Annotated in this window: 44 protein-coding genes and 2 tRNA genes (1 of these 46 cut by a window edge); 31 read left to right on the plus strand and 15 right to left on the minus strand. The window is 54.4% G+C overall.

From position 1 onward, the window contains the following. The 4 genes from KKW20_RS05595 to KKW20_RS05610 all read left to right on the plus strand — a co-directional run. A protein-coding gene (locus tag KKW20_RS05595; protein ID WP_214566863.1) for a DUF3726 domain-containing protein crosses the window boundary here: on the plus strand, nucleotides 1-475 show its 3' portion. It extends 176 nt beyond the left edge of the window; only the last 475 of its 651 coding nucleotides appear in the window; its start codon lies off the left edge, out of view; the stop codon is at nucleotides 473-475. 57 nt (nucleotides 476-532) lie between these two features. Further along, on the plus strand, nucleotides 533-1,540 hold the full coding sequence (locus tag KKW20_RS05600; protein WP_214566864.1) for an Ldh family oxidoreductase: 1,008 nt from the start codon (nucleotides 533-535) through the stop codon (nucleotides 1,538-1,540). Nucleotides 1,541-1,870: 330 nt separating this feature from the next. Continuing rightward, nucleotides 1,871-3,241, plus strand: a complete 1,371-nt coding sequence (locus KKW20_RS05605) for an efflux RND transporter periplasmic adaptor subunit (RefSeq protein ID WP_214566865.1) — start codon at nucleotides 1,871-1,873, stop codon at nucleotides 3,239-3,241. A 1-nt stretch (nucleotide 3,242) separates the two neighbouring features. Next, nucleotides 3,243-6,359 carry an efflux RND transporter permease subunit gene (locus KKW20_RS05610; protein WP_214566866.1) on the plus strand — a complete coding sequence of 1,039 codons (3,117 nt, stop codon included), beginning with the start codon at nucleotides 3,243-3,245 and terminating at the stop codon, nucleotides 6,357-6,359. 58 nt (nucleotides 6,360-6,417) lie between these two features. On the opposite strand, the gene KKW20_RS05615 is transcribed toward KKW20_RS05610, so the two are convergent. The 5 genes from KKW20_RS05615 to KKW20_RS05635 form a co-directional block, all read right to left on the minus strand. Then, a complete protein-coding gene (locus tag KKW20_RS05615) occupies nucleotides 6,418-6,663 on the minus strand; it encodes a FeoC-like transcriptional regulator (RefSeq protein WP_214566867.1) in 246 nt (81 codons plus the stop codon). A 9-nt stretch (nucleotides 6,664-6,672) separates the two neighbouring features. Then, on the minus strand, nucleotides 6,673-8,988 hold the full coding sequence (feoB, locus tag KKW20_RS05620) for a Fe(2+) transporter permease subunit FeoB (protein ID WP_214566868.1): 2,316 nt from the start codon (nucleotides 8,986-8,988) through the stop codon (nucleotides 6,673-6,675). Beyond that, nucleotides 8,985-9,224, minus strand: a complete 240-nt coding sequence (locus tag KKW20_RS05625; protein WP_246534457.1) for a FeoA family protein — start codon at nucleotides 9,222-9,224, stop codon at nucleotides 8,985-8,987. Before KKW20_RS05625 ends, feoB begins: the two co-directional genes overlap by 4 nt. A 104-nt stretch (nucleotides 9,225-9,328) precedes the next feature. After that, the gene (locus KKW20_RS05630) at nucleotides 9,329-9,898 is read right to left on the minus strand and encodes a UbiX family flavin prenyltransferase (RefSeq protein WP_214566869.1); all 570 of its coding nucleotides are present in this window, start codon (nucleotides 9,896-9,898) and stop codon (nucleotides 9,329-9,331) included. Further along, entirely contained in the window at nucleotides 9,895-11,403 is a 1,509-nt protein-coding gene (locus tag KKW20_RS05635) for a UbiD family decarboxylase (protein WP_214566870.1), read from the minus strand. Before KKW20_RS05635 ends, KKW20_RS05630 begins: the two co-directional genes overlap by 4 nt. 156 nt (nucleotides 11,404-11,559) lie before the next feature. Here KKW20_RS05635 and ubiT point away from each other — a divergent pair, with 156 nt between their 5' ends. The 11 genes from ubiT (at nucleotide 11,560) to KKW20_RS05690 (ending at nucleotide 22,275) form a co-directional block, all read left to right on the plus strand. After that, the gene (gene ubiT / locus KKW20_RS05640; RefSeq protein WP_246534458.1) at nucleotides 11,560-12,102 is read left to right on the plus strand and encodes a ubiquinone anaerobic biosynthesis accessory factor UbiT; all 543 of its coding nucleotides are present in this window, start codon (nucleotides 11,560-11,562) and stop codon (nucleotides 12,100-12,102) included. Beyond that, nucleotides 12,102-13,079: a ubiquinone anaerobic biosynthesis protein UbiU gene (gene ubiU, locus KKW20_RS05645; RefSeq protein ID WP_214566939.1), complete on the plus strand. Its 978-nt coding sequence runs from the start codon at nucleotides 12,102-12,104 to the stop codon at nucleotides 13,077-13,079. Before ubiT ends, ubiU begins: the two co-directional genes overlap by 1 nt. Before the next feature lie 4 nt (nucleotides 13,080-13,083). Further along, nucleotides 13,084-13,989 carry a ubiquinone anaerobic biosynthesis protein UbiV gene (ubiV, locus tag KKW20_RS05650; RefSeq protein ID WP_214566871.1) on the plus strand — a complete coding sequence of 302 codons (906 nt, stop codon included), beginning with the start codon at nucleotides 13,084-13,086 and terminating at the stop codon, nucleotides 13,987-13,989. A gap of 15 nt (nucleotides 13,990-14,004) precedes the next feature. Next, the gene (locus KKW20_RS05655; RefSeq protein WP_246534459.1) at nucleotides 14,005-14,517 is read left to right on the plus strand and encodes a DUF2478 domain-containing protein; all 513 of its coding nucleotides are present in this window, start codon (nucleotides 14,005-14,007) and stop codon (nucleotides 14,515-14,517) included. Between the two features lie 18 nt (nucleotides 14,518-14,535). Next, entirely contained in the window at nucleotides 14,536-15,774 is a 1,239-nt protein-coding gene (locus KKW20_RS05660) for an NnrS family protein (RefSeq protein WP_214566873.1), read from the plus strand. A gap of 298 nt (nucleotides 15,775-16,072) precedes the next feature. Continuing rightward, complete coding sequence (locus KKW20_RS05665; protein ID WP_214566874.1) at nucleotides 16,073-16,318, plus strand: hypothetical protein; 246 nt, start codon at nucleotides 16,073-16,075, stop codon at nucleotides 16,316-16,318. Between the two features lie 727 nt (nucleotides 16,319-17,045). After that, nucleotides 17,046-18,038, plus strand: a complete 993-nt coding sequence (locus tag KKW20_RS05670; RefSeq protein ID WP_214566941.1) for a UDP-glucuronic acid decarboxylase family protein — start codon at nucleotides 17,046-17,048, stop codon at nucleotides 18,036-18,038. Continuing rightward, nucleotides 18,035-19,057: a UDP-glucose 4-epimerase GalE gene (galE, locus tag KKW20_RS05675; RefSeq protein ID WP_214566875.1), complete on the plus strand. Its 1,023-nt coding sequence runs from the start codon at nucleotides 18,035-18,037 to the stop codon at nucleotides 19,055-19,057. The genes KKW20_RS05670 and galE overlap by 4 nt, the downstream gene beginning before the upstream one ends. Then, complete coding sequence (locus KKW20_RS05680; protein WP_214566876.1) at nucleotides 19,035-20,867, plus strand: glycosyltransferase family 2 protein; 1,833 nt, start codon at nucleotides 19,035-19,037, stop codon at nucleotides 20,865-20,867. The genes galE and KKW20_RS05680 overlap by 23 nt, the downstream gene beginning before the upstream one ends. Nucleotides 20,868-20,871: 4 nt before the next feature. Further along, the gene (locus KKW20_RS05685) at nucleotides 20,872-21,768 is read left to right on the plus strand and encodes a glycoside hydrolase family 26 protein (protein WP_214566877.1); all 897 of its coding nucleotides are present in this window, start codon (nucleotides 20,872-20,874) and stop codon (nucleotides 21,766-21,768) included. Nucleotides 21,769-22,095: 327 nt separating this feature from the next. Next, complete coding sequence (locus tag KKW20_RS05690) at nucleotides 22,096-22,275, plus strand: hypothetical protein (protein WP_214566878.1); 180 nt, start codon at nucleotides 22,096-22,098, stop codon at nucleotides 22,273-22,275. 180 nt (nucleotides 22,276-22,455) lie between these two features. On the opposite strand, the gene KKW20_RS05695 is transcribed toward KKW20_RS05690, so the two are convergent. Further along, complete coding sequence (locus tag KKW20_RS05695; RefSeq protein ID WP_214566942.1) at nucleotides 22,456-23,568, minus strand: THUMP domain-containing class I SAM-dependent RNA methyltransferase; 1,113 nt, start codon at nucleotides 23,566-23,568, stop codon at nucleotides 22,456-22,458. A gap of 370 nt (nucleotides 23,569-23,938) precedes the next feature. On the opposite strand from KKW20_RS05695, the gene KKW20_RS05700 reads away from it, so the two are divergent. The 3 genes from KKW20_RS05700 to KKW20_RS05710 all read left to right on the plus strand — a co-directional run bounded on the left by KKW20_RS05700 (nucleotide 23,939) and on the right by KKW20_RS05710 (nucleotide 28,993). Beyond that, on the plus strand, nucleotides 23,939-25,738 hold the full coding sequence (locus KKW20_RS05700; RefSeq protein WP_214566879.1) for an ABC transporter transmembrane domain-containing protein: 1,800 nt from the start codon (nucleotides 23,939-23,941) through the stop codon (nucleotides 25,736-25,738). 173 nt (nucleotides 25,739-25,911) lie between these two features. Then, complete coding sequence (locus KKW20_RS05705; RefSeq protein ID WP_214566880.1) at nucleotides 25,912-27,804, plus strand: acyl-CoA synthetase; 1,893 nt, start codon at nucleotides 25,912-25,914, stop codon at nucleotides 27,802-27,804. Between the two features lie 208 nt (nucleotides 27,805-28,012). Further along, complete coding sequence (locus KKW20_RS05710; RefSeq protein WP_214566881.1) at nucleotides 28,013-28,993, plus strand: Hint domain-containing protein; 981 nt, start codon at nucleotides 28,013-28,015, stop codon at nucleotides 28,991-28,993. 70 nt (nucleotides 28,994-29,063) lie between these two features. On the opposite strand, the gene KKW20_RS05715 is transcribed toward KKW20_RS05710, so the two are convergent. The 3 genes from KKW20_RS05715 to KKW20_RS05725 all read right to left on the minus strand — a co-directional run bounded on the left by KKW20_RS05715 (nucleotide 29,064) and on the right by KKW20_RS05725 (nucleotide 30,567). Beyond that, nucleotides 29,064-29,651 (minus strand): acyl-homoserine-lactone synthase, encoded by a 588-nt coding sequence (locus KKW20_RS05715; protein ID WP_214566882.1) that lies wholly within the window; start codon nucleotides 29,649-29,651, stop codon nucleotides 29,064-29,066. A gap of 74 nt (nucleotides 29,652-29,725) precedes the next feature. Then, complete coding sequence (locus KKW20_RS05720) at nucleotides 29,726-30,337, minus strand: autoinducer binding domain-containing protein (protein WP_214566883.1); 612 nt, start codon at nucleotides 30,335-30,337, stop codon at nucleotides 29,726-29,728. A 155-nt stretch (nucleotides 30,338-30,492) separates the two neighbouring features. Next, a tRNA-Thr gene (locus KKW20_RS05725) sits at nucleotides 30,493-30,567 on the minus strand. A 91-nt stretch (nucleotides 30,568-30,658) separates the two neighbouring features. Between KKW20_RS05725 and KKW20_RS05730 the strand changes: the two genes are divergently transcribed. From KKW20_RS05730 to drt3b, 13 genes are all read left to right on the plus strand, one after another. After that, nucleotides 30,659-30,820: a hypothetical protein gene (locus tag KKW20_RS05730; protein WP_214566884.1), complete on the plus strand. Its 162-nt coding sequence runs from the start codon at nucleotides 30,659-30,661 to the stop codon at nucleotides 30,818-30,820. Nucleotides 30,821-30,832: 12 nt separating this feature from the next. After that, on the plus strand, nucleotides 30,833-32,098 hold the full coding sequence (murA, locus tag KKW20_RS05735) for a UDP-N-acetylglucosamine 1-carboxyvinyltransferase (protein ID WP_214566885.1): 1,266 nt from the start codon (nucleotides 30,833-30,835) through the stop codon (nucleotides 32,096-32,098). Beyond that, entirely contained in the window at nucleotides 32,095-32,571 is a 477-nt protein-coding gene (locus tag KKW20_RS05740; protein WP_214566886.1) for a DUF2948 family protein, read from the plus strand. Before murA ends, KKW20_RS05740 begins: the two co-directional genes overlap by 4 nt. Before the next feature lie 3 nt (nucleotides 32,572-32,574). Then, a complete protein-coding gene (gene hisD, locus KKW20_RS05745; RefSeq protein WP_214566887.1) occupies nucleotides 32,575-33,876 on the plus strand; it encodes a histidinol dehydrogenase in 1,302 nt (433 codons plus the stop codon). 10 nt (nucleotides 33,877-33,886) lie between these two features. Beyond that, nucleotides 33,887-34,369: a UPF0262 family protein gene (locus tag KKW20_RS05750; RefSeq protein WP_214566888.1), complete on the plus strand. Its 483-nt coding sequence runs from the start codon at nucleotides 33,887-33,889 to the stop codon at nucleotides 34,367-34,369. 3 nt (nucleotides 34,370-34,372) lie between these two features. Continuing rightward, nucleotides 34,373-34,837, plus strand: coding sequence for an arsenate-mycothiol transferase ArsC (locus KKW20_RS05755; protein ID WP_214566889.1), 465 nt, complete (start codon nucleotides 34,373-34,375; stop codon nucleotides 34,835-34,837). Nucleotides 34,838-34,995: 158 nt separating this feature from the next. Next, nucleotides 34,996-35,214 carry a translation initiation factor IF-1 gene (gene infA / locus KKW20_RS05760; RefSeq protein ID WP_007205486.1) on the plus strand — a complete coding sequence of 73 codons (219 nt, stop codon included), beginning with the start codon at nucleotides 34,996-34,998 and terminating at the stop codon, nucleotides 35,212-35,214. An 18-nt stretch (nucleotides 35,215-35,232) separates the two neighbouring features. Then, entirely contained in the window at nucleotides 35,233-35,820 is a 588-nt protein-coding gene (locus KKW20_RS05765) for a Maf family protein (RefSeq protein ID WP_214566890.1), read from the plus strand. Beyond that, entirely contained in the window at nucleotides 35,817-36,854 is a 1,038-nt protein-coding gene (locus tag KKW20_RS05770; protein WP_214566891.1) for a ribonuclease E/G, read from the plus strand. The genes KKW20_RS05765 and KKW20_RS05770 overlap by 4 nt, the downstream gene beginning before the upstream one ends. After that, nucleotides 36,851-37,045 carry a DNA gyrase inhibitor YacG gene (locus KKW20_RS05775; RefSeq protein ID WP_214566892.1) on the plus strand — a complete coding sequence of 65 codons (195 nt, stop codon included), beginning with the start codon at nucleotides 36,851-36,853 and terminating at the stop codon, nucleotides 37,043-37,045. The genes KKW20_RS05770 and KKW20_RS05775 overlap by 4 nt, the downstream gene beginning before the upstream one ends. A gap of 79 nt (nucleotides 37,046-37,124) precedes the next feature. Continuing rightward, nucleotides 37,125-37,199, plus strand: a tRNA-Phe gene (locus tag KKW20_RS05780). A gap of 335 nt (nucleotides 37,200-37,534) precedes the next feature. Then, nucleotides 37,535-38,896 carry an antiviral reverse transcriptase Drt3a gene (gene drt3a, locus KKW20_RS05785; protein ID WP_214566893.1) on the plus strand — a complete coding sequence of 454 codons (1,362 nt, stop codon included), beginning with the start codon at nucleotides 37,535-37,537 and terminating at the stop codon, nucleotides 38,894-38,896. 37 nt (nucleotides 38,897-38,933) lie between these two features. Beyond that, nucleotides 38,934-41,018, plus strand: a complete 2,085-nt coding sequence (drt3b, locus tag KKW20_RS05790; RefSeq protein WP_214566894.1) for an antiviral reverse transcriptase Drt3b — start codon at nucleotides 38,934-38,936, stop codon at nucleotides 41,016-41,018. Nucleotides 41,019-41,188: 170 nt separating this feature from the next. On the opposite strand, the gene KKW20_RS05795 is transcribed toward drt3b, so the two are convergent. From KKW20_RS05795 to KKW20_RS05820, 6 genes are all read right to left on the minus strand, one after another. After that, complete coding sequence (locus KKW20_RS05795; RefSeq protein ID WP_214566895.1) at nucleotides 41,189-41,392, minus strand: hypothetical protein; 204 nt, start codon at nucleotides 41,390-41,392, stop codon at nucleotides 41,189-41,191. Nucleotides 41,393-42,770: 1,378 nt separating this feature from the next. Beyond that, entirely contained in the window at nucleotides 42,771-43,754 is a 984-nt protein-coding gene (locus tag KKW20_RS05800) for an AAA family ATPase (protein WP_214566896.1), read from the minus strand. After that, complete coding sequence (locus KKW20_RS05805) at nucleotides 43,751-44,713, minus strand: DNA-primase RepB domain-containing protein (RefSeq protein WP_214566897.1); 963 nt, start codon at nucleotides 44,711-44,713, stop codon at nucleotides 43,751-43,753. The genes KKW20_RS05800 and KKW20_RS05805 overlap by 4 nt, the downstream gene beginning before the upstream one ends. Before the next feature lie 50 nt (nucleotides 44,714-44,763). Beyond that, nucleotides 44,764-44,988, minus strand: coding sequence for a helix-turn-helix transcriptional regulator (locus KKW20_RS05810; RefSeq protein ID WP_214566898.1), 225 nt, complete (start codon nucleotides 44,986-44,988; stop codon nucleotides 44,764-44,766). A 102-nt stretch (nucleotides 44,989-45,090) separates the two neighbouring features. After that, nucleotides 45,091-45,753, minus strand: a complete 663-nt coding sequence (locus KKW20_RS05815) for a hypothetical protein (RefSeq protein ID WP_214566899.1) — start codon at nucleotides 45,751-45,753, stop codon at nucleotides 45,091-45,093. Beyond that, entirely contained in the window at nucleotides 45,690-46,877 is a 1,188-nt protein-coding gene (locus KKW20_RS05820) for a tyrosine-type recombinase/integrase (protein WP_246534460.1), read from the minus strand. The genes KKW20_RS05815 and KKW20_RS05820 overlap by 64 nt, the downstream gene beginning before the upstream one ends. Nucleotides 46,878-47,285: the final 408 nt, after the last annotated feature.

The raw sequence follows: 47,285 nt of genomic DNA on the forward strand, positions 1-47,285 counted from the left end.
GGTTGATTTCTCGCCTGTATCGTTGCGCGCCGACGTCTGGCATGCGCCCGCGCGGCGGATGAGCCCGCTGTTGGCCGGTGCCGCCTTAAGTGATTGCGCTGTGCGTTTGCTCGAGCGTGGAACCATTACGATGGAAAACGTCAGCCTGCCGATGCTCGCGGTGCCCTTTATGGGGGGGGCTGCATTGCGCCTTGGGGTGCCAGTGGCCGTTGAATGGGAGGGTGTCCGTTTGGCCACCGATGGCAAACAACTCAGCGTTCAAGGCGATGCAACGGCGCTTCGATCTGCGCAAGCGGATCGCGTGGTGTTCATCGCGCCCGCTGAAATGGCCGGGCGACGTGAACCGGTGATGCGCGCAGATGTGTCTGACGAAAGCTGGGAGCGCCTTGGCGTTTTTGCCCATCGCACCTATGCGCCAGCAACCGAAGAGAGCCGCCTGCGTGGGGCCGGGGCAGGGTTAAGCGACAATGATTGATCCGCTCTCACTGACCTAGGTGACTGATCCGCAAGAATAACAACAAGAAAGACCGACATGACCGCAACTGAAACACTGACCCTATCTGAAATCGAAGACCTTGCCTTTCGCGCCCTTGTGAACGCAGGCACATCCGAACAAAACGCCCGCCCATTGGCCGTGGCGACCGCGATGACTGAAGCGGATGGGGTGGCCTCGCATGGGCTCGCCTATATCCCGATTTACGCACAGCATGTGGAATGCGGTAAGGTCGATGGGCAGGCTGTCCCAGTTTTGGCGCAACCGCGACCAGCCGTGGTTACCGTCGATGCGGCGACAGGGTTTGCGCATGCTGCCATTGATTTGGGGTTTGAAAAACTGATCCCATTGGCGAAAGAGATGGGGGTCGCTGTTCTTGCGGTGAATAATTCCTATAACTGTGGTGTTCTTGGTGTGCATACCCAACGGTTGGCACAGGCCGGATTGTTGGGGCTTGGATTTACCAATGCGCCCGCGTCGATCGCACCATCCGGGGGGGCCAAGCCCGTGGTGGGCACGAACCCGTTTTCCATCTCGGCACCGGATGAGGCTGGCAACGCCGCTTTGCTGATCGATCAATCGGCCAGCACCATTGCCAAAAGCGAAGTGATGAAACACGCGCGCGAAGGTAAAGAGGTGCCCTTGGGCTGGGTGTTGGATGCCGATGGCGCGCCGACCACTGACCCAGATGCGGGCCTGAAAGGGTCGATGGTTCCATCCGGTGACTACAAAGGGGTCGGAATTGCGCTGACGGTGGAGCTGATGGCCGCTGCGATGACCGGGGCCACCTTGGGGTCCGTCGCCAGCCCGTTTTCCGGCACAGCGGGGGGGCCGCCGAAAACAGGTCAGTTCTTTATTGCGATTGACCCTGTTGCCACGTCGGGCGGCATGTTCCAAGAAAAGCTGACGGCATTGCTTGCTTCGTTTCGGGAGCAGGATGGCGCGCGTTTGCCGGGCGATGGCCGCCGGGCCTGTCGCCATCGCGCAGCAAAAGAAGGTGTCGCGGTGAACGCAGCGCTCTTGGAAAAAGTGCGCGCTTTGATTTGATGTGACGTCGAACAAACCGATAGGGCTGGGCCGGTTCGCGATCTGCGGGCCGGCTTTTGTCGTTTAAGGCTGAATAACGTTTGAGCGACCCTTGGCTAATGTGTTTTCAGGGTGGGTCGCTGTGCCCAAATGCCGCTTATTGGGGCTTGTGCCTTGGCAGAAGTTTAAGTCATATGCGAAAGACGGAATGTGATATGAAAATCACACAGAGCGCGACGGAAAACAAAAAGCGCCACGTTAAACAGATGTCGTGTGTTTTGCACTCCGCGCAGGATACGTGACAAACCGTGATATCCACCGCCAAAGCCAAAACCTGAAAGAGAGATCCTGATGAACCTGAAACCACTCTTATTACTTCCGCCACTGGTTGTTGGTGCGGTGGGGTTTGTCTGGATGACATCGCGGCCTGCGCCCGACATGCCGACCTTGCCAGAAACGGCGCTGGCCGTGCGTATGCAAACCATCTCCTCGCATCCCATCGCGTCCGAAGCGGTGGGATATGGTCGTGTCGCCGCCGAACACAGCTGGTCTGCCATCGCGGAAGTGCAGGGGCGTATGGTTGAAATGCCTGTCGGTTTGGATGTGGGCAACATTGTCGAAAAGGACCAAGTGCTGTTCGGGATGGACCGCACAGACCACGAACTTGCCCACAGCAAGGCATTGGCCAATGTGGCGTCTGTAAAAGCGCAGATCGCGGAAATGACCCGGCAGGAAGAAAATACAACCAAATTGCGCGATGTAGAACGGCGCATCCTGGAGGTCGCGCAAGCGGAATATGAGCGGGTAAAATCCCTGTTGGATCGTGGCGCCGGGTCGGTGGCCGCGGTTGATAGTGCGCAAAAATCGCTTTTGGCCCAGCAAATGTCGCTCACAAAAACAGATAATACTCTGGCCTTATTCCCAGCGCAAAAAGAGACCTTGGGTGCGACCTTGACCTTGCGCCTTGCTGAGTTGGCCGAGGCGGAACGTGCCCTGTCGAAAACAACCATTCGCGCACCTTTCCGTGGGCGCGTCGCGAGTATTTCGGGCGAGTTGGGCCAATTTGTCCGTGTTGGGGACAACCTTATCACGCTTGAAAGCACCGATGCGGTTGAAGTGGTGGCAGAGCTGCAACCCTCGGCCTTTGGCCCCCTGGTGTTTTCGCTTTTCAATGGCAAGAGCGCGCCTGATATTGCGCCAGATGTCGCTGCGGACGTCGAAATTGAAACCAGCCGTTTTGTCGACGTGCTGAATGAAGCCGGCGTAACGGCAACCGTGCGACTTGCGTCAAACACCGAGATGCAAGGCTGGTCTGCACAGATCATGCGCCAAAGGGGCTCTATGGACAGCGAAACCAGCGCGATGGGAATTGTCGTACGCGTCAGTGATCCGTTGGTGGCGCATCCCGTGCTTCACCGGCCACCGCTTCAAGTTGGCAGCTTCGTCGAGGTGACATTCCAAACCAAACCCACTGGGAACAATCTGTCGATCCCACGCAATGCGGTGCATATGTCCGATCAGGGGACGTCCTTCGTCTATGTGGCAAATGATGACGACCGATTGGAAATGCGCGAAGTGCAATTGGGCCAGGTTCTCAAAGATCAGGTGATTGTCATAAAGGGGCTTCGCGACGGACAGCGTTTGGTTTTGGGGTCGCCAAATCCACCCGTTCTGGGGATGAAACTTGCCCCGGTCGATCTGCCGGAAAGCGGGGACAAGTGATATGATTTCCTATTTTGTACGCCACCCGGTGGCCGCCAATTTGATGATGGTACTGATCTGCATTTTGGGCGTTGCGACAATCCGTTCAATCGAGCGCGAGACCTTTCCCGAATTTGCGGCCACAAATGTTGGGGTCACGGTGATCTATCCTGGCGCGTCTGCACGCGATGTGGACGAAGATGTTTGCACGCCTCTGGAAGATGCTTTGACCGGCGTCAATGGCTTGGCGGAGTTGACCTGCCTGTCCGTAGATGGCCGCGCGAGTGCCACCGCAGAAATGTCGGAAGGCGGCGAAATTATCCAGTTCTTCAATGATGTGTTCTCGGCGGTGTCCGGCATAAATGATTTCCCGGCCGAGGCGGAAACCCCCGCTGTTGAGGTCATGTCTCGAACCGATCTTGTCGCACTGCTTGCGGTGTCGGGGATTTCTGGAAAACAGGGACTGATCGAATATAGCGACCAATTGGCGGACCGACTTTTGGCTTTGGACGGTGTTGCGGACACCACTGTTTCGGGCATCACGGATCGCGAACTTCAGGTGGTGTTTGACGAAGCCGCCTTGCGCCGTTTTGGACTGTCGAGCCGCGACATTGTTGATGCCATCACCGCGCGCAGCCTCAGCCAGCCGCTTGGAAGTGCTGATCTGACGGACAACAGCATTGTGCTGCGCTATGATGATACCCGCCGCACCGTTGCGGAACTTGAAGACCTCATTGTTTTGCAAAATGCATCCGGCGGGTTTGTGCGGTTACGTGATCTGGCCGACGTGCAGATGCGCGATGCCAATGAGGATATCGAGGCCTTTATCGACGGCAGCCAAGCGGCCATTATCTCGATCTCAAAAGCCAAAGATGTGGACAGTATTCGGGTTTTCGAGGAGGTGTCAGAAGTGATCGAAGCCGAGCGGGCCGCCTATCCCGCCCCCTTCGATCTGACCGTCACCAACAATATGACCGAGGTTGTCGAGGAACGCCTTGATGTCATCGTGAAAAACATCGCCATGGGGCTGGTTCTGGTGTTCGCCACCATGTGGTTGTTCTTTTCCCTGCGCGAGGCGTTATGGATTTCTGCGACCCTTCCCGTGTCGTTCCTCGGCACCCTTTTTGTTATGAGCACCCTTGGCGTCACGATCAATATGATCACGCTTGTGGCCCTTTTGATGGCGGTCGGTCTGATCATGGATGACAGCATTGTCATCGCGGAAAATATCGACAAATGGCGCCACCGGGTCGGCCCGCTGGAAGCGGCGGTAAAAGGCACGTTGGAGGTCATGCCGGGTGTGATTTCATCTTTTCTAACAACCGCTTGTGTGTTTGGTCCGCTGATGTTTTTGTCCGGTGAAATGGGGCAAATTCTACGCTTTATTCCGGTGGTCTTGTTGATCACGCTGTCGCTTTCTTTGATCGAAGGGTTTTTGATCCTGCCGCATCACTTAAGCCATTCGGGCGGCGGCGGGGTCGAGGATCACGAAAACAGATGGGCGGCGAAGTTGTTGGATCGGTTGAAAGAGCGTGTGGTGCTGCCCATCGCGGCGCGGCTGGTTGAATGGCGGTATCTGACGCTTGGGTCAGTCGTTGCGATTTTAATGCTGTCCATCGCCCTGATCGCGTCTGGTACCATTAAGGTGGTGGGGTTCCCCGCGACCGAAAGCGATACGATCCGGGCGCGCTTTTCACTGACATCGGGGATCGCGCGCGCGCACACGATCTCGACCGTGGATCAATTGCTTGTGGCTTTGGATCAGGTGGATCAGAAATTCACGCAAGGCACCGTGGGGAATGCGCCCTTGGTGCAACGCCGTTTGGTGCAATATGCTGTAAACAGTGATGTGTATGACAACGGATCCAACACGGCCACCATTACGGTCGACCTGCTGGAAAGTAGCCTGCGGAATGTGTCCGCCGATGAGGTGCTTGATGCATGGCGGGCGGCGGCGGGGCCGATTGCGGATCTGACGCAATCATCGTTTACACAGTCTGAAATGGGTCCCGGTGGATTTGATCTTGATGTGGAATTGACCGGATATGATCTGGCAGAGCTTGAGGCGGCATCGAACGCCATGCTCGGCGCGCTTTTGGCGCGCCCGGATGTCAGTGAGGCCTCGCAGGATTTCTATGGTGGCCGGCAAGAAATCCGGTTGACGCTTAATGAATATGGCTATTCCATTGGGTTGACGCCGCAGCGTGTGTCTGACCAGATCCGCAGCGCATTTGAAGGGGCCGAGACGGACAGCTTTCGTTCAAATCAATCCAGCATGTCTGTGCGGGTGAAATTGGATGATACCGTCGCCAACCTGACCGATCTGGAGCAGTTTCCGATCTCTGTCGGGCAAGGCAAACAGGTGGCCTTGTCGACAGTTGCAGAGCTGACCATGAAGCAGGGCTATCCAACAATCACACGGAAAGATGGCCGTGCGCTGGCGCGGATCCGGGGGCAGATTGACAAATCAGCCACCACATCCGCGCTTATTTCCGCTGTGGTGACGGACGATATCTCCCCAGATATCAAGGCGCGTTTTCCAGGCGTTTCCGTCGGCATCAGCGGGGCAACCGCAGAGCAGAACGAAAGCCAGAAATCTTTGGGGGTGTTGCTGCTTTTGGGGCTTGTTGGAGTCTATATGGTGCTGGCATTTCAATTCCGATCCTACACATTGCCGGTGGTGATCATGCTGTCGATCCCATTTGCGTTAATTGGCACAATTTTGGGCCACTGGGCGCTGGGGTTGAACATGTCGATGCCAAGCATGATTGGCTTTGCCTCTCTGGCTGGGATTGTGGTCAACAACGCCATTCTGTTTCTGACATTTTTCCAAACCCACCTGATCGAGAGGAATTATGTAGAGGCCGCTCTGAATGCAGTTCGGGCGCGGTTCCGACCAATACTATTGTCGACCTCAACCACCTTTATTGGTCTGGTGCCGATCATTTTGGACAGTAATCCGCAGGTGCAGACGATGGTTCCCTTGGTGGTGTCCGTTGCATTTGGGTTGATGGCATCAATGATCTTGGTTTTGCTGGTCTTCCCCGCGCTGATTTCAATCTATTTTGATGTCTTTGATGTGAGAAAATGGATGGGGCATTTTGCGCCGGAAGACCAAGACGTGCTGCCGCAAAATTGAACCGTATAACACCTGCGACGGGTGTTGTTTTGGTGCAGGAAAAGGTGTTGGCCCCCAATTATCCTTGGGGGCCAATCCAATCATAAATCTCAAAACTCGCCGAGACACCGCAGCCACCGCAATCGCCTGTCGGCTTGCAGCCACCGCATTCCGCGCCAAAATCATGCCGCACGACCAGCCCTTTTTTGACCCAATGCGCAAGCATTCCACGCAATGCATCTGGGGGTGTGCGAAACTTGTTGGACAAGTCCACAATGCTCGCAGAGCCACGCTTCTCTAGATATGCTTTGAGGTCCAGCAGCATGGGGAAATCCTAACGCAATGCCATTGGTGGCGGCGTGGCATTTGACCTCCGGCCAATCAGGCCAAGGGCAACGACAAGGCAAAGGACCAAGCCAAGGATCCCAGCAATCCACCAGCTTGACCCTGTGGGGTGTCTGGCGAAGGTTGCGACCTGATAGAACAGCACCGCCGTTCCATAGGCCATGCCCATGGTCCATCCGCTGGCAAACACGGCCCAGCGCCAACCGGTTTCGCGCCAGATGGCCCCAACCGTTGCCACACAAGGCATATAAAGCAAAATCATCAGAAGATAAGCAAAAGCCCCAATACGCCCGTCAAATAACGAGGCCATCGTGCCAAAAATACTGCCGTCAACCTCTTGGGTCGCTGCGGCCGCGTCGGGTGAACTGACATCGCCGATATTCAAGCCCAGCGGGTCGCTCGCCATGCCAAACCCATCGCGCAGATTTGGGCCGATTGTGGCGAAGGCGGATGTGATGCCATTGGCCAGAGAATAGGGCTTCTCCCCCTGTTGGCCTTCCGCGGCCAAATCGGCATAAAGCGTATTGAGCGTGCCAACCACGGCCTCTTTGGCGAGGATCCCGGTGAATATGCCGACGGTCGCTGGCCAATTGTCTTGTTCGATACCCATCGGGGCAAAGGCCGGGGTTAGGGTGCGCCCTATTTGTGACAACACAGATGCATCGCTGTCTTCGTTGCCAAAGCTGCCATCCGTGCCCCAGGAATTCAGAAACGCGAGCACAACCACCATCGCAACGATGACTTGCCCGGCCTCGGTCAGAAAATCATGCAACCGATGCCAGCTGCGCAGCAATATCCCGCGAAATGAGGGGAGATGATAGGGGGGGAGTTCCATCACGAAGGGGGTGGGTTTGCCCTGTAGCAGTGTGACTTTCAAAAGTAACCCGGTTCCAACGGCCGCCAATAAACCAAGGAAATACAGCGCAAAAACAAGGTTTTGCCCGCCCGTGGGGAAAAAGGCGGCTGCAAATAACGCATAAACGGGCAACCGGGCGCCACAGGACATGAAAGGGGCCATCATCACGGTCAACGTGCGATCCCGTTGGCTGTCCAGTGTCCGTGTCGCCATGATTGCAGGGACATTGCAGCCAAACCCAACAATCAGCGGTACAAATGATTTCCCCGGCAAACCGATCATGCGCATGAAACGGTCCATCACAAAAGCGGCGCGTGCCATATAGCCGCTGTCCTCCAACACAGAGAGAAACAGGAAAAGGCAGGCCACAATCGGGATAAAGGTCGCGACGGTTTGAATGCCGCCACCAACCCCCGTTGCCAGCAAAGTCACGCTCCAGTCTGGTGCGCCACCCCATGCCAACAGTTCGGCCACTCCGTCCACAAACAGCGTGCCCGCCAAAATGTCGAAAAAGTCGATGAACGCCCCGCCGACATTGATGGTGAACATGAACATCAGATACATGACCAGCAGGAAAATCGGAATGCCAAGCATCCGGTTGAGGATCACATGGTCGACGCGATCTGAGATCGTTCGGCTGATTTCATTGGTTCGTTGAACCGCATGCTCAACAATCTGCGCGACAAATTCATAGCGCCCACAGGCGACCAACGTGTCCGCGTCCAACCCGCTTTCGGCCTCTAGTTCCTGACGCAATAGCTGCGCCTGATCGGCGAATTCGGGATCTATCATGGCGGGGCAAATCTCATCCCCCTCAAGGGTTTTAATCGCCAGCCATCGGGCGTTTTGCGTACCTATTGTTGTTGGGGGCATGTCGCAAAGCTTCGCGATTGCAGCTTCCATAGGGGGCGAGAAAACAGTGCTGTTGCTCGGTCGCAGGCCGTTCTTCGCGGCGTCAATCACAAGGTCTTTTAGGGGGGCAATGCCCGTGTTCTCAGCCGCAACCAAACCAATCACGGGGCAGCCAAGCTTTTGCGACAGCGCATGCGTATCAATCTGGATTTTCCGCGACGCGGCGATGTCCATCATGTTCAATGCCACCACAACGGGTGTGCCCATTTCAAGCAGTTGAACGGTCAGATAGAGATTGCGTTCAAGGTTCGAGGCATCCAGCACATTTACAACGAGGTCTGGCTGTTCGGTCAGGATGAAGTCGCGGGCAATCCGTTCATCCAACGATGCGTCATCGCCGGCAACACTCAGTGAATATACGCCGGGAAGATCAACCAGATTTACGGTGATCGATTGATGTGTGAATGTCCCGACCTTTTTTTCAACCGTCACGCCGGGCCAATTTCCTACATGTTGGTGGGTTCCCGTTAAGGTATTGAAAAGGGTGGTTTTCCCGCAATTTGGGTTGCCAGCAATCGCAATGGTGAGCGCGGTCATGCGGTGACCTTTGTAACCGATATTGCTTCGGCTTCGTGTTTGCGAAGACTAAGGGCATACCCACGAATGCGAATTTCAACAGGGTCGCCCAAAGGGGCCAGTCGGGTGACGCTAAACTCTGCGCCCAAGGTCAGGCCCATCGACAACAATTTGCGTTTATAGGATTGCGCAGTGTCACAGAATTTCGCCACCTGTGCCCGGTCCCCAACCGCGAGGTCTTTTAGTTTCAATTCCATCTCGGCACCTTTGTCTGAGCAGACTCAATCTGAGTATTTTCGTCAGTTAATAGATGCGAGTCGTTCTCAGTTCTTTGATCAAGGTCAAATTCTGCCTTTGGGGATCAGCTGTCCGACCAGGATTTTGCCATCGGGCGTGATATCCCCAGCAAATCAATGGAACGCGCGGCGATTTGGTCGATGACCTCATCAAGGCTTTGTGGCTTGAGGTAAAATGCCGGCGCAGGTGGGAAGATGATCGCGCCAAGCTCTGTCGCTGACCTCATGTTGCGAAGATGCGCAAGCGTTAACGGGGCCTCGCGCGTGATCAGCACCAATCGGCGTCGTTCTTTCAATTGAACGCCCGCCGCGCGCGTCAGCAGATTGTCGTCTAGTCCGTTTGCGATGGCCGCCAAACTGCGCATGGAGCAGGGGGCCACGATCATCCCCGCCACCGGGCTGGACCCCGAGGCGATAGTTGCACCGATATTGTCAATTGAATGCAGGGTCGTCGCCAGAGAGAACAGTGCCTCTTTGGCGTTGGGGCCGCATTCTTCCTGCAACGTCCGTTCTGCGGCCCGGCTGACAACCAAATCCAAGGTGACATCGGTCTGGCGAAGCTGGCGCGCGACCGACAGCGCAAGCGCCGCACCTGAGGCCCCCGCGACACCTAAAATAACACGAGGGCTGGTCATGCTTTCAACTCCGGCATCACGCGTGCAACAAGATCCGCTGCAAAGGCGGCATCGTCAGGGGCGGTGGCCATCACCTCTCCCCATTCACGCGTGGTTTCACTGTCAATTTTTGTGGTGGCGTCAATGCCCATTTTGCCCGCAAGCCCGGGTTGAGGAGAGGCAAAATCGAGATAATCCATCGGGGTGTTCTCAATCATCATCACATCCCGCGATGGATCCATGCGCGTGGCCAGTGCCCATGCAATATCGTCCCAGTTTCGCGGATCAATGTCATCGTCCACCACGATGATCATCTTGGTATAGCTGAACTGTGGCAGCATTCCCCACAAGGCCATCATCACCCGGCGGGCTTGCCCCGGATAGCGTTTGTTGATGCTGACGACAGCCATACGATAGGAACATGCGGCAGGCGGCAACCAAATGTCTTTGATTTCAGGGATCTGTGCACGCATTGTCGGCAAGGCCAGCTTGTTGAAAACCTCGCCTATGATCGCCGGTTCATCCGGTGGGCGTCCTGTATAGGTCGACAGATAGAGCGGATCTTTGCGATGTGTGATCCCCGTGACATGCATCACAGGAAAGGGTTCCGCGGGATTGTAATACCCGGTGTGATCGCCAAAGGGGCCTTCGGGTGCCGTGTCTGTTGGTGACACCCATCCCTCCAGAATGATCTCGGCCTCGGCTGGCACCATCAACGGCACGGTTTTGGCCGCAACCAACCGGGGGCGTGTGTCGTTTAACGCACCTGCAAAGGTCAGCTCTGATACGCTTTCCGGAAGCGGAAGGGCCGCCGACAGCAATGTTGCGGGATCTGCGCCCAAGACAATGGCAATCGGCGTTTTCTCACCTTCACGCGCCCAACTTTGGTGATGGGCCGCGCCGCCACGATGGGGCAACCAGCGCATAATCACCCGGTTGTGATCCAACACCTGCGCGCGGTACACCCCGGCATTATAGGTTGCGACATCCCCTGCCTCTGTGCCGTGGGGCCGGGTGACAACAACGGGCCACGTGATCAGCGGTCCTGCATCTCCCGGCCAATGGGTTTGCACAGGGATGGCGGATAAATCGACGTCATTCTCGGTCTTGACCACCTGCTGCACGGGCGCAGATTTGACAATTTTAGGCCGCGTGGAAAGGGCTGCTTTTAACATGGGCCACCGCGACAGAGCATCGCGCAAACCATCCGGCGGCGTAGGCGCGCGCAAGGCGGCAAGAAAGGCGCCCAGATCATCCAGTTTGTCCAATGTAATGCCCAGCCCGGCGGCCACGCGGGCGGTTGTTCCAAAAAGATTGGTGATCACGGGCGTATCTGATGGTGTGCCAGTGTCGATCATCGGTTGATCAAACCGCAACACCGGCCCACCGGCTTCCAGCACCATGCGATGGACAGCCGTCATCTGGTGGCGTGTGGCGACGGGCTCTGGCACAGAGGTCAGCTGGTTTGTTTCATTGCACCAGTCCAGAAAACTGCGCAAACTTGGAAATGGTGGAAGCTCGCGCAAGAGGCCACTCCTCAATTCGATTTTTCCAGCATGTAACAGCAAAAAAATATCGGTGATTTGACAATCGTCAACTCGGGCGCATTTGCAACCGCGTAGCAAGGGCGGGTTGAACGCCACATTTTCCGGAAAAATGCGGCTGGGAAAAAGGAACACCATTTGACCCAATCCTCAATGCCAATTCCCAAAGTGCCGCCGCTGGTCGCGCGCGCGCTGCGGGTGATGCCGTTGGCGCCATTGTCCATGTCTCTTACGGCTTACTCAAAACGGGTGGCCACCCATCATCCAAGTCTGTTTCGTCGGTTGGGCGAACATGACCATGCGTGCTTTGTGCTGGATCCAACGGATCTGCCGTTTGTGATTGAGCTGGAGCCAAATGGCGGCGTGCCACGCATCAAGGTCGTGAGGGGGCAGGGCGTGGGGGATGCGCGCATTGCCGGGCCAATTGCCGCCTTGCTGGGTCTTGTCCACGGGGCCTTTGATGGTGATGCGCTGTTCTTTTCTCGCGACTTGCTGATTGAAGGGGACACATCCGCGGCGCTTGCTTTGCGCAATGCGGTCGATGATGCCGAACTGGATTTGTCAGAGGAAATCACCCAATTGACTGGCCCCATGGCCAAACCGCTTCAACGCGCATTTGGGTTTTTGGAACGTCGCACCGGTGTTTACCTGTCACGACCAGAGGAGGCCGAGGCATGGTGATGGAAATTGTTTGTCCAGCCGGCACGCCAGCCGCCTTGCGGGCCGCGGTAAAAGCCGGGGCCCATACCGTCTATTGTGGCTTTGCGGATGAGACCAACGCGCGGAATTTTCCGGGGTTGAATTTTGATCGTGCCGAGATGCGCGAGGGCATTGCCTTTGCCCATGCGCAGGGATCCAAAGTGCTGATTGCGATCAACACATTCCCGCGCGCAGGCGACGAGGCGATTTGGCATCGGGCCGTGTCTGACGCGGCCAGCTCGGGCGCTGATGCGGTGATCCTGGCGGACCCGGGCCTGTTGGATTACGCCGCGCGCAATCATCCCGAACTTCGCCGCCACCTGTCTGTTCAGGCCGCTGCGGCGAATGCGGATATGATCAACTTTTATGCAGAGACATTTGGCGTGAAACGCGTGGTTTTGCCTCGGGTTCTGTCCGTCCCTGAAATCGCCGCGATCAACGCCGAAACCGAGGTGGAAACCGAAGTGTTTGTCTTTGGTGGGCTGTGTGTCATGGCCGAAGGGCGCTGTTCACTGTCATCATATGCCACCGGCCGGTCACCCAATATGAACGGTGTCTGCTCGCCCGCGAGCCACGTCGAGTATCACGATGATGACGGTGTCTTGGATGCCCGTTTGGGTGGCTACACAATCCACCGCGTCGGCAAAGAAGATGCCGCCCCTTATCCGACCCTGTGCAAAGGCTGCTTTAGTGCGGGGGACGCTACCGGGCATTTGTTTGAGGATCCGGTCAGCCTGAACGCCGAACAACTGATCCCTCAGCTACAAAAGGCCGGTGTCACGGCGCTTAAAATCGAAGGGCGGCAACGGTCACGATCATATGTGGCCCAAGTGGTGCGCAACTTCCGTGCGGCTGTGGATGCGCTTGAGGCGGGGCAGCCGATGCCCGAAGGCATGCTCGCGCGCTTGTCCGAAGGGCAGGCGATGACCACCGGTGCTTACAAGAAAACATGGAGATAAGCCGATGGAATTGACCGTAGGACCAAATCAGTTTTTCTGGAGCGCGGAGCGCTGGGCATCCTTTTATGATGCGCTGGCATCGGCCCCTGTTGATCGGGTTGTGTTGGGCGAGCTGGTCTGCTCAAAACGGTTGCCTTTTTATCAGGCACGCATTCCGGATGCGGTGGCAACCTTGCTGGAGGCAGGGAAGCAGGTCTCATTGACCAGCTTGGCTTTGGTAACATTGAAACGCGAACGCAAGCAGGCGGCGGAACTGTCTGATATGGGGGTTGAGGTTGAGATTAACGACCTGACGGCTTTGACCTATTTGCCTGAAAATGCACCATTTTCTGTTGGCCCATTGGTGAATGTTTACAATGAAGGCACGTTGTCGTGGCTGGCGTCGCGGGGGGCCAAACGGGTGTGCCTGCCGCCAGAGTTGCCCTTGGGGTCCGTCAGTGTTCTGGCGAAAGCTGGTGCTGATCTGGGCGTGGCGATTGAGGTCTGGGGCCATGGTCGCGTGCCGCTGGCCATTTCGGGCCGTTGCTACCACGCGCGTATGCATGGGCGGGCCAAAGACAATTGCCAATTTGCATGTGAGGATGATGCGGATGGGCTGGATGTGCGCACGCTGGAAGACCAGCCGTTTCTGACAATGAACGGCGTGCAGACCCTGTCTGACACCTATGCCTGCGCCGTGCATCAAATCGACTCTTTGAAAGAGGCCGGTGTCACCGCGTTGCGCCTGTCACCACAATCCAATGGGTTTGTCGAGATTTGTCAGATGTATCGCGACCTGCTGGAGGGAGAAAAAACCGCGGATGTCATCGCGCGTGACATTCAGGAGATGGATGAAAATATCCGTCTGTCAGATGGTTTTTTAACCGGGGATCGAGGGGTCGATTGGTCTGGGCACTCATTGGTCCGATAAGCGAAGGATAGGATGATGAAAATTGCGCGTGTGACATCGCAAAAACAAGGCGAAACAGATCGACTTCTGAGCGCGCTTGTCGCGCGGTTGCAAGCCAAGGGGGTCGCCTTGGCGGGGATCGTGAAAGATCTTAGTCACGAAAGCAGCTTTGAAAATGGCTGTGACATGAAGGTGCAGGTTTTACCCAAGGGTCCGGTTATTCAAATTACCCAAAATCTTGGCGCGGGCTCTGATGCCTGCCGGTTGGATCCAAGTGCAATTGCCGAGGCGGTCACGCGGGTTGAAGGCGGTACGTTGGAGGGGGCGGCGCTGTTTATCCTTAACAAATTCGGACCAGAGGAAGTCGCCGGCCGCGGGTTCGTGTCCGCCATTGGCCGTGCCGTTCAATTGGGTATTCCGGTTCTGGTTGGTGTCAGCGGTGCCAGCTGTGCAAGTTTTGATGCATTCGCAGGGGGGCTGGCCGAGGAGTTGCCGGATGACCCGAACGCCCTTGATGCCTGGTGCCGAGCTGCGATCACTTTAGCATGATGGCCTTCGCGTGACCCCATGAGCACACAACCAGCAAAGCCACAAAAGTCGTCGTCGGAACGCGTGCGCGGTTGGTCAGGCCCGGCGATCCTGTCTTACGGGTATCGTCCATTTTTTATGGGCGCGGGAATTTGGGCTGTTCTTGCAATGCTGTATTGGATTGTCATTCTGTCCAATGAGACGGCGTATTGGTCCCTGTTTTTCCCGCTCGACTGGCATGCACATGAGATGTTGTTTGGATATCTGGGTGCGGTTCTGGCAGGTTTCTTGTTGACTGCGGTGCCCAACTGGACCGGACGATTGCCTATCGTTGGCTGGCCTGTCGCGGCATTGTTCGCGTTGTGGCTTTTGGGGCGGCTCGCGATTGGGGTGTCCCAATTTCTGTCACCGGGGATCGCTGGGGTATTGGATCTTTTGCTGCCCACGGCATTGACCCTTTCCATCGGTCGAGAAATCTGGGCCGGTAAAAACTGGCGCAACCTCCCCCTTTTGGCGCTTTATTTTCTGTTTGGGGTCGCGAATTTGGTGTTCCATGTCGAGGCCGCTTTGGGGCGTGTCGCCGCCGAAGCCATTGGGTTTCGTCTTGGCTTGGGTGTGGCGGTCGTGTTGCTTAGCCTGGTCGGAGGGCGGATCATCCCGAGCTTCACCCGAAACTGGTTGGTCAAACAGGGACACAAAGCGCGCCCGGCGCCGTTTAACGCCATTGATCGCGCCGCTTTGGCGGTCACGCTGCCTTCTTTGGCGGCATGGATCATTTGGCCCGATCATATCGGCGTGTCATATTTATGCGCGATTGCCGGGGTTGCCCATCTTGTTCGATGGTCGCGCTGGGCGGGGTGGCAGACACGATCTGAACCTATGTTGTGGATCTTGCACCTTGGCTATCTCTTTGTTCCACTGGGATTTTTGGCGGTGTGCCTTGCGGGGCTTGGCGTCCCGTTCAGCCCGATGATTGGGGCGCAACATCTTTGGATGGCCGGGGCAATCGGGGTGACATCCTTGGCGATTATGTCGCGGGCAAGCTTGGCCCATGCCGGTCGAAAACCAGTTGCCAACCGTGCGATCACCACCTCATATTGCCTTGTTTTGGCATCGGTTGTGCTGCGATTTTTTGCGGCCTTTGGTGCAAGCACGGGAAGCATTATGGCCGTCTCAGCCCTGTTGTGGAGCACCGGGTTTCTTGTTTTTACGGTCACTTATTTCCCAATTCTCACAAAAAGCACCGCAAAAACGCATCGTCAGAATCGGGTAAGATAATGCGTATTCCGCCCAAGTATCGGCGCAGGTTTTGATCTTGGAATAGGTCAAAAACGATCCTCAAAAACAGGTTTTTTACAAGCTGACTGGTCCATTGGGTTAGGTTGACAGGTCGAATTCGAAGTGGTGAGCTTATTGATATCTAGTTGAATTTCCTGAGTTGTGGTGGTGGAAACGGCCAAAACTCTACCGTGGGCCCGGGCGCAAAACGCGCAATTTCTTGTGGGTCATGTCACAAGAACACCCGTGCCCGCCCGTCGCATTTAACAAGCGTTTCCACATTAAGGAGGGGATTGTTATGTTTAAAATGTCATTGATTACGGCAACTGCCTGTGTGGTTCTTGCCGGGTGTGAAGTGGAAGAGGTTGAAAAGCAACCAGCCGCAACAGCGCCAGAGTATTACCCATGCCGCAAAGTGCCAGAAGCCTTGAAAACAGCGGATGCGCTGTTGAGAAACCCATCGCGATTGTCGGCGAATGAACGGGCGTATTGGTATTCACGCCAAGACCGTTTGGTGAAACGCGCATGGGATTGCAAAGGATAAACACGGTTCAACCGGGACTTTGAACAGGCGCCAGACCGGCTATGTTGGTCTGGCGTTTTTATGTGTATCGCAGTTAGGGCGCAGACAGAGCGGATTTGTGGCGGAAGAACAGCGACCTCAATATTGAGTGAGTCCCCGATTTCCTTGATCACACTCGGGTCACGCCGAAAAACCAACAACCTCGCAAATATACGCCCGCGGGATCATTAGTCCCTTATATTAACAAAAGATATCCAAAGGGTTTAGCTGCGGGGTTTTCGGAGCAAAGCCCATTGAAAGTCTTGGAAAAAAACCGATTTTCCCAATTAGGGTTTAATGCGAAATCGACGAGAAAATGACGGCGTTCGAATTTTAGCGTTTTGTATCAGTCCCTTACGGGGGTGATAGACCAAAGGAATAAGCGCAGCACTGGCCGTAGACCGTCCAATTAATTGAAAATTCAAGGTAAATTCGAGTATCCTGATTTCCGCAGCCCCAAATAGGGCGTGAAAGACAAAAAATTACAAAGCGCGTGTAAACGCAATTGAGGCGAGCGGTGATCAGTGAGGACTGTACATCGTGATACGCACCAAGAGGCGGCTATATTAAGCCTCTTATGAAAAAGCCCGATACTGCGGCTTTCGAAATAACACCAAGGACCGCGTTCCCATCACGATGATGCTATTAGGTGGGGAAATGAAAAATGCTTGCTCAATTCAGAAGGGGCCACGCTGCGCAGAAATTGCGCATGCCACATGTGGTGGGTAAAAAAACAATCTTAATTACCGGCGGGGCAGGGTTCCTTGGATCCCAGTTGTGCCACCGGAAGTTGATAAATGGACATCGTGTTGTTTGCTTGGACAATCTGCAAACGGGACGGATCAGTAATATTTCTGATCTCATGCATCATCCAAATTTCAAGTTTATGCACCATGATGTGGTGAACGCCTATGAGATTGGCGAAAAGGTTGATGAGATATTCAATCTTGCCTGTCCGGCGTCCCCCCCAAAATATCAAATCGATCCAATCCATACGTTTAAGACCAGCGTGATGGGGGCAATCAACGCGCTTGAACTGGCGCGCAAATATGATGCGAAGATTTTCCAAGCCTCGACGTCAGAGGTGTATGGCGACCCAGAGATCAGCCCACAACCCGAAGCCTATCGTGGATGTGTGAACACCTTTGGCCCGCGTTCCTGTTATGACGAGGGAAAGCGTGCCGCCGAAACTTTGTTTCACGATTACCATGAACGGTATGGCGTGCGGATCCGCATTGGTCGGATCTTCAACACCTATGGTCCGTACATGGATCCGGATGACGGCCGCGTTGTGTCGAATTTTATCAACCAAGCCCTGCGGGGGCAAAACCTGACAGTTTACGGTCAAGGGCAACAGACACGGTCTTTTTGCTATGTCGATGATCTGTTGGACGCGATTGAGAGCTTGATGCGCGTGCCTTTGGACGATCGGACCCCGATCAACATTGGTAACCCCGGCGAATTCACCGTTCTGGAACTGGCGCAAAAGGTGATTGCGATGACCGATACGGGGGTGAAAATCGAACACCGCGACCTTCCGACGGATGATCCAAAACAACGCAAACCCGATATTTCTGTGGCGATGGACAAGCTGCGCTGGCAACCAAAGGTTCCGCTTGAAGAGGGGTTGCGAAAAACGATCCATCACTTCAAAGGGGCCATGGCCAGGGCCCCATTGGCCGAGTTTGCGGTGACGTCATGACCCAGCCGATCCCCATTTTAGTTACAGGTGGGGCCGGGTTCATCGGAAGTCACACCTGTAAACACCTCGCTCAACATGGGTTCCTGCCCGTGACGCTTGATAACCTGTCAACCGGCCATGCGGATGCCGTGCAATGGGGGCCGCTGGAACGTGCTGATTTGCGCGATGCGGTGGCGGTTGAGGCTGCGATGCGGCGCCATCAAGTCAAACTTGTCATGCATTTTGCCGCCAGCGCCTACGTTGGCGAGTCCGTGCAAGACCCCGCGCTCTATTATGACAATAACGTCGGCGGAATGATTGGGCTATTGAAGGCCGCTCAGGCCTGTGCCCTTGATAAGATTATCTTTTCTTCAAGTTGCGCCACCTATGGCGAGCCACAGACATCCCCTGTGTCGGAAACATGCCCACAGATCCCAATGAGCCCGTATGGCCATACCAAATTGATCTGCGAAGAGATGCTGCAAGCGTATGAACAGGCCTATGGGCTACGCCATGTCGCACTGCGGTATTTCAACGCCGCCGGGTCAGACCCAGAGGGTGTTTTGGCCGAACGTCATGATCCCGAAACACATCTGATCCCCTTGGCGCTTCTGGCCGCAGCAGGGCAACGCGGGGCGTTGTCAGTGTTTGGCGATGATTACCCAACGCCAGATGGAAGCTGTGTACGGGACTACATCCATGTTCAGGACTTGGCACATGGGCATCTGTTGGCCGCGCGGTATTTGCTCGAGGGTGGGCCAAGTGTGGCGCTTAATCTGGGCAGCGGCGTGGGGCAATCTGTGTTTGACGTGATCCATGCCATCGGGCGGATCACTGGACGTCCGGTTCCCTATGATGTGGCGCCGCGCCGTGCCGGCGATCCCCCTGCGCTATGGGCCTGCGCCCAAAAGGCGAAAGCCGTGCTTGGATTTGAAACGCGGCGTTCAACGCTGGATCACATCATTCAAGATGCCGCCCCCAGCTTTGGGTTGCCTTGCAACAAAAAGGAGGCATCCCATGTCCGTTTTGTTGCAGAATAAATCGCCCAAACCCGTCGGCAATTCCCGCCGGCACAGTGCCTGGCCCTATTGGCTGTGTTTTGCGCTCTGGTGGGGGGCTATGGCGTATTTTTGGCTGTGGTGGCTGCGCCCGGAACACAACATTGGCACCTCTCGGTATGTGCTGATCAGCCTGTGTATTCTGTGGCTTCATTTTACAATGACATATTTCATGAGTTTCCTGCTGAACGGCGCTCGGCCCCACCTGGTGCCGATCATGCAGGGCCCCTTGCGGGTTGCCATGGTGACCACCAAAACGCCAGCAGAGCCGCTCTCGGTGCTTCAAACCACCTTGTTGGCGATGCTCGAACAAACGCCTGCTCATGACACCTGGTTGGCGGATGAAGATCCAGACGATGAGACCATCGCCTGGTGTAAGGCGCATGGTGTGTTCATCTCAACCCGCAAGGGCGTATCGGCCTATCATCAAAAAGAATGGCCGCGCCGAACCCGGTGTAAAGAGGGGAACCTCGCTTATTTTTATGACCATTACGGATATGCGCGCTATGATGTTGTGTCGCAACTGGATGCAGATCACGCACCAGAGCCGGGGTATCTGGAGGCGATCTTGCGCGGGTTTGAAGACCCAAGGGTGGGGTACGTCAGCGCGCCGTCGATTTGTGACAGCAACGCCAACGGAAGCTGGGCGGCGCGCATGCGGCTTTATGCCGAGGCGCCGTTTCATGGTGGGATCCAGGTGGGGTATTCCAACGGCTGGGCGCCGATGTGTATCGGATCACATTACGCGGTGCGCACGCGGGCCTTGCAAGAGGTTGGCGGATTGGGGCCGGAATTGGCCGAAGACCACTCGACCACAATGATCCTGAATTCAGGCGGCTGGCGCGGGGCGCATGCGGCAAATGCAATTGCCCATGGTGGCGGCCCCGCCTGTCTGACCGATTTGATTGTGCAGGAATTCCAATGGTCGCGCAGTTTGACCACATTACTGCTGTCGCACACGCCGCGCTATTTGAAAGGGCTGACCCCAAGGTTACGATTTCAGTTTCTCCTGTGTCAGGCGTGGTATCCGGTCTTCTCGCTTTTCATGGCGGCCATGTATCTTTTCCCGATCTTGGCGCTCGCGTTTGATATTCGCTATGTCGGTGTGAGCTTTCCAGAGTTTTTTGTGCATGCGATCCCGGCCACATTGGTTGTGGTGGGCTTTGTGTATCTGATGCGCAGACAGGGGTATTTGCGCCCCTTCGACGCCAAAGTCCTCAGCTGGGAGCGGACCTTGTTTGCCTGTGCCCAATGGCCTTGGGTCTTGCTGGGATGCTCAATGGCGGTCTTGGATAAAGTGCGCGGATCCTTTGTGGATTTCCGCGTCACACCCAAAGGTGACGTCGGGCCACCGCCTTTGCCGACACACGTTTTGCTGCCGTATGTGATTTTGGCACTGGGTGCAGTTGTGCCGATCTTGTTGGCAACAGACCTCAGCCAATCGGCCGGGTTTGTGCTGTTCAGCCTGGCAAATGCGTTGATCTATACACTTCTTCTGGCGGTGATTGTTGTGAAGCACGGCCGGGAAAACAACATCCGATGGGTGCAACAGCCGGTCCGAGCGCTGACCCAAATGGGCGTGGTGGCCTCGCTGGTGATGGCGATGTTGCTTTCGTTGAACACGCATGGCGCTCGTAGTGTGTTTGCCCTGTCCTATGGAACGGATGTGATTTCCTTAGCGGAACCACAAGTGAAAGTGGCGGGTGCTGGAACAGGGAAAGCCGGGGCGGTGGTTTACCGCATCAATGTTGGGTCAGAATGGCTGGCCCCCTTTAAAGAAATGGTGGAGTAAGACAATGGGACTTTTACAAAACACGACAGCAATTGTGCTGGCCACCGCGCTGGCCGCCCCTTTGATCGCGGAACCAAACCCGCCGGACTATGGCGCCTATGATCCCATAGGCGACTATACGGACTCAGATATCGTGCAAATTGAGCATCTGTTTTTGCCGTGGGAGGATTTGTTTCTCGAAAGCCTGATTGATGCGGATAATTACGCAATGGAACGCGGACGGGATGTTCTGGTGACAATTGAGCCCTGGACCTGGACGCGGAATGCGCGAAACACGCCCGAGGCCCTTAAAGAAGGGATCAGCACCGGGGCGTATGATGGCAATGTCACTGCCATCTGCGAGGTTCTTGATCGGTTCAAAAGCAAAGTGACCGTGCGCTGGGCACAGGAAATGGATGACCAAAGTGGCCAGTTCATTTGGTCCAGATGGGAGCCGGAAACCTATGTCGCGGCGTTCAAGCGCGTGATTGACACCTGCAAAGCATCCGCCCCGGATATTCAGGTCATGTGGTCACCGCTTGGGGATGAGGGCATGGCGGATTATTATCCGGGTGATGATTATGTCGATGTGGTGGGCTTGTCGGTCTTTGGGCTTCAGCCATGGGAACAAGAAGTGGTGGGGCGCGAGCAAAGCGTACACGACATTCTGGCCCCACGTTATGAACGTGCCCGGCAATTCAACAAGCCCGTCATTGTGGCTGAACTTGGGTTCTCTGGTGATCAAGACTATGTGGATCAGTGGCAAGCCGACATTGAAAAGCCAATGCCACAATATCCAACCTTGGAAAGCATCGTCTATTTCAACCAGCAAGAGGTTTACCCTTGGCCAAATGGATTTGGTCTGCCGAACTGGCGTATCGGTGAACGTGTGATTGTACAGTCCGCTGAAGTTCAGCAGTAACGTGTAAATCACCCACCGTGCTTTCTACGTGCCCGATAAGTGCCGGGGCGCAGGTGCAATTTTTTCTTAAAAAATGTTGCATTTGCGTCACGGTGCGTTTTGCCACCACCTGCATTAACGAATTGTTTTCACAACAGCTCTGCTGTTTGAAGGCCAATACGCCGAAATCCGCTCACATCACCAATTAAATAAGAACAATTGCGCGCAGACTCCGACCTCAATTAAGTGCTGCTAACCGCATATCAACCTTCTCAGGGTAAACCAAAGCCGTCAAAGAACGGAACCTTGACATCGGGAGACTGCGGTCATTGAGGTAAGGAGCAAGACATGAGCAAGGCAAAAGCGATTGTGCTGGGGTTCACCCTGGCATCTGTTGCATCTGTGGCAATGGCCACAAGTTCAGCACAACCAACCAAAAACACCGTCGTGGCCACAAGCAAAACCACATATGTGTGTTCGCCAAGTGGCTTTGGTCGCAAGGCAAAGTGCTATCGACGCAAGTCCTAAGACGCTTCGTTAAGCCGCGAAAAGACCTCAACACCACTGTGCGATTTGCCTTCAAACGGGCAGGTTGCCTGACACGCTGTTTGATGGTCGCTTCGTGGCGGATCACGGCAAAGCGTTTGTGGGGGGCCCTCGCACCAAAGACAAAGGTCCTTGGTGGCACGGAACCGATGGCAGTTTTACCTATGGCAGCGCCGATGTTTGATAGAGTTTGATCTTTAGCCCGCCATGGGAAATCGGTGGGCCAATATCGGAGAAATCCAGTCCGGTGGCTTTCGCCAGGCCACCGTCACTGGTGATGATGCCAACACGCCACCCGGAAAATCGTTCCAAAAGAACTTTCCCAAGGCTTCCATACACCGCATAGAGCAATTTTTTGTTACCGATGCGGGTGCCGTAGGGCGGGTTCACAATGACAATGCCCGGTGAGACCCCGGGATTTTCCAGATCACTGATGGCCGCATGGGTGAACGCGGTGCAGTCCGAGACCGACGCGTTTTCAGCGTTTTTCCGACTGTTTTGTACGGCGCCATCATTGCGGTCCGATCCGAAAAACATTAGCTCAGGCTCTGTCGGTGCCGCGGCTGCCTTTAACTTTTCAAAGGCGTCCACATCAAAGCTGGCAAAAGCTTCAAATGCAAAGGCGCGGGATCGGCCGGGGAAAAGCCCGCTGGCCCATTCCGCCGCTTCAATCACAAATGTTCCTGACCCACACATCGGGTCGACCACAGACGTTGTGCCATCATACCCCATTTGCCGTAAGAACAATGCGGCAAGGGTTTCGCGCATAGGGGCTTTGCCCGTGGCCGTCTTATGCCCGCGTTTGTGAAGGCTTTCACCGGATGTATCGACGCTAAAAGTGCAAAGATTGTCTTCGATCCGAACCTTCAACGTGATGTCGGCTTCGGCTTTGATTTCGACACCGAGAGTGTCTTGTAAGGCGCGTTCGATACGCTGGGTCGCCGCGCGGTCGTGGTAGATTTTTGAGCGTTTACAAGTGGTTTCAACACGGATGGTTTTGTCGGTTGGCAAAACATCCGCCCAAGGAAACTTTCTGGCACGTTTGTCCAGTTGGGCCAGATGGAACACTGGAAAAGATCCAATGCGCGCCAAAACACGCGTGGCACCACGCAGACACAGGTTGGCCCGCCAAACATCGGGCCACCCGCCATCAAAACTGACGCCACCGGGGATCAGCTTTGGCGTGGGCAGGCCCAACGCCTTTGCTTCGTCAAACAGCGCCTGCTCGAGGCCCGGAACTGTCGCGAGGAAAATTTCAAATTTATGATCCGACATGAACCGGGTGTAGCGCCCCTGTCGGCGAAGGGAAAGCTCTGGTTCATCGCCGACCCGAAGATGCGAAATAATAGACGCAGTTTTCCAAGCGGGCGGCATTTGAAACAGGGTAAAAATGAGGGTGTCGCGCGTTGCTGTCGTCATAGGGCGTTGATAGGGCGTTGCGTCGCCTTGATGTGACAGGTGACGGTGCAAAACGGCGATAATGCAGAACGGGAAATATCCTCGACATCGTGACGATGGGGTGCCGGTTTCATGGTGACATTTGGGATTGGATGTGAAGATTTGTTGCGTGTTGACACGGCATTTCCCTAGCAGTGCCTTGTCCCCAAGCGGTCGGGCCGTTATCTGTGCGCCAAAGGAGCGGTTCATGGCTAGAAAACAAAACGCAGGTATGGATATCGACGAACGCGAAAAATCCAAACGGATTGGCGCACTCGGCGGGCTTTGGCCTTTTATGCGCCCGCACCAATTGTGGATATTCGGCGCCTTTGTGGCCTTGGTCTTCACGGCAGGGATTTCGTTGATTTTACCGCTGGCTGTCCGGCGCGTGATTGATGGCTTCGGGGCCGCAACCCCGCATCTGTTGGATAAGTATTTTCTTGCCGCTTTGGGGGTTGCCACCCTTCTCGCGGTGGGAACGGGATTGCGTTATTATCTGGTCACACGGCTGGGCGAACGCATCGTGGCGGACATCCGCAAGGCGGTGTTTGACCGCGTGGTTGGCATGAGCCCCGCATTTTATGAAAAGGTCATGACGGGCGAAGTTCTGAGCCGGATTACGACCGATACCACGTTGATTTTGTCGGTTATCGGGTCCTCGGTTTCTGTGGCGTTGCGCAATCTCTTTATCTTTTTGGGCGGCCTGATCCTGATGCTGTTCACCTCAGCGAAGCTGACGGGGTTGGTGCTTTTGCTTGTGCCAATCGTCGTGGTGCCAATTATCGTTCTCGGGCGCCGGCTGCGCGTGTTGGGGCGTGAAAACCAAGAATGGATTGCAAAAAGTTCAGGCAATGCGTCCGAGGTGCTTTTGTCCGTTCAAACCGTTCAAGCCTTTACCCATGAAAATATCAGCAAAAACGCGTTTTCCGAGCTGACCGAGCGTAGCTTTGACAGTGCTAAATCCCGTATTACCACCCGCGCCATCATGACGGTGATTGTCATCACGATGATCTTTTCTGGTGTGGTGGGCGTGTTGTGGATCGGGATGCATGATGTGACTGACGGCGACATGTCGATCGGTGCCTTGGTGCAATTTGTAATCTATGCGGTCATGGTGGCCGGGGCCGTGGGCGCCTTGTCTGAGATTTGGTCCGAGCTTCAGCGCGCGGCTGGCGCCACCGAGCGGTTGGTTGAATTGCTGAACGCCGAAGATGACGTGAAAGACCCCGTCGCCCCCGTCACCCTGACCGAGCGCCCGAAGGGGGCGATCCGCTTTGACAATGTGACCTTCCACTATCCGGCGCGCCCAAAACAAGCTGCTTTGGAAGGGGTGAGCCTGCAGGTGAAGCCGGGAGAAACCGTTGCTTTGGTTGGGCCATCTGGGGCCGGTAAATCGACAATCATCCAACTGCTTCAGCGCTTTTATGATCCCGAACAAGGTCAGGTGTCGCTTGATGGTGTGGCGCTGGGGGATATGCGCCGGGATGATTTCCGCAAATACATGGCGCTTGTGCCGCAGGATGTGGTGATTTTCGCGGCCTCCGCGCGCGAGAATATTCGCTTTGGTCGCCCGGACGCAACCGATGCAGAAGTGGAGGAGGCCGCAAAAGCCGCCGCCGCGCATGATTTTCTGTCACGTTTGCCAGAAGGTTATGACACGTATGTGGGCGAGCGTGGGGTGATGCTGTCGGGCGGTCAAAAGCAACGTATTGCCATTGCCCGTGCGATCCTGCGCGATGCACCAGTGTTGCTGTTGGACGAGGCAACGTCGGCGCTGGATGCCGCCAGTGAACGGTTGGTGCAGGCGGCGGTGGATGAGCTGGCACAAGGGCGCACCACATTGATCGTCGCGCACCGCCTGGCAACGGTCAAAAAGGCCAACCGCATTGTGGTCTTTGACGAGGGGCGCATTGTGGCCCAAGGCACCCATGATGAACTGGTCGAGCAGGACGGGCTTTACGCCAGCCTGGCGCGCCTTCAGTTTACCGAAGGTCTGTCGTCGGATTAGATTTGGGTGTTGTGCTCATTAGGGTTGAAAATAAGGGTGCGGCCGCAAGGGCGCGCCCTTTTTTTTACAAAGTGACGCAACTGCACTTGTGCTGTGCTCTTGCCCAAAACCATGTTTCGGATCATGTTCTTGCCTCAGGATGACCTCATAAACGAGGCGCGGGAGGAATAAAAATGTATGATTTTGGCTCGATAGTTGACCGCAATGAGGTTGAGGCCGAAATGGGGTGGAATGAGCGTGATAAGCCCAAGACACTTTACCAGATGTTGGAGCGGACTGCGTCCAAATATCCTAATCGTCCGGCGGCGTCGTTTCAGCTGACCTCTGGGCCGACGGATGCCAAAGAAACTGTGACTTGGCGTGAGATGCTTGAGCGTTCGACCCAGGCGGCAAACTTGTTTCGGTCATTGGGCATTGGCGAAGGTGATGTTGTCGCCTTTTTGCTGCCCAACTCGCTCGAGACGATGTACACGCTGATGGGGGCGGGAATTGCCGGAATTGTGAACCCGATCAATCCCCTGTTGGACGCAGAGCAAGTGGCGGGGATCCTTCGGGAAACAAAGGCAAAGGTGCTGGTGACGTTAAAGGCGTTCCCCAAAGCTGAAGTGGCTCAATTGGCCAATGAGGCGGTCGCAATGGCGCCCTGTGTTGAAACCGTGCTTGAGATTGACCTGAACCGTTATTTGAGCCCGCCCAAAAGCTGGCTGGTTCCCCTGTTGCGGCCAAAAGTTCCCGTTAAACACAAAGCGCGCGTGCGGAGTTTTGTGGCGGAAATGAACAAGCAAAACAAAACTTTGGATTTTGCGGATTCTCCTGACGATCGGGTTGCGGCGTATTTCCACACTGGCGGCACGACCGGTACGCCCAAGGTGGCCCAGCACAAATATTCGGGTTTTGTTTATAATGGTTGGCTTGGGGCAAATCTGTTGTTTGACGAAAAAGACGTCATCATGTGTCCGCTGCCATTGTTCCATGTGTTTGCGGTGCATGTGATTTGGATGTCTTGCCTGATGTCAGGCAGCCACTTTATTTCACCCACGCCTGCTGGTTATCGCGGTGACGGTGTGTTTGACAATTTCTGGAAATTGGTCGAACGCTACAAAGTCACGTTTATGATCACAGTTCCCACCGCGATTGCGGCGATGATGCAGCGGCCGGTGGATGCGGATGTCTCCAGTCTGAAAACCGCGTTTTCCGGCTCTGCACCATTGCCGATTGAGCTTTATAACCGCTTTGTGGATGCCACTGGCGTAAATATTGTGGAGGGTTATGGGCTGACCGAGGCAACCTGTCTTGTGTCGTGCAACCCCCCGACCGGCGCCAAAAAAGTAGGCTCCGTCGGCGTTCCCTTCCCCTATACGGACATCAAGATCCTAAGCTGCGACGAGGGTGGAACCATTCTGAAAGAGCATGGGGTGGATGAGGTCGGCGAGATCTGCCTGACCAACCCCGGCGTGGTCACAGGGGCAACCTATACCGAGGCCGAAAAAAACGACGGGCTTTTTGCGGCGGACACTTATCTGCGCACCGGTGATCTTGGGCGACTTGATGAAGACGGTTATCTGTGGATCACTGGCCGCGCTAAGGATCTGATCATTCGCGGGGGGCACAATATTGATCCAGCCGAAATCGAAGAATGCTTGGCTGGCCATGAGGCAATTTCCTTTGTGGGGGCGATCGGTCAACCTGATGCCTACGCGGGCGAAATTCCTTGCGCTTATGTGGAATTGGTGGCCGGGGGCGAAACCACCGCTGCTGAGTTGCTGACTTATGCTAAGGCGCATATCCATGAAAAAGCGGCCCTGCCCAAGCACATCGAGATCCTTGATGAGCTTCCCAAAACGGCCGTTGGCAAAGTGTTTAAGCCCGACCTGCGCAAGCGTGCGATCACTCGGATCTATGACAAAGCTCTGGCGGATGCTGGGCACAATGCCATTGTGGCCGAGGTGATTGATGACAAAAAACGCGGTCTTGTCGCGCGCTTACAGGCAACTGGCGACGTCGATTACGAGGCGGTGGCCCATTGTCTCGGCAATTTCACGCGCCCTTATGAGTGGATGGAATAGACCCACGTCAAAAACCTGCGATGCGCGAACAGGCGCGTCGCAGGCGGTGTTCTCATCTGGAAATCAGGGCATAATCCCGACGCGTTTAGATTTCGACGGGTTCACAGAAAGAACACATTTGCGCTGCATTATCGGCCGTAATCTCCCCTACTAATTAACTTGTTTCGCGTAGTGATGACGCGTCAGTAGCAATTTGTATGGGTTTATTATGTCGTTAGAGAACGCACTGGTTTACAACTTCGCGAGCGGTGACAATACGTATCCGCATTCCGGCACATTCACGATTGGTGTGGCTGGTAAGGTCACGATCGACGATTCCGATGGCAGCGATGATGCGATTTTTGGTGATTTCACACATACTGGCGGGGCAGATGTCCCGGACCAAGATGTGACTGCGTCCACGGTTACAGGTGTCAATGTCGGCGATACGATCGACCTGCGCTATAAATACACCGTTACCGGTTCGGATGGATCAAGCGGAACCATCTATTTTATCGCCACCAACAGTGCTGCAAACTATGGTCCGCTATTTGTTTCTGACTTCAAACTGGATCCCGGCGTCACCTATACGTTCGGCACCTTTAACACGGATGGTGCGGTCGGCTATTCGTCGCTTGTGCCCTGTTTTACAAGTGGCACCCGCATTCTGACCAATAAGGGGGAGCGGATCATTGATGATCTTGTCGAAGGGGATGCGGTTTATACGCGTGACGACGGGTTTCAACCTTTGCGCTGGATTGGCCGGTGCTCGGTTCCCGCGATGGGACAAACTGCCCCTGTGCTGATCGGCAAAGGGGTCCTTGGCAACGACACCGACCTTCTTGTTTCCCCCAACCATCGAATGCTTTTGTCGGCGCAATCAGCTGATCTCTGTTTTGGAGAGAGCGAGGTCTTGGTCGCGGCGAAACACTTGATAACAAACCAAGAGGTCAAATTTCTCATCGGCGGCACGGTCACCTATTTCCACCTGCTTTTTGACCGGCATCAGGTGGTTATGGCGAATGGCGCCCCGAGTGAAAGCTTCTTTCCTGGCGATCAGGCGATGAACTCTTTGGACCTCGCCGCGCAACAAGAAGTGATTAGTCTGTTCCCCGAACTCAGCGGTCAAACGGCCCGCGATTTTCAACGCACCGCGCGAATGTGTCTCAATAAGCGTGAAGCACGGGTGCTTCGGTCCTTGATGGGGTGATGTTCTGTGTCGGTGACACAACAAAAAGGGCGCAGAACCGTTGCGCCCTTTTCTGTTTTTGCATCAATGATTAGTGCAATTTGGTGGTGAGATTAATATTCACAACCTGATTGTCGACACCATCAATATGCATTACGCGCCCGGCGGCTTCGGCATCCAGCCGCAGCCGTTTGGCAAACCGTGGCCAAGCAGCGGGGATAAGACCCAAGACTTGGGTTGCGCCCAATTCACGGGCTGACTTGGTCATTTCGCTGATCAACATACCATGCACCACGTTACGGATGCGTTGTGGTGTGTCATGGGCCACAAAGACGCGGCTGCTTTCCCAAATATGCTCGGACACCGGGGCTTCGTCATAGAGAAGATCTTGTGGAATTGAATCCAACAGGCCCCGTTGAGCATCCCGGATCATATAACTGTAAATCCCGCAGTTGGTGTTGGTTGGGGTCAGGCGGATCCCAGCCAAAATGCGACCAAACTCATGCACGGCAACCCAACGACTGGCAGGTGTGTCGTATTGGTCGTATTCCATGCCCATGGCTTGCGGCAGATCCCAGTTGTTCTGAACGATAAAGCTCTGTCGTCTAGCGCGAAGTAGGTTGGCAAAAAGCTCCCCATGGTTGTGCAGATTCTCGAACGAAAGTGTTGTGGTTTGCATGACATCCCTCCAGTTTAAGTTGAATTAAATTTTAAGTATCGCCGGTGGCAGTCCGGTGACACTGTGGCAGCCGCCTAAATTAGGCGGTAATCTTTGGCACGTTGAATGGCTTCGGCTGACGTGCGCGCAAACAGTTTGCGCCGGGCTGAGGACAATCGCGCCTTTAATGCACTTTCCGAAATTCCCAAAAGTGCTGCCCCATTTGCATAACGTTCACCTGAGGCCAGGATCCGCAGCGCTTCGATTTCGGCATTGGTTAAATTATCCGGCGGCTGACTTTCGTGGTGAAGCCGCAAAATAATCCCACTGATGGTGGCAACTTCTTCGTCGGTGAACTCGCGATCACTTCGCGCCACACTCCCGATGGTGCGCGATGTCATAGGTCCGCATGAGACACAAACCCCATAAACCAAGCCATATTTAGCGGCTTCGTCCATGATGCCAAACGGATCGGGCAGGGTGATTTCGCTCCACCTGATTGCGCCGGTTTGCGAGATCCCGGTGGCGATCAAAGGGTCACGCAAGGCATAGGCGTTTTGGCTGTAGTGATCGGTCCAGCTGGGTGTAAAAGTTTGAAACGTCATCAAAGGCGAGGCAAAGCGGATATGCAATCCAACAAAGTACCCCTCCTGTGCGAGGGGGTCCAACTCTGCCAGTAAAGAATCGATACTTTGATTTCGTCCCATGGTTAAATTTTGAGAACTGCGCTGGGGTTTTACAACCCAAAATTGCAGTTCCCCTTAGGGCAAGCGAAAAGAATCATGCTTAATTCTGAGCGCAAACAAAAATGCTTGATAAGTGCAACATCGCATTTTGTCTCATGGGAAAAACAGGGGGACGATGGTGCTGTGAGGGAGGATTGAACTCCCGACCTCGTCATTACCAATGACGCGCTCTACCACTGAGCTACCACAGCATCGTTATCGTGGGGCGGGGAATAGTCCTATTCGTAAGTTCACGCAAGCCCCTTCTGGACCCTTTTTTTCGACTAGGTTAGATAAATGCATATGGAACGCAAAAACTCCCCTGCAAAGCCCGCAAAAAAAGGGCAAACTCGCGAAGATCGTTTGAAGGCGGCGCTGAAGGCCAATATGGGTCGTCGTAAGACTCAGGCCCGTGCGCGCAGTGAGACGCAAAATGATAAGACAGAGAATGATGATAAAAAATAGAGAGGCGGTTTGATGGATTCGATTGTTGTAACGGGCGGCGGTGAGTTGCGCGGTGAAATTCCGATTGCGGGTGCCAAAAACGCCTGCCTGACCTTGATGCCGGCAACGCTGTTGTCCGAAGAGCCGCTGACATTGACCAATGCGCCGCGCCTGTCTGACATCAAGACAATGACCGAGCTTTTGGGGTCGTTAGGCGCCGAAGCGGCCTCGATGCAGGACGGCCAAGTGCTGACCCTGTCCAGTCACACCATCGACAACCATGTGGCCGAATATGAGATCGTGCGAAAAATGCGGGCGTCCAATCTGGTGCTTGGGCCGATGCTGGCACGTCTGGGCCATGCGGTTGTGTCGTTGCCGGGTGGCTGCGCCATTGGGGCGCGTCCGATGGATTTGCACATCTTTGGTCTGGAAAAAATGGGCGCCGTGATCGAGCTGAAAGACGGCTACCTGCACGCCAAAGCCCCCGGTGGCCTGAAGGGCGCAGAGATCGAGCTGTCTTTTGCATCCGTTGGTGCCACGGAAAACATCATGATGGCCGCCACTTTGGCCAAGGGCACCACGGTCCTGAAAAATGCCGCGCGGGAACCCGAGATTGTGGATCTGGCGGATTGCCTGCGCAAAATGGGCGCACAGATTGAGGGTGATGGTTCATCTGAGATTGTCATTCAGGGTGTCGACCGTCTGCACGGTGCCACGCATCCCGTTGTGACCGACCGTATTGAGCTGGGCACCTATATGCTCGCCCCCGCGATTGCCGGTGGTGAAGTGGAATGCATTGGGGGTCGCATTGATCTGGTGCAAAGCTTTTGTGAAAAACTGGACGCTGCGGGCATTCAGGTCGAAGAAACCGCGCGCGGTCTGAAAGTGGCGCGCAAAAACGGGCGTGTGTCTGCCGTTGATGTGACCACCGAGCCGTTCCCCGGTTTCCCCACCGATTTGCAGGCGCAGATGATGGCGATGCTCTGCACAGCCGACGGCACGTCCGTTTTGCACGAGACGATTTTTGAAAACCGCTTCATGCACGCCCCAGAACTGATCCGGATGGGCGCCAATATCGAAGTGCATGGCGGCACCGCCACTGTGCACGGTGTTGACAAGTTGAAGGGCGCGCCTGTGATGGCCACCGACCTGCGTGCGTCAGTATCATTGATCCTTGCGGCCATGGCGGCCGAAGGGGAAACCGTGGTCAGCCGCGTCTATCACCTTGATCGTGGCTATGAAAAAGTGGTGCGCAAGTTGTCGTCGATTGGCGCAAAAATTGAACGGATCAAATCATGACACAAGATGCCCTATTTGAGGATGGGGGTGAGCAGGCCCTGCGCTTGTTGGCCTATGACGCGGAGGATCTAAAGGTGTTGTCTACCTTGACCCAGGACGCGGTGTTCCCGGCGTCTGAAATGTCATGGCAGGCAGGGAAGCGGCGGTTTTCGCTGTTGATCAACCGGTTCCGCTGGGAAGATGCGCAACTGGCCGAGGCCCGTGGCCGTACGCCGGAACGGGTGCAGTCGGTGCTGTCGGTTTCAGATGTGCTGAAAGTGAAAAGCCAAGGGGTCAGCCGCGACGCGGACACGATCCTGTCGCTTTTGACGCTGTCTTTCACACCGACACAAGATGGCATGGGCACGCTTGAGCTGACCTTGGCGGGGGACGGCGCAATTTCCCTAGAGGTCGAGGCGCTGGATGTCACATTGCAAGATGTGACCCGGCCCTATATCGCACCTTCCAAGCACACGCCTGAACACCCGGAGTAAGACATGCCGCAGTTTCTTAACAGCTCAGACGCCGATTTTGAGGCGCGCTTTGCCGATATCCTGTCGATGAAGCGTGAAGACAGCCCAGAAGTTGACGATGTTGTCGCGGGCATCATTTCGGACGTGCGCGCGCGCGGCGATGCGGCGGTGCTTGAGCTGACGGCGAAATTTGACCGACTTGACCTGACGGCAGAAGAGTTGCGGTTTTCGCAAGCAGAGATGGACGCGGAATGCGCCAAAGTCTCGGACAAAGATCGCGCCGCACTTGAACTGGCGGCGGGTCGCATTCGCGCCTATCACGCACGACAAATGCCCGAAGATGCGATGTGGACGGACGAAAGCGGCGCGGATCTTGGCTGGCGCTGGACGCCGGTATCAGCCGCGGGGCTTTATGTTCCCGGCGGCATTGCCACCTATCCGTCGTCGGTTTTGATGAACGCCATCCCGGCGAAAGTGGCAGGGGTGGGACGTCTTGCGATCACCGTGCCAACGCCGGATGGGGTGGTGAACCCTCTGGTGCTGTTGGCCGCGCGCATCGCAGGTGTGGATGAGGTGTACCGCATTGGCGGGGCGCAAGCTGTGGCCGCGTTGGCTTATGGCACCGAAAGCATTGCCCCCGTCGATAAAATTACCGGTCCGGGCAACGCGTTTGTTGCGGCGGCCAAGCGGCGGGTTTTTGGCAAAGTGGGCATCGACATGATCGCTGGCCCCTCAGAAATCCTTGTGATCGCGGATGCCGACAACAATCCCGACTGGTTGGCGCTGGATCTGATGAGCCAAGCAGAGCATGACGAAAGTGCACAGTCGATCCTGATCACCACGGATGAAGCCTTTGGTCGCGAAGTTGCCGCAGCCGTTGATAAACGCCTTGAAACACTTGCGCGCGCGCCTATCGCCGGTGCCAGTTGGCGTGACTTTGGCGCGGTGATCACCGTGCGTGACTTGGGTGAGGCGGCAGAGCTGTCCAACCGCATGGCACCTGAGCATCTAGAGCTGTGCGTCGCGGATCCGGAAACGCTCTCGGACAAATGTGTGCACGCAGGCGCGATTTTTCTGGGGCAATACACCCCGGAAGCGATTGGAGACTATGTGGGCGGGCCGAACCATGTGTTGCCCACCGCACGCTCGGCGCGGTTTAGCTCTGGCCTCAGCGTGATGGATTTCATCAAGCGCACCACATTGTCACGCATGACCCCGACGGCTTTGGCGGCCATTGGTCCCGCAGCCGAAACCCTTGCCATTTCAGAAAGCCTTGAGGCGCACGGCCTGTCTGTGCGCGCGCGGCTTGATGCGTTGAACGAGTAGAACCAGAACCATGTCCACAAACCGGATTACCCATATCGAAATTGACGACGCGGGATTGGCGGCCCCAACGCCTGCGATCGAACAGGAACGCAAAGTTGCGATCTTTGATCTGCTTGAGGATAATTCCTTTAAGCTGGCCGCGCGGGGCGATCACCCCGTGCCGGACGGCCCTTATCACTTGGGTCTGGGTATTCGGGACAAACGCTTGGTGATGGACGCAAAAACGGAGGCCGGGGATCCCGCGGGCGCTGTGATCCTGTCCTTGGGGCCTTTCCGGCAGGTTGTGAAAGATTACTTTGCGATCTGCGAAAGCTATTTTGATGCGGTGAAAAAGCTTCCGCCCAGCCAGATCGAGGCGATTGATATGGCGCGGCGTGGTATTCACAACGAAGGTGCGCGAGTCCTTCAGGAACGTCTTGAGGGAAAAGCCGAAATTGATCTGGACACCGCGCGCCGACTGTTTACCCTGATCTGTGTCTTACACTGGGGTTGATATATGGCGTCACGTCCGCAATCTGTTCTGTTTTGCTGCGATCACAATTCTGTGCGTTCGCCCATGGCCGAAGGGATGATGAAAGCGTTTTATGGCCACGAGATTTATGTGCAATCCGCGGGTGTGCACAGTGAGCTTGAGATTGATGGCTTTGCCGTTGCGGTCTGTGGCGAGCTGGGCGTTGAGCTGTCAGGCCACAAAGTGCGCAGCTTTGATCAGATGGAAGAATGGGGCGATGACCTGTCCAGTTTTGATCTGGTGGTGGCACTTTCCCCAGCCTCGCAAGCCCGCGCAGAGGAGCTGACGCGGGTGTTTCATCTGGATGTGACCTATTGGCCCATTCTTGATCCCACCGCGTTGGGATCGCGCCGTGAAGAAAAACTGTATGCTTATCGACAAGCCCGTGATCAGATCCGCGAACAGATCCTTGATTATTTCGGTCCGCCGACTCGCGTTATTCCACTGTAAATCCCCGCCTTTGGTCACTTTATTGGGGGAAACCGGGGCGAATTGGCGAAGCAAAGGGGCACAAAGCTCACTTTCCGCTGAATTTCCCTTGAAAAACCTATGAATGAGGATCATTTAAGGGGCGCCCGCAGTTGGCGGGTTTTAACTCAGGAGTGAACATGGCCAAGGAAGAACTACTCGAATTCCCCGGTGTCGTGAAGGAACTCCTGCCGAATGCGACGTTTCGGGTCGAGCTAGAGAACGGCCATGAAATCATCGCACATACGGCAGGCAAGATGCGCAAAAACCGCATCCGTGTTCTGGCTGGCGACAAAGTCCAGGTCGAGATGACCCCCTATGATCTGACCAAAGGTCGGATCAACTATCGCTTTAAGTAAGCCGGGTCAGGGATGGGCATGCATAGCCCGAAACTGATTCTAGGCTCTGGAAGCCCCCGAAGGGCCGAGTTGTTGGAACAGCTCGGCCTTCGTGCTGATGATGTGCGTCCGCCGGAAGTGGATGAAACCCCGCAAAAGGGCGAATTGCCGCTGAATTACTGTCGTCGGATTGCGGCCAGCAAAGCGGCTGCGATGTCCGTGGCGGATGATGAAGTCGTCTTGTGTGCGGATACCACCGTGGCGCTTGGGCGCCGGATCATGGGCAAGCCTGAAAACGCGGATGAAGCTGCAAAGTTTTTGCGCGCATTGTCTGGTCGTCGTCACAAGGTGATTACCTCGGTTGTGGTGCGAAATGCGTCCGGCCAGTGGGCAAAAGACGTTGTGACCACGGTGAAAATGAAACGCCTGTCTGATCAGGAATTGACCGCTTATCTTGCCTCAAATGATTGGCAGGGGAAGGCTGGCGGATACGCCATCCAAGGTCCCGCCGGGGCGTTTGTCGCGTGGCTGCAAGGCAGCTATACGGGCGTTGTCGGATTGCCAATCCATGAGACCGCCGGGCTATTGCTCGCTGCGGGCTACCCCCTATACGGAGATGCGCCATGAAGGGCACGATTGTTGCACTTGACCACTATCAGGGCCGCATGGCGGCCGCGCGTATCGTGGATGGAAAGCTGGACGACCTTTTGATCGACCCACCCGAACACTACGCGCTGCCCGGTGCCATTTTCCGTGCCATTTGCGACCGGCCTTTAAAGGGGCAGGGGGGCATGATGCTGCGCCTGCCTGACGGGGAAACCGGGTTTCTGCGTCAAGGCAAAGGGCTCAGCCCCGGCGAGGCTATTTTGGTGCAGGTCACTGGATTCGCTGAGGCTGGAAAAGCGGTGCCCGTTTCGCAAAAGGTTCTGTTCAAAAGCAAATACGCCATCGTGACACCGGGCGCGCCGGGCCTGAATGTCAGCCGCTCAATTCGTGACGAAGAAGAACGTGTCCGCCTGCTGGACGTTGCCCATGAGGTGATGGGCGAGGGGAGCGAAGGTCTGATCCTGCGCTCTGCCGCAGCAGACGCCAGCAGTGACGAGGTTGGCGATGATATCGCCGCCATGCTTGAGCTGTCACAGGCCGTGACAGGCGATGCCGGTGGCACCACACCAGAGCTGTTGATCGATGGGGCCGATACATTTGCCCTGGCGTGGCGTGAATGGGACCAGCCCGACCAATTGGATGATGGCGAAGGCGCGTTTGAACGTCATAACGTGCCCGACCTGATCGAAGAAGCACAAAGCGCGCGGGTCCGCCTGACCGGGGGGGCATTCGCCTTTGTGGAACCCACGCGGGCGCTGATTGCCGTTGATGTGAACACGGGGGGCGACACCAGCCCGGCGGCGGGCCTCAAGGCCAATATCGCCTTGGCCCGCGAGCTGCCCCGCGCGTTGCGGGTGCGCGGTTTGGGCGGGCAAATCGTTGTGGATTTTGCCCCCAGCCCCAAAAAAGACCGCCGCCAAATCGAACAGGTGCTGCGTTCAGCGTTTAAGGCAGATGGGGTCGAGACCTCTCTTGTTGGGTGGACAACCCTTGGCAATTTTGAACTCCAACGCAAACGCGAACGCATTTCCCTTGCTGAAAGTCTGCGCGGATGAGCTGTCCTATTTGTTCAAAAAACACGGATGAGGATTACCGCCCCTTCTGTTCACGTCGCTGTGCGGATGTTGATTTGGGGCGATGGTTGAACGGGTCTTATTGCGTGCCCGCTGAGACTTCTGAGGACTTGGATGAAGCGGCGAATGCCTTGGCGGATGCCCAAAAGAAACTTTCTTCGCGTCCACACTGAAAAAACGGATTTTACCCCTAGACACCCCCGCGCACCGCGACTAGAACCCCGCTACCCGAACGATAAATCGTTCACCCGTGCCCGGGTAGCTCAGGGGTAGAGCAGTGGATTGAAAATCCTCGTGTCGGTGGTTCGATTCCGCCCCCGGGCACCATTTAACTTCTTGATGTTAAACAAATAATTCCGATCGTGGCTGTTGTCTCCTGCAGGCTTCCATTTAGCTGGGTGCCGTTTGGGTGCCTTGAGGTATCATCTAGGCGATGGAGACAATAGGCCTTTGGCTCACTGACATGTTTCCAATCCACGGTTCGATTTAATAGGCTAGCCTCCAACACAGACATTTTTCGTTTGGCTTGGCTGGAACATTTAAAATTTCGAATGATGTTGTCATACCGCGATGGACAATCTGGACGCACAATCTAAGGTGGCATTGTTACGCCGTGTAGCGTCCAGCATTGGGCGTGACAGATATTCGGAGCCAGTCAACTTTTGTTCGATCAATCATTTTCCGCAAAGAACCTTCGTATTATTTCTGAAATCGAGAATCGGCGGGGCTCAAATCGAAGCCTAGAATTTTTCCCGACCGTCTATGATGCGACAGAAATTCTCAAAGAACGAATTCGAGACACGAAGCAATTCCGTGCTGCGCATAGACATGCATATTCAGCTGATGACCAAGCAATATTTGACGATCTAAAAGCGGATCGAGAAACCGCTCGCAAAGCAAGAGATGAAGAGCTGCTCACGTGTCTTTCCAACGTTTCACAGGTGATCTCTCAGAAGGGATTTCGCATCTCAATTCGCCAAGTTGCAGGACCCAAAGGAAAATCTGTCTATGTCATACCTGACACGCCAAAGGATCTCACTGCGCAGTGCTACTATGCAATCAAACAAATTTCGAGAAATATATCTCGTATCTACAAGGTTCAGCAAGCTAACAGAAATCAAATCATTGGACATTTAGGTGACGCTCTAAGCGACGGATTTCCCTATCATGTCATCAAGCTCGATGTTCAAGAGTTCTATGAACGTATCGATCATGAGGCGCTCCTGTCAAAATTGAAAGCAGATCAGCTCTTAAGCGCTACCACCATGCGTTTAATCGAACGCCTACTATGGGACTATGCCTCGCTTGCAGGAACGCCCGGTCGAGGTCTTCCGAGGGGGGTTGGTTTGAGTGCAATCCTGTCAGAACTGTACATGAGAGAAGTTGACGCAAACATCTCATCCATTTCTGAAGTTGCATTTTACGCCCGATATGTTGACGATATTATTGTTCTATTTGCACCAACAAAGGCTTCAAAAACTGACGAATTTCGTGAGAGTCTGGTCAAAGAGCTTACAGCAAAACGATTGACCGTTAATGCAGTGAAGTCAAAAGAAGCTCCGCCCGAAACTTCTCTTACTTATCTCGGGTATAGCTTCAAGAATGTTTGTAAAAAGTCGTGTGAAGTCTTTATGAGCGATGAGAAACACGCGAAATACAAAAAACGACTGAATGCCTGCTTTGTTCGATACCATAGACAAAGAGCTAAACGACCCAAAAAAGCATATAGGTTGCTGGTCAAGCGGATTCAGTACCTTACTGCCAATACTCAGTTAACGCATAGCAAGCAAAATGCATTTGTTGGAATCTATTTTAGCAACCCTCACCTGACTAACTTGGATCAGCTTACACAGCTAGATGACTTGCTGGCGCAGCAAATAGCGAATCTTACTCATAGCGCCAGCCTACAGGCAAAACTTGAGCGCTGTTCATTTAAGAATGGTTATACGCAACAAATTTTTCGTCGTTTTCATCGAGATGGTGAGTTTGCAGAAATAACAAAGGCTTGGCGTTATGGTCAGTAGGCGCTCGATACCCAAAATTTATAGTTACCACAGGCCTTTGCTTTCTGACGTGCTGCCCTTTGAAGTGCCGCCCACCTTCAGCAATTCTGGCTTCTTTGACTTCCTGACAAGATACAACGTTCGGTTGGAGAAAGAGCAAGGCAGACTGCATGTTGTGTGGGAGAGTTCCTCTGACACGCTCGATGCAACGATTTCCGTTCTGTTCAAGACGTGTCGAAAACATGCCGCCGGTTATCAACTCCAAAGCGGTGAAGCCAATTCGATCGCTAACCCCTTCCAACGCCAAATCGTCAGGAATGGTAAGACTATTCATAAACGATACTGGAAGCTTTCATCACAGGCGATGCAAACTCGCCCTTTTGGTTTCGATATTGCCCATAAGGAAAGAGAGTTTCGACGCCTCTCGGTCATCCACCCCAGAAATCAGATCGCAGTTGCAGACTTCTATGATCGGCATAGCGCACAAATTCTTTACTTTGCAGGTCTGAGCGATATTTCGATACGTCACCCAAGTGCGGTAGCGACGACAGTCAAATATTCTGACCGCCTGTATGCCGAGCGAAGGTCAAAAGTACCTGACTCGATTGTGCAAAATTCAAAAGAATATGAGAACTTAGGATCGTTTTTTTCATACAAGCACTACAGCAATATTTTTAAGTTTTTTGAACACTACAAGTATCATAATGCCGAGAAGAAGTTTGATGTCCTTCTCAGGTTGGATGTCGCAAAGTGTTTTGACAGTATCTACACGCATTCATTGCCTTGGAGTACTCTCGGCACATCATCTGCCAAAGACTTCTTGGGTCCATCAAAAGGTACCTTTGGCGGCCGTTTTGATGCCCTTCTGCAAGGGATGAACCAGAATGAAACCAATGGAATTGTCATCGGTCCGGAGTTTTCCAGAATTTTTGCTGAAATTATTCTTCAGAAAGTTGATGCAAATTTTTTGCGTGTGATGCGTGAAAAACATGGGTACGCTCATAGGGAGGACTTTCATGCCTTTAGATACGTAGATGATTATTTTGTATTTTGTTCGTCGTCAGTCGACTTACAACATATTGAGCGCGAACTAGGGGTGGCCCTTAAGGAGATGAAACTGAGTACAAATTCAGCCAAATCTGAAATTGTGCAAAAGCCGATCATAACGGATCTCACAATTGCAAAGAATAGAGTCCGTCACGTGTTCAATGAGTGCATTGAAGTTCTTGAAGCAGATGTCGAAGATCCAAATAATCCTGATGAAACGGTGAGAAAGTATACACCGCGGGTGCGTTCAAACAATCTGATAGTTGGTTTCAAAAGCGTTTTGAAAGAGACGGGTGTAGAATACAAAAACATCTTGAACTACTCTTTCGCAGCCTTGGAACGAAACACTGAGGTGATTTTCACGAGATATGAACAGACTCCGGAACAACTGCGAGATGAGCGCAAGTTAGTTCTGGCGTTGTTGGCCTTGCTGGAGTTTGCCTTCTTTGCCTATGCGGCAGACCCAAGGGTTAATATATCCATACGTCTGGCTCGATTGGTTTCGTCAATTGCCGACAAAATGAACTCTGTAGCGATGAGCCGAGACAGTAAACACCAGGTTTTGAAGTACATCTTCGACAACGTTTCCAGACAGCTACGGAAGTCTTCTTCGAAATATCGCCCAAATGTCGAGGTGATGTACATGATTTTGGCGCTGCGGAAGCTGGGACGGGAGTATCTTATATCTGAGGAAGCTCTGGCTAGCTACTTTGGGCTTGAACGAGATGCGGAATCTGGCAAGTTTTTCGGAACCGCAAAAATCGACTATTTCGCTACTACTGTTGGTCTCTGTTATGCAACCGGCAAGAGCCGATACGCTGGCCTGCGTGCCGCGTTAGAAGAAAACATAGTTCAACGAATTCAAGCGCGCGCGGCATATGTCCACAATGATGCGGAACCGCTGATGGCATATTTGGATTTAAGCTGCTGTCCGTATGTTTCTGCTAGGACTAAATTTCGACTGGCACGGATATTTGGGCACTCGGTGTCAGATTTTAGATCAATAAAGGCTGCCTCACCGTTCTGGTTTACCGATTGGAGAGGCTTCGACTTGTCTATCGCTCTGGACAAAAAACGAACCCGAGAAGTATACTGACAGCAGAGCTTCGCCTAAACTAAATTGCCCGCCGTTCTTTAGGCTATGCGGCACACACACAAGCTCCAAGATCAGGCAGCCTATAAACGGCGACTGGTTACGCTAGCGGAGGGGGCGGACCGCTAGCATATCACTCCCAGACAACTTTTTGGGATACAGAATGACTAAGGTTAAGAATTTCCTATAACCTGTCGTGCTGCTTTCTCCGCAGCAGATCCCTTGACCCATTGCCATGGAGTGCGCGGCTTTCGCGCCTTTGCCAGTTCAGGGTTGGCCTTTGCGTCGCCAACGGCTGCTCGTAGCTTTTCGCGGGCCTCACGCGGGTCGATCTTGAGTTCTTCGCAGAGGGCTTTGAGCGTGATGATGTCCGACATGTCGATCTCCTCGGTTTCTGATGCATGTCGATAAGACGAGGTCAGCAGGTATGTCAGGGACAACCCCACAACAAATCCCTAGAGCATAGGGCGTTGAGCGCGCGTGGCCGCGTTACATTGAGCCAGAGGGCCTCGTGGCCGTGAGGAACGACGTGTTGCGACGAAAGCGCCGCTGACGCCAGTGCTGGCCCCTGTGCGCCGCGAAGACGTTCAATGATCTAGGAATTACCCTGACGCCCACCACTGCTCGATCTTATTGCGCTGTTGCAGCCGCAATCAGCAAAGGAGACCACAATGGTCATACGGGCAACATGGAAGTTTAACGGACAGCAAAAGGTCATACTCGGAAACTGGCACCGATTGTGGTGTCTGCTATTCGGGCCGCTGTACTACCTGTTTAAGGGGATGTTCCTGTGGTCGATCTTGTCACTACTCACAGCCAACGGCCTGTGGATTGGCTTCCCTCTCTACAACCGCGCCATCGTGCTGCGCCATTTCCACCGGAAGGGTTGGGAGCAAAACTGATGTCACAATCGCGCAGACACGGGGTGCCGATCCACCCAAGCAGCACCCAAAACGTCGATGGTAGAATGCGGTCAATTAGTGCCAACGCTGCATGGCCCATTCACATGGTCGGGCGAATTACAGAATGCCGCCGTGGACAGTCCAGCCAATGAGTAAACCCACCCATGCGGCACCCAAATCAGCGATTGCAGATTGTCGTGAATGCGGACCTATTGAAAAGACTCAGATATTTGGTTCCGCCGCACCTCCAACAGCCTGATCAATAGTCCGCGTGTCGGTCTCGGGCGCATCTGGGCACACCGATCAAGGCGAAGACAACAGGTGACCACAGGGGGATGGGGGGAGGCGTTTTTTTATCGGCGCACGCCCTTTAGACGGATAAGGGGTCATACACGCTGCTGAGATTTTGGCTCCTCAGTCGAACGCTAGCAGCCTCACGCCTACGCGCGCGTGAATACACACCTAAACACACTTTCTATGACTATTTATAATGATTACAACACACTAACACCTCTGGTAGCCTTCTTTCTTATGTTGCGCAATGACACTGGTTTCCACAGATATATTGATAAATAACAATAACTTAATGGCTCTGGTAGTGAGCGGTGTACTCACACGCAAGGCTGCCAGAGGTATTAAGTCATTGTTACTATGTGATAATGCCATAGACGCTTGATTTGTGTATACCCCCACGCGCGAGCGACTTACGTTGACTTGGTTCCTAGCAGATTTCAAGAACGTCAAGATCGCCAAGGGCGTCATGCATGATCGTGACGAACTTGAGGGATCAAGTGCGCCAAAATCATCGATGGCGATGTTGGCGTTCTTGGCGCACTTCATACCCTACCTGTGGTCATTCTTCGTCTGGCAACGACAGGAACCAACCTGTCCTCTTCTTCTTCGGCCTGACGCCCAGAGATCGCCGAGCGCGCTCCAAAGTTTTGGGGGCGATGTCACGTGCAGCAGCTTCTTTTTCGACCTTGGTGGACGGCTCCGGCCCGTTCTTGAGAAATACGCGCAGGAACTGGGTCGCTTCATCCAGTGCCGACATCCGGGGCGGACCATCAGAAGAAATCAGGTCATCGATTGTGATGTCTGACGGCCCCAGCCAATTCAGGGAAGCCCTGCCTCCTTCTTCACCAATAATCTCATAGCTTTGAGTTTGCCCCCGAACGGCGATGTTATGCTTGATGTGGACAACAAGCTTGGTCGAACTGTCGCTCGGATGCTCGCACACTAGAAATGCTGACCTTGCCGCGCCAATCACATCCATAGAACCACCCCCTTGATAAATGGCCTTGCTGTGCTTGGCCTTTGTCAGGTGCCGGATGATGACGACAGCCGTTTCACCAGCTTCGGCAATTTCTTTCAGGAACGACAAGAGCTGCCGGATCACGTTGGGTTTGTAGATATCCTGTCCAGCCGGAATGTAGGCGAACAAGGGGTCGAGGATCAGCAGGTCTGGTGGTTTGCGCTTCACCTCTCGCATCAGCGCTTGCAGACCTTTTTCGTCCAGAGACAAGAAGTCACCCTGAACCCGAATGCGTGAAGGATCGCCCCCCATCGCATCGATGCGCGGCCTGATCGTATAGGCTGCGTCATCCTCCGCGCTGAGGTAAAGGACGCGACCACGCCCCAGCTTTTGCCCATCGGGTAGTTCCCCACCTATGCTGACCTGTACGGCTAGTTGCATGGCGAGGAACGATTTGCCCACGCCGGGGTCGCCCTCCATGATCGTTATCATGCTGAACGGGATGAACGGTTCCCACAGCCACTCAACTTCCTTGGGGTCGATGGTGTCCAGACCGACAAATAGCGCCTTTTTTTCTGAGGTCATTTTGCACCTTCTTTCTTCGCGATGATGCGAGACACCTCGGTTTCTAATGTCTTAAGGTCGTCGCCATACTTGTCTCGAAAATACGGGCTGTTCCAAACCACGCTGGCGATCTCGTCCAATGTGGCATTCGCCTCAAACAGCCCAGCAATCAGCGCATATATTCGGTTTGACCGATTGCCTGCCTGAACTTGTTTGTGTCGGATAAGTGAGCGCGTCGAAGCATTTAACTTGGCTCGGTGTTTTTTCAGAACCTCCAATGGGTTATATGCCAAATGATCCATAGCCAATGCTTGGTAAGAGTGCTGATAGGTTCGTCCGTTGTCTGGCGTTGGTTCGGGGCGTTCTGCAACGCGGTTCCAGTTTCGCGAAACCAACTTGACGAACGGCTCATCATATTTGGGCTTGTGGTTGATCGAGCCGGGAACGCGTAGCATCTTGGTAATGGTCCAGCCATTGTCGCCCCCATGTCTGTCAGCAAGCGAACTTGAGAAACGTTCGGCGTCTTCTACGTTGTGCCGCTTGTCCCAAAGCCATAGACCTTGAAAACGGCCCGGCGAGGTTTCCCACAGATGATTTGGCTTTGGCTCATAAGCGCTGGGATCGCTATCGTCGATGTCGCACCAAGCCAGCCTTGTGGGAAGCGCAAAATCTGTTTTGCGCCGGTCGACCGAAAATGGGTTTGGACAAAAGTAAAGATTGAAGTCCCATCGCGAGTGAGCATTCAGGAACCTGTTTAGGCCAACACTGACATCGTTGGCCCTGACAATATGTTCTCGCCAGTGGTTGCCGTCGGGATCGGTTGTGGCGACAAAAAAGAAGCTGGGCTTCGGAGCACCTTTCCAAATGTCATGCAGGAACCCCAGCATGCTTTGGTGGATGACGCAGTCGTCGTTGTAGTCCTTGAATGCATATGGATGCCCTTTGCGAGGGCGAGCTTTTGCTTTCACGCGAGTTCGCATGTTCTGTCCTTTCAATTTTTTGGAGAGGTCAGGGCGCTATGCGCCCTATATCAAAATTCGGCGTAATGCGTGCGAGAGCGTTCTTCGGCGCGCTCAGCGAGCCACTGTTCGATCTCATTCAGCAGCCATGCGACGCTGGTGCCAGCGAGGCGCACACGGCGAGGGAAACGCCCACGGGCCTCCCAGTGCAAAAGCGTACTATTGCTTACGATGATGCCAAGGCGCTTAAGATCAGCGCGTGTTGCAAGGGCCTTTTGCCCGTTCGAAATGTCCATTGTCTTTTTTCCTTCTGCATTGTTGCGTTTGCGAAGGAGCGCTCCGACAAAACAGAAGATGGATCAGGTTGGGTCACATTGCGAGCGAAGGTCCTGAAGGTCTCAACTCAAAGTGCGCTGATTCTTTCTTTGGGCACTTATAACATCTTGAATTTGAACGTTTAGCTTGTCGTTTTGGTTTGTAATCTCAAAATAGAACCGGCGAACGTAGTCTGGAACACTACCTGACATGTTGCCAATTTCAGTGTCCCAGTTTCCGCGTGACAAAGGGAGGTCAGGGAAATGCTGGTGAAGGTCGGCAAGCGCATTAAAAACGATATCGTGCTTGATTTCTGAGTTGTGAGAAATGTCTTGATCAATCTCCGCAGCAAGTGTGCCCGAAAGACGTAGCCCTGCCTGTTTCAGCTCATTTAAGGATTGGCGCAGGTGCTTGATTTGCTCCGGCTCAAGTTGACAGCCATTCTCCCAATGCGCGAAATTTGGAAGGTTCTGTTCGAGCAGCGCCTCTTCAAGTTTGTTGCAAGGGCTGATCACATTGCGCGACAGCCATTCGATCCGTTTGGTTAGCGACTTGTCAAAAGGGGCGATGTCAAACGAACTAGGCATGGCCCTGATCTTGGCTCGCATTGCTATGCCACGATCACTTATGGTGTTCCAGAATTCAGGAAACTGTGGTTCGTCACTGATCCTCAGAATGGCCGCTATTTCGCGTCGGCACTCGTCGCCGAAGGCTTCTGCACAATCCCCATCAGTTCGTTCGCCCATTGCTCCAGTGCCTCACGTTTTTCGTTCAAATATGTATAACGATTGTAGGTCGCGCCGACGCCTGAGACGACTCCTGATTTGTGATTAGTTACGGCGTCGATCACGTGGGGCATCACACCGATCTTCGCCATACCCGTAGAGGCCGTGCGTCGAAAGTCGTGGAAGCGCCAGTCTGGCGTGTTCTCAGGTAGAATTGTTTCGAGCCGCTCTTTGAGACGCCCAAAACCAGAAATAGCAGAACGCCCAGTCGTCGTGAACACGAAGTCACTGTCGAGGAACCTGTGCAAGGATCGCAGGATGTTCACGGCCTGTGGAGGCAGGGGGACGATATGCAACCGTGCGTTTTTCACACGGCTGGCTGGAAGTTCCCAAATACCTTCATCGAGATTGAGTTCAGACCAGCGCATGTCAGACACTTCTGCCCGTCGCTGCCCGGTCATCATGAGCAATTTGAGAAACGGCCCGAAAGGGTAGTCTTCATTTTCAGCTTGTCGCCATATCGCGCGAATTTCGTCATCATTGAGCACTCGATCACGCTGAACCTCACGCGTCGGCGGCCTGAGGAGAGCCACAGGTGATGTTTCAATATCGCCACGCATCACACACCAGTTCATGAGCTTTTTGATTGCTGAGAGCGCCCGATTTGCGCGATATGGCGTACCGTTGGCGATGATATCGTCCAACACCTTGGTCACATCCTGCCGCTTGATCTGGTCAATGGGCCGGTCTTTCAAACCGTCGAACTTGTGCAGAACGCTTTCGGTCCGCTTCCAGTCCTTCGTGTTGGGCTTGGCATGAAGTTCGATGAACTTGGGGATCATCTCGCCTAGCGTTTCAGCCGATGCCTCGGAAACCGCAGATGGTTTCTCAAACTCGCCCAACTCGACATCACGGGCGATTTCCATCGCTCGGCGTCTAGCGTCGGCAAGGGAGACCGCAGGGTATGGGCCGATTTTGATACGTCGGCGCGAACCGTTCGGACGGACCATCGTGTAGAACACCTTGGCACCTGTGGTCGACACACGCACATGCAGGCCGTTTACTTTTTGGTCGCGCACCTCGTACCGTTTAGCGGTCGCTGGAGCCAGCGCGTCGAGTGATTTTGTTGTCAGTATCTGTGTCATACGAACACTGTAAGACACCCAGAATCCGCGTGTCAGGGTATGGTTTGGGGCAACATCGTTGAGAAGGAAGCGTCCTGAGTGAAACTGAAAAGAAATGGGCAGGCTACTGATTCAACCTAAAGGGTGGCGCTGGCGAAGTTTTCGGCCCTGTTCAATGCCGGCACCAACCACTCTGGTCGTTCGCCATCGTATACCTCGTCTATAAACCATAGAAAGGTACACATATCTTTCGGTCTAAGTGCGAGGACGAAATTTACAAATTGCTCTCTTTTTGCAAGGTGATCGGTAAGCGGTGCGCTGCCCCCACCTTCCAGACGACAAGCTGATCTGCGAGTCCGTTTCCACGTGTAGATTTGGAATGGAGGCGGCGTTGGTAGGACATATAGAGCACCATATGGAGGACATTGG

The sequence above is a fragment of the Aliiroseovarius lamellibrachiae genome, from assembly GCF_018599245.1.
Lineage (GTDB): Bacteria > Pseudomonadota > Alphaproteobacteria > Rhodobacterales > Rhodobacteraceae > Aliiroseovarius > Aliiroseovarius lamellibrachiae.

What these genes read in the sequence shown, in the direction of transcription:
- KKW20_RS05600 (WP_214566864.1), top strand. Translation starts at nt 533, where the DNA reads ATGACCGCAACTGAAACACTGACCCTATCTGAAATCGAAGACCTTGCC.
- KKW20_RS05605 (WP_214566865.1), top strand. Translation starts at nt 1,871, where the DNA reads ATGAACCTGAAACCACTCTTATTACTTCCGCCACTGGTTGTTGGTGCG.
- KKW20_RS05610 (WP_214566866.1), top strand. Translation starts at nt 3,243, where the DNA reads ATGATTTCCTATTTTGTACGCCACCCGGTGGCCGCCAATTTGATGATG.
- KKW20_RS05615 (WP_214566867.1), bottom strand. Translation starts at nt 6,663, where the DNA reads ATGCTGCTGGACCTCAAAGCATATCTAGAGAAGCGTGGCTCTGCGAGC.
- feoB (WP_214566868.1), bottom strand. Translation starts at nt 8,988, where the DNA reads ATGACCGCGCTCACCATTGCGATTGCTGGCAACCCAAATTGCGGGAAA.
- KKW20_RS05625 (WP_246534457.1), bottom strand. Translation starts at nt 9,224, where the DNA reads ATGGAATTGAAACTAAAAGACCTCGCGGTTGGGGACCGGGCACAGGTG.
- KKW20_RS05630 (WP_214566869.1), bottom strand. Translation starts at nt 9,898, where the DNA reads ATGACCAGCCCTCGTGTTATTTTAGGTGTCGCGGGGGCCTCAGGTGCG.
- ubiU (WP_214566939.1), top strand. Translation starts at nt 12,102, where the DNA reads ATGGAAATTGTTTGTCCAGCCGGCACGCCAGCCGCCTTGCGGGCCGCG.
- ubiV (WP_214566871.1), top strand. Translation starts at nt 13,084, where the DNA reads ATGGAATTGACCGTAGGACCAAATCAGTTTTTCTGGAGCGCGGAGCGC.
- KKW20_RS05655 (WP_246534459.1), top strand. Translation starts at nt 14,005, where the DNA reads ATGAAAATTGCGCGTGTGACATCGCAAAAACAAGGCGAAACAGATCGA.
- KKW20_RS05660 (WP_214566873.1), top strand. Translation starts at nt 14,536, where the DNA reads ATGAGCACACAACCAGCAAAGCCACAAAAGTCGTCGTCGGAACGCGTG.
- KKW20_RS05665 (WP_214566874.1), top strand. Translation starts at nt 16,073, where the DNA reads ATGTTTAAAATGTCATTGATTACGGCAACTGCCTGTGTGGTTCTTGCC.
- KKW20_RS05670 (WP_214566941.1), top strand. Translation starts at nt 17,046, where the DNA reads ATGCCACATGTGGTGGGTAAAAAAACAATCTTAATTACCGGCGGGGCA.
- galE (WP_214566875.1), top strand. Translation starts at nt 18,035, where the DNA reads ATGACCCAGCCGATCCCCATTTTAGTTACAGGTGGGGCCGGGTTCATC.
- KKW20_RS05680 (WP_214566876.1), top strand. Translation starts at nt 19,035, where the DNA reads ATGTCCGTTTTGTTGCAGAATAAATCGCCCAAACCCGTCGGCAATTCC.
- KKW20_RS05685 (WP_214566877.1), top strand. Translation starts at nt 20,872, where the DNA reads ATGGGACTTTTACAAAACACGACAGCAATTGTGCTGGCCACCGCGCTG.
- KKW20_RS05690 (WP_214566878.1), top strand. Translation starts at nt 22,096, where the DNA reads ATGAGCAAGGCAAAAGCGATTGTGCTGGGGTTCACCCTGGCATCTGTT.
- KKW20_RS05695 (WP_214566942.1), bottom strand. Translation starts at nt 23,568, where the DNA reads ATGTCGGATCATAAATTTGAAATTTTCCTCGCGACAGTTCCGGGCCTC.
- KKW20_RS05700 (WP_214566879.1), top strand. Translation starts at nt 23,939, where the DNA reads ATGGCTAGAAAACAAAACGCAGGTATGGATATCGACGAACGCGAAAAA.
- KKW20_RS05705 (WP_214566880.1), top strand. Translation starts at nt 25,912, where the DNA reads ATGTATGATTTTGGCTCGATAGTTGACCGCAATGAGGTTGAGGCCGAA.
- KKW20_RS05710 (WP_214566881.1), top strand. Translation starts at nt 28,013, where the DNA reads ATGTCGTTAGAGAACGCACTGGTTTACAACTTCGCGAGCGGTGACAAT.
- KKW20_RS05715 (WP_214566882.1), bottom strand. Translation starts at nt 29,651, where the DNA reads ATGCAAACCACAACACTTTCGTTCGAGAATCTGCACAACCATGGGGAG.
- KKW20_RS05720 (WP_214566883.1), bottom strand. Translation starts at nt 30,337, where the DNA reads ATGGGACGAAATCAAAGTATCGATTCTTTACTGGCAGAGTTGGACCCC.
- KKW20_RS05730 (WP_214566884.1), top strand. Translation starts at nt 30,659, where the DNA reads ATGGAACGCAAAAACTCCCCTGCAAAGCCCGCAAAAAAAGGGCAAACT.
- murA (WP_214566885.1), top strand. Translation starts at nt 30,833, where the DNA reads ATGGATTCGATTGTTGTAACGGGCGGCGGTGAGTTGCGCGGTGAAATT.
- KKW20_RS05740 (WP_214566886.1), top strand. Translation starts at nt 32,095, where the DNA reads ATGACACAAGATGCCCTATTTGAGGATGGGGGTGAGCAGGCCCTGCGC.
- hisD (WP_214566887.1), top strand. Translation starts at nt 32,575, where the DNA reads ATGCCGCAGTTTCTTAACAGCTCAGACGCCGATTTTGAGGCGCGCTTT.
- KKW20_RS05750 (WP_214566888.1), top strand. Translation starts at nt 33,887, where the DNA reads ATGTCCACAAACCGGATTACCCATATCGAAATTGACGACGCGGGATTG.
- KKW20_RS05755 (WP_214566889.1), top strand. Translation starts at nt 34,373, where the DNA reads ATGGCGTCACGTCCGCAATCTGTTCTGTTTTGCTGCGATCACAATTCT.
- infA (WP_007205486.1), top strand. Translation starts at nt 34,996, where the DNA reads ATGGCCAAGGAAGAACTACTCGAATTCCCCGGTGTCGTGAAGGAACTC.
- KKW20_RS05765 (WP_214566890.1), top strand. Translation starts at nt 35,233, where the DNA reads ATGCATAGCCCGAAACTGATTCTAGGCTCTGGAAGCCCCCGAAGGGCC.
- KKW20_RS05770 (WP_214566891.1), top strand. Translation starts at nt 35,817, where the DNA reads ATGAAGGGCACGATTGTTGCACTTGACCACTATCAGGGCCGCATGGCG.
- KKW20_RS05775 (WP_214566892.1), top strand. Translation starts at nt 36,851, where the DNA reads ATGAGCTGTCCTATTTGTTCAAAAAACACGGATGAGGATTACCGCCCC.
- KKW20_RS05795 (WP_214566895.1), bottom strand. Translation starts at nt 41,392, where the DNA reads ATGTCGGACATCATCACGCTCAAAGCCCTCTGCGAAGAACTCAAGATC.
- KKW20_RS05800 (WP_214566896.1), bottom strand. Translation starts at nt 43,754, where the DNA reads ATGACCTCAGAAAAAAAGGCGCTATTTGTCGGTCTGGACACCATCGAC.
- KKW20_RS05805 (WP_214566897.1), bottom strand. Translation starts at nt 44,713, where the DNA reads ATGCGAACTCGCGTGAAAGCAAAAGCTCGCCCTCGCAAAGGGCATCCA.
- KKW20_RS05810 (WP_214566898.1), bottom strand. Translation starts at nt 44,988, where the DNA reads ATGGACATTTCGAACGGGCAAAAGGCCCTTGCAACACGCGCTGATCTT.
- KKW20_RS05815 (WP_214566899.1), bottom strand. Translation starts at nt 45,753, where the DNA reads ATGGGCGAACGAACTGATGGGGATTGTGCAGAAGCCTTCGGCGACGAG.
- KKW20_RS05820 (WP_246534460.1), bottom strand. Translation starts at nt 46,877, where the DNA reads ATGACACAGATACTGACAACAAAATCACTCGACGCGCTGGCTCCAGCG.